This is a genomic window from Nitratireductor indicus C115 (assembly GCF_000300515.1).
Taxonomy (GTDB): Bacteria; Pseudomonadota; Alphaproteobacteria; order Rhizobiales; family Rhizobiaceae; genus Nitratireductor; species Nitratireductor indicus.
Map to the genome: position 1 here is coordinate 1 of NZ_AMSI01000019.1, position 49,965 is coordinate 49,965.

General features: G+C 60.5%; 61 protein-coding genes. 14 read left to right on the forward strand and 47 right to left on the reverse strand.

Going from position 1 to position 49,965, the window contains the following annotated elements; translation table 11 throughout:
- The 10 genes from NA8A_RS21270 to tpiA all read right to left on the reverse strand — a co-directional run.
- Positions 1-497, reverse strand: a 497-nt coding sequence (locus NA8A_RS21270) for a biotin/lipoyl-containing protein (protein ID WP_009452477.1), incomplete at its 3' end; no start/stop codon positions are given.
- Positions 498-510: 13 nt separating this feature from the next.
- Entirely contained in the window at positions 511-1,914 is a 1,404-nt protein-coding gene (locus tag NA8A_RS21275; RefSeq protein WP_009452478.1) for a pyruvate dehydrogenase complex E1 component subunit beta, read from the reverse strand.
- Between the two features lie 12 nt (positions 1,915-1,926).
- A complete protein-coding gene (gene pdhA, locus NA8A_RS21280) occupies positions 1,927-2,997 on the reverse strand; it encodes a pyruvate dehydrogenase (acetyl-transferring) E1 component subunit alpha (protein ID WP_009452479.1) in 1,071 nt (356 codons plus the stop codon).
- Between the two features lie 207 nt (positions 2,998-3,204).
- The gene (locus NA8A_RS21285; RefSeq protein WP_009452480.1) at positions 3,205-3,525 is read right to left on the reverse strand and encodes an FtsB family cell division protein; all 321 of its coding nucleotides are present in this window, start codon (positions 3,523-3,525) and stop codon (positions 3,205-3,207) included.
- A gap of 86 nt (positions 3,526-3,611) precedes the next feature.
- Complete coding sequence (gene eno, locus NA8A_RS21290) at positions 3,612-4,886, reverse strand: phosphopyruvate hydratase (RefSeq protein WP_009452481.1); 1,275 nt, start codon at positions 4,884-4,886, stop codon at positions 3,612-3,614.
- A gap of 124 nt (positions 4,887-5,010) precedes the next feature.
- Positions 5,011-5,841 carry a 3-deoxy-8-phosphooctulonate synthase gene (kdsA, locus tag NA8A_RS21295; RefSeq protein ID WP_009452482.1) on the reverse strand — a complete coding sequence of 277 codons (831 nt, stop codon included), beginning with the start codon at positions 5,839-5,841 and terminating at the stop codon, positions 5,011-5,013.
- The gene (locus tag NA8A_RS21300) at positions 5,838-6,764 is read right to left on the reverse strand and encodes a VOC family protein (protein ID WP_143088139.1); all 927 of its coding nucleotides are present in this window, start codon (positions 6,762-6,764) and stop codon (positions 5,838-5,840) included. Before NA8A_RS21300 ends, kdsA begins: the two co-directional genes overlap by 4 nt.
- Before the next feature lie 153 nt (positions 6,765-6,917).
- Positions 6,918-8,546, reverse strand: coding sequence for a CTP synthase (locus NA8A_RS21305; protein WP_009452484.1), 1,629 nt, complete (start codon positions 8,544-8,546; stop codon positions 6,918-6,920).
- Between the two features lie 152 nt (positions 8,547-8,698).
- Entirely contained in the window at positions 8,699-9,109 is a 411-nt protein-coding gene (gene secG, locus NA8A_RS21310) for a preprotein translocase subunit SecG (RefSeq protein ID WP_009452485.1), read from the reverse strand.
- A 185-nt stretch (positions 9,110-9,294) separates the two neighbouring features.
- Positions 9,295-10,044: a triose-phosphate isomerase gene (gene tpiA / locus NA8A_RS21315; RefSeq protein ID WP_009452486.1), complete on the reverse strand. Its 750-nt coding sequence runs from the start codon at positions 10,042-10,044 to the stop codon at positions 9,295-9,297.
- A 184-nt stretch (positions 10,045-10,228) separates the two neighbouring features.
- Between tpiA and NA8A_RS21320 the strand changes: the two genes are divergently transcribed.
- The 6 genes from NA8A_RS21320 to NA8A_RS25380 all read left to right on the forward strand — a co-directional run bounded on the left by NA8A_RS21320 (position 10,229) and on the right by NA8A_RS25380 (position 16,087).
- Positions 10,229-12,115, forward strand: coding sequence for a SurA N-terminal domain-containing protein (locus NA8A_RS21320; RefSeq protein WP_009452487.1), 1,887 nt, complete (start codon positions 10,229-10,231; stop codon positions 12,113-12,115).
- Positions 12,116-12,124: 9 nt separating this feature from the next.
- Positions 12,125-13,150, forward strand: a complete 1,026-nt coding sequence (gene trpD / locus NA8A_RS21325) for an anthranilate phosphoribosyltransferase (RefSeq protein WP_009452488.1) — start codon at positions 12,125-12,127, stop codon at positions 13,148-13,150.
- Complete coding sequence (trpC, locus tag NA8A_RS21330; RefSeq protein WP_009452489.1) at positions 13,143-13,955, forward strand: indole-3-glycerol phosphate synthase TrpC; 813 nt, start codon at positions 13,143-13,145, stop codon at positions 13,953-13,955. Before trpD ends, trpC begins: the two co-directional genes overlap by 8 nt.
- 5 nt (positions 13,956-13,960) lie before the next feature.
- Positions 13,961-14,455, forward strand: coding sequence for a cyclic pyranopterin monophosphate synthase MoaC (gene moaC, locus NA8A_RS21335; RefSeq protein ID WP_009452490.1), 495 nt, complete (start codon positions 13,961-13,963; stop codon positions 14,453-14,455).
- A 2-nt stretch (positions 14,456-14,457) separates the two neighbouring features.
- Positions 14,458-15,663 (forward strand): molybdopterin molybdotransferase MoeA, encoded by a 1,206-nt coding sequence (locus NA8A_RS21340; RefSeq protein ID WP_009452491.1) that lies wholly within the window; start codon positions 14,458-14,460, stop codon positions 15,661-15,663.
- Positions 15,664-15,826: 163 nt separating this feature from the next.
- Positions 15,827-16,087 carry a hypothetical protein gene (locus NA8A_RS25380; RefSeq protein WP_177203410.1) on the forward strand — a complete coding sequence of 87 codons (261 nt, stop codon included), beginning with the start codon at positions 15,827-15,829 and terminating at the stop codon, positions 16,085-16,087.
- A 64-nt stretch (positions 16,088-16,151) separates the two neighbouring features.
- Here NA8A_RS25380 and NA8A_RS21350 read toward each other — a convergent pair whose 3' ends face one another.
- Together NA8A_RS21350 and NA8A_RS21355 are read right to left on the reverse strand one after the other, a co-directional pair.
- Complete coding sequence (locus tag NA8A_RS21350; RefSeq protein WP_009452493.1) at positions 16,152-16,661, reverse strand: single-stranded DNA-binding protein; 510 nt, start codon at positions 16,659-16,661, stop codon at positions 16,152-16,154.
- 542 nt (positions 16,662-17,203) lie between these two features.
- On the reverse strand, positions 17,204-17,455 hold the full coding sequence (locus NA8A_RS21355; protein ID WP_009452494.1) for a hypothetical protein: 252 nt from the start codon (positions 17,453-17,455) through the stop codon (positions 17,204-17,206).
- A 177-nt stretch (positions 17,456-17,632) separates the two neighbouring features.
- Between NA8A_RS21355 and uvrA the strand changes: the two genes are divergently transcribed.
- Positions 17,633-20,557, forward strand: a complete 2,925-nt coding sequence (gene uvrA / locus NA8A_RS21360; protein WP_009452495.1) for an excinuclease ABC subunit UvrA — start codon at positions 17,633-17,635, stop codon at positions 20,555-20,557.
- Positions 20,558-20,561: 4 nt separating this feature from the next.
- Positions 20,562-21,359 (forward strand): DUF72 domain-containing protein, encoded by a 798-nt coding sequence (locus NA8A_RS21365; protein ID WP_009452496.1) that lies wholly within the window; start codon positions 20,562-20,564, stop codon positions 21,357-21,359.
- A gap of 98 nt (positions 21,360-21,457) precedes the next feature.
- Here NA8A_RS21365 and NA8A_RS21370 read toward each other — a convergent pair whose 3' ends face one another.
- Positions 21,458-22,957: a bifunctional ADP-dependent NAD(P)H-hydrate dehydratase/NAD(P)H-hydrate epimerase gene (locus NA8A_RS21370; RefSeq protein WP_009452497.1), complete on the reverse strand. Its 1,500-nt coding sequence runs from the start codon at positions 22,955-22,957 to the stop codon at positions 21,458-21,460.
- 285 nt (positions 22,958-23,242) lie between these two features.
- Here NA8A_RS21370 and NA8A_RS21375 point away from each other — a divergent pair, with 285 nt between their 5' ends.
- Positions 23,243-23,581 (forward strand): P-II family nitrogen regulator, encoded by a 339-nt coding sequence (locus NA8A_RS21375; RefSeq protein WP_009452498.1) that lies wholly within the window; start codon positions 23,243-23,245, stop codon positions 23,579-23,581.
- A gap of 72 nt (positions 23,582-23,653) precedes the next feature.
- On the forward strand, positions 23,654-25,063 hold the full coding sequence (gene glnA, locus NA8A_RS21380; protein ID WP_009452499.1) for a type I glutamate--ammonia ligase: 1,410 nt from the start codon (positions 23,654-23,656) through the stop codon (positions 25,061-25,063).
- 63 nt (positions 25,064-25,126) lie between these two features.
- On the opposite strand, the gene NA8A_RS21385 is transcribed toward glnA, so the two are convergent.
- Positions 25,127-25,807, reverse strand: coding sequence for a hypothetical protein (locus NA8A_RS21385; RefSeq protein WP_009452500.1), 681 nt, complete (start codon positions 25,805-25,807; stop codon positions 25,127-25,129).
- Positions 25,808-25,986: 179 nt separating this feature from the next.
- Here NA8A_RS21385 and NA8A_RS21390 point away from each other — a divergent pair, with 179 nt between their 5' ends.
- The 3 genes from NA8A_RS21390 to NA8A_RS21400 all read left to right on the forward strand — a co-directional run bounded on the left by NA8A_RS21390 (position 25,987) and on the right by NA8A_RS21400 (position 28,501).
- On the forward strand, positions 25,987-26,253 hold the full coding sequence (locus tag NA8A_RS21390) for a DUF4212 domain-containing protein (RefSeq protein ID WP_009452501.1): 267 nt from the start codon (positions 25,987-25,989) through the stop codon (positions 26,251-26,253).
- A 13-nt stretch (positions 26,254-26,266) separates the two neighbouring features.
- Positions 26,267-28,078 (forward strand): sodium:solute symporter family protein, encoded by a 1,812-nt coding sequence (locus NA8A_RS21395; protein WP_009452502.1) that lies wholly within the window; start codon positions 26,267-26,269, stop codon positions 28,076-28,078.
- Between the two features lie 63 nt (positions 28,079-28,141).
- Entirely contained in the window at positions 28,142-28,501 is a 360-nt protein-coding gene (locus NA8A_RS21400; RefSeq protein WP_009452503.1) for a YggT family protein, read from the forward strand.
- A gap of 200 nt (positions 28,502-28,701) precedes the next feature.
- On the opposite strand, the gene NA8A_RS21405 is transcribed toward NA8A_RS21400, so the two are convergent.
- From NA8A_RS21405 to NA8A_RS21430, 6 genes are all read right to left on the reverse strand, one after another.
- On the reverse strand, positions 28,702-29,496 hold the full coding sequence (locus NA8A_RS21405; RefSeq protein ID WP_009452504.1) for an ATP12 family chaperone protein: 795 nt from the start codon (positions 29,494-29,496) through the stop codon (positions 28,702-28,704).
- A 31-nt stretch (positions 29,497-29,527) separates the two neighbouring features.
- The gene (locus NA8A_RS21410; RefSeq protein ID WP_009452505.1) at positions 29,528-30,451 is read right to left on the reverse strand and encodes a DMT family transporter; all 924 of its coding nucleotides are present in this window, start codon (positions 30,449-30,451) and stop codon (positions 29,528-29,530) included.
- Positions 30,448-31,434 carry an RluA family pseudouridine synthase gene (locus NA8A_RS21415; protein ID WP_009452506.1) on the reverse strand — a complete coding sequence of 329 codons (987 nt, stop codon included), beginning with the start codon at positions 31,432-31,434 and terminating at the stop codon, positions 30,448-30,450. The genes NA8A_RS21410 and NA8A_RS21415 overlap by 4 nt, the downstream gene beginning before the upstream one ends.
- 21 nt (positions 31,435-31,455) lie before the next feature.
- Positions 31,456-31,833, reverse strand: a complete 378-nt coding sequence (gene crcB, locus NA8A_RS24955) for a fluoride efflux transporter CrcB (protein WP_009452507.1) — start codon at positions 31,831-31,833, stop codon at positions 31,456-31,458.
- Positions 31,834-31,876: 43 nt separating this feature from the next.
- Entirely contained in the window at positions 31,877-33,193 is a 1,317-nt protein-coding gene (locus NA8A_RS21425; RefSeq protein WP_009452508.1) for a replication-associated recombination protein A, read from the reverse strand.
- A gap of 196 nt (positions 33,194-33,389) precedes the next feature.
- Positions 33,390-34,883, reverse strand: a complete 1,494-nt coding sequence (locus NA8A_RS21430; RefSeq protein WP_009452509.1) for a DegQ family serine endoprotease — start codon at positions 34,881-34,883, stop codon at positions 33,390-33,392.
- A 276-nt stretch (positions 34,884-35,159) separates the two neighbouring features.
- Between NA8A_RS21430 and NA8A_RS21435 the strand changes: the two genes are divergently transcribed.
- A complete protein-coding gene (locus NA8A_RS21435; RefSeq protein WP_009452510.1) occupies positions 35,160-35,510 on the forward strand; it encodes a DMT family protein in 351 nt (116 codons plus the stop codon).
- A gap of 61 nt (positions 35,511-35,571) precedes the next feature.
- Here NA8A_RS21435 and rplQ read toward each other — a convergent pair whose 3' ends face one another.
- From rplQ to rpsJ, 27 genes are all read right to left on the reverse strand, one after another.
- Positions 35,572-36,003: a 50S ribosomal protein L17 gene (rplQ, locus tag NA8A_RS21440; RefSeq protein WP_009452511.1), complete on the reverse strand. Its 432-nt coding sequence runs from the start codon at positions 36,001-36,003 to the stop codon at positions 35,572-35,574.
- A 53-nt stretch (positions 36,004-36,056) separates the two neighbouring features.
- Complete coding sequence (locus NA8A_RS21445; RefSeq protein WP_009452512.1) at positions 36,057-37,067, reverse strand: DNA-directed RNA polymerase subunit alpha; 1,011 nt, start codon at positions 37,065-37,067, stop codon at positions 36,057-36,059.
- 98 nt (positions 37,068-37,165) lie between these two features.
- Positions 37,166-37,555 (reverse strand): 30S ribosomal protein S11, encoded by a 390-nt coding sequence (gene rpsK, locus NA8A_RS21450; protein WP_009452513.1) that lies wholly within the window; start codon positions 37,553-37,555, stop codon positions 37,166-37,168.
- A 113-nt stretch (positions 37,556-37,668) separates the two neighbouring features.
- Positions 37,669-38,037 (reverse strand): 30S ribosomal protein S13, encoded by a 369-nt coding sequence (rpsM, locus tag NA8A_RS21455; protein WP_009452514.1) that lies wholly within the window; start codon positions 38,035-38,037, stop codon positions 37,669-37,671.
- A 199-nt stretch (positions 38,038-38,236) separates the two neighbouring features.
- Positions 38,237-38,824, reverse strand: coding sequence for an adenylate kinase (locus NA8A_RS21460; RefSeq protein WP_009452515.1), 588 nt, complete (start codon positions 38,822-38,824; stop codon positions 38,237-38,239).
- Complete coding sequence (gene secY / locus NA8A_RS21465; RefSeq protein WP_009452516.1) at positions 38,821-40,161, reverse strand: preprotein translocase subunit SecY; 1,341 nt, start codon at positions 40,159-40,161, stop codon at positions 38,821-38,823. The genes NA8A_RS21460 and secY overlap by 4 nt, the downstream gene beginning before the upstream one ends.
- A gap of 133 nt (positions 40,162-40,294) precedes the next feature.
- Positions 40,295-40,771, reverse strand: a complete 477-nt coding sequence (rplO, locus tag NA8A_RS21470) for a 50S ribosomal protein L15 (RefSeq protein WP_009452517.1) — start codon at positions 40,769-40,771, stop codon at positions 40,295-40,297.
- Between the two features lie 20 nt (positions 40,772-40,791).
- On the reverse strand, positions 40,792-40,992 hold the full coding sequence (gene rpmD, locus NA8A_RS21475; protein WP_009452518.1) for a 50S ribosomal protein L30: 201 nt from the start codon (positions 40,990-40,992) through the stop codon (positions 40,792-40,794).
- 70 nt (positions 40,993-41,062) lie between these two features.
- On the reverse strand, positions 41,063-41,620 hold the full coding sequence (gene rpsE / locus NA8A_RS21480) for a 30S ribosomal protein S5 (RefSeq protein ID WP_009452519.1): 558 nt from the start codon (positions 41,618-41,620) through the stop codon (positions 41,063-41,065).
- 72 nt (positions 41,621-41,692) lie between these two features.
- The gene (gene rplR / locus NA8A_RS21485; RefSeq protein ID WP_009452520.1) at positions 41,693-42,052 is read right to left on the reverse strand and encodes a 50S ribosomal protein L18; all 360 of its coding nucleotides are present in this window, start codon (positions 42,050-42,052) and stop codon (positions 41,693-41,695) included.
- An 11-nt stretch (positions 42,053-42,063) separates the two neighbouring features.
- Entirely contained in the window at positions 42,064-42,597 is a 534-nt protein-coding gene (rplF, locus tag NA8A_RS21490; protein WP_009452521.1) for a 50S ribosomal protein L6, read from the reverse strand.
- A gap of 37 nt (positions 42,598-42,634) precedes the next feature.
- The gene (rpsH, locus tag NA8A_RS21495) at positions 42,635-43,033 is read right to left on the reverse strand and encodes a 30S ribosomal protein S8 (protein WP_009452522.1); all 399 of its coding nucleotides are present in this window, start codon (positions 43,031-43,033) and stop codon (positions 42,635-42,637) included.
- A 12-nt stretch (positions 43,034-43,045) separates the two neighbouring features.
- Entirely contained in the window at positions 43,046-43,351 is a 306-nt protein-coding gene (gene rpsN / locus NA8A_RS21500) for a 30S ribosomal protein S14 (RefSeq protein ID WP_009452523.1), read from the reverse strand.
- 27 nt (positions 43,352-43,378) lie between these two features.
- Positions 43,379-43,936 carry a 50S ribosomal protein L5 gene (gene rplE, locus NA8A_RS21505; RefSeq protein ID WP_009452524.1) on the reverse strand — a complete coding sequence of 186 codons (558 nt, stop codon included), beginning with the start codon at positions 43,934-43,936 and terminating at the stop codon, positions 43,379-43,381.
- Complete coding sequence (gene rplX / locus NA8A_RS21510) at positions 43,929-44,243, reverse strand: 50S ribosomal protein L24 (RefSeq protein WP_009452525.1); 315 nt, start codon at positions 44,241-44,243, stop codon at positions 43,929-43,931. Before rplX ends, rplE begins: the two co-directional genes overlap by 8 nt.
- 12 nt (positions 44,244-44,255) lie before the next feature.
- A complete protein-coding gene (gene rplN, locus NA8A_RS21515; RefSeq protein ID WP_007009523.1) occupies positions 44,256-44,624 on the reverse strand; it encodes a 50S ribosomal protein L14 in 369 nt (122 codons plus the stop codon).
- Positions 44,625-44,688: 64 nt separating this feature from the next.
- On the reverse strand, positions 44,689-44,931 hold the full coding sequence (gene rpsQ / locus NA8A_RS21520; protein ID WP_009452526.1) for a 30S ribosomal protein S17: 243 nt from the start codon (positions 44,929-44,931) through the stop codon (positions 44,689-44,691).
- A gap of 11 nt (positions 44,932-44,942) precedes the next feature.
- Positions 44,943-45,143, reverse strand: coding sequence for a 50S ribosomal protein L29 (rpmC, locus tag NA8A_RS21525; protein WP_009452527.1), 201 nt, complete (start codon positions 45,141-45,143; stop codon positions 44,943-44,945).
- A 14-nt stretch (positions 45,144-45,157) separates the two neighbouring features.
- Positions 45,158-45,571 (reverse strand): 50S ribosomal protein L16, encoded by a 414-nt coding sequence (gene rplP, locus NA8A_RS21530; RefSeq protein WP_009452528.1) that lies wholly within the window; start codon positions 45,569-45,571, stop codon positions 45,158-45,160.
- Between the two features lie 20 nt (positions 45,572-45,591).
- Complete coding sequence (rpsC, locus tag NA8A_RS21535; RefSeq protein ID WP_009452529.1) at positions 45,592-46,302, reverse strand: 30S ribosomal protein S3; 711 nt, start codon at positions 46,300-46,302, stop codon at positions 45,592-45,594.
- Positions 46,302-46,691: a 50S ribosomal protein L22 gene (rplV, locus tag NA8A_RS21540; RefSeq protein ID WP_009452530.1), complete on the reverse strand. Its 390-nt coding sequence runs from the start codon at positions 46,689-46,691 to the stop codon at positions 46,302-46,304. The genes rpsC and rplV overlap by 1 nt, the downstream gene beginning before the upstream one ends.
- A gap of 2 nt (positions 46,692-46,693) precedes the next feature.
- Positions 46,694-46,972: a 30S ribosomal protein S19 gene (gene rpsS, locus NA8A_RS21545; protein ID WP_009452531.1), complete on the reverse strand. Its 279-nt coding sequence runs from the start codon at positions 46,970-46,972 to the stop codon at positions 46,694-46,696.
- Between the two features lie 16 nt (positions 46,973-46,988).
- Complete coding sequence (gene rplB, locus NA8A_RS21550; protein WP_009452532.1) at positions 46,989-47,825, reverse strand: 50S ribosomal protein L2; 837 nt, start codon at positions 47,823-47,825, stop codon at positions 46,989-46,991.
- Positions 47,826-47,846: 21 nt separating this feature from the next.
- Positions 47,847-48,140, reverse strand: coding sequence for a 50S ribosomal protein L23 (locus NA8A_RS21555; RefSeq protein ID WP_009452533.1), 294 nt, complete (start codon positions 48,138-48,140; stop codon positions 47,847-47,849).
- Positions 48,137-48,757: a 50S ribosomal protein L4 gene (rplD, locus tag NA8A_RS21560; RefSeq protein ID WP_009452534.1), complete on the reverse strand. Its 621-nt coding sequence runs from the start codon at positions 48,755-48,757 to the stop codon at positions 48,137-48,139. Before rplD ends, NA8A_RS21555 begins: the two co-directional genes overlap by 4 nt.
- On the reverse strand, positions 48,757-49,488 hold the full coding sequence (gene rplC / locus NA8A_RS21565; protein ID WP_009452535.1) for a 50S ribosomal protein L3: 732 nt from the start codon (positions 49,486-49,488) through the stop codon (positions 48,757-48,759). The genes rplD and rplC overlap by 1 nt, the downstream gene beginning before the upstream one ends.
- Positions 49,489-49,571: 83 nt before the next feature.
- Positions 49,572-49,880 carry a 30S ribosomal protein S10 gene (rpsJ, locus tag NA8A_RS21570; protein WP_007009511.1) on the reverse strand — a complete coding sequence of 103 codons (309 nt, stop codon included), beginning with the start codon at positions 49,878-49,880 and terminating at the stop codon, positions 49,572-49,574.
- Between the last annotated feature and the right edge of the window lie 85 nt (positions 49,881-49,965).

Sequence of the window (49,965 nt, forward strand, 5' to 3'; positions counted from 1 at the left end):
AGGCGACGCGCAAGCGGAGAGGCAAAGACGCGCGAACCGTCACTTATCGGAGCACTGGCCGAAACACTGGCCGAAACACTGGCCGGAATGCTGGCCGGCGCAGCGGCAGAAGTGCCGACTTCAGCAGAAGACGGCTTTTCAGCAGGCTTCGGCGCCGGTTCGGCCTGTGCAACCGGAGCTTTCTCCTCCTTCGGCTGGGAAGATGGGGAAGCGCCGCCTCCGGTGTCGCCCTTGGCGGCTTCGGCAACATCTTCGCCATCCTCGGCCAGGAGCGCGATCACCGCATTCACCTTCACACCCTCGGTGCCGGCCGGCACCACGAGCCTGGCGACGGTGCCTTCGTCCACAGCTTCCACTTCCATCGTGGCCTTATCGGTCTCGATCTCGGCGATCACGTCGCCCGGAGAGACACTATCGCCTTCCTTGACCAGCCATTTCGAAAGATTGCCCTCCTCCATGGTCGGGGAAAGCGCGGGCATGGTGATTTTGATCGACATGACGTCCTCCCGCTCAGTTCCGGTAACAGACGGCTTTCACCGCCTCGACCACTTCGGGAACGCTCGGCAGCGCGAGCTTTTCCAGGTTGGCAGCATAGGGCATGGGTACATCCTTGCCCGCGACGGTGATGATCGGCGCATCAAGATAATCGAAGGCGCGCTGCATGACCTGGCTGGCAATGTGCGACCCGACCGACGACTGGGGAAACCCTTCTTCCACGGTCACGAGGCGATTGGTCTTCCTGACCGATTCAATGACCGTCTCCAGGTCCATCGGACGGATGGTGCGCAGGTCGATCACCTCAACATCGATCCCCTCGCCGGCAAGTTCTTCCGCAGCCTTGACCGCATAGGTCATGCCGATGCCGAAAGAAACGATGGTGGCGTCAGTGCCTTGCTTGTGGATGCGGGCCTTGCCGATGGGCAGCACGAAATCATCGAGCTTGGGCACATCGAAGGTCTGGCCGTAGAGGATTTCGTTCTCAAGGAAGATCACCGGGTTCGGATCGCGGATCGCGGCCTTCAGGAGGCCTTTCGCATCCGCCGCAGTGTAGGGCATCACGACCTTCAGTCCGGGGATATGGCCATACCATGCGGCATAGCACTGCGAGTGCTGCGCCGCGACACGCGCCGCCGCTCCATTCGGGCCGCGGAAGACAATCGGCGCCCCCATCTGGCCACCCGCCATATAGAGCGTCTTGGCGGCGGAATTTACGATCTGGTCAATCGCCTGCATGGCGAAGTTGAAGGTCATGAACTCGACGATGGGCTTCAGACCGGCAAAGGCAGCGCCGACACCGACACCTGCAAAACCATGCTCGGTGATGGGTGTGTCGACGACGCGCTTGGCGCCGAATTCCTGCAGGAGGCCCTGCGTGATCTTGTAGGCGCCCTGATATTCGGCGACTTCCTCGCCCATCACGAAAACGCTTTCGTCGGAGCGCATTTCCTCGGCCATCGCGTCGCGCAATGCCTCGCGTACCGTGGTCGGCACCATTTCAGTGCCTGACGGAATGTCGGGATCGGACGCGACTTCGAGCTTCGGCGCTGCGGGAACCGTGCCGCCCTCGGCCTTTGCCGGTTTCGGCTCCTGCGCGGCAGGCTCTTCAACCTTCTCTTCCTCGAGTTTGGCGGGTGCGGGTGCTGCCGCCTTGTCGAGATCGGCGACACTCTCGCCGTCGGCAAGAAGTACCGCAATCGGCGTATTCACCTTCACGCCTTCTGACCCTTCCTGAACAAGGATCTTTCCGATGGTGCCTTCATCGACGGCTTCCACTTCCATCGTGGCCTTGTCCGTCTCGATTTCGGCGATCACATCGCCGGGCGCGACACTGTCGCCTTCTTTCTTGACCCATTTGGCGAGATTGCCCTCTTCCATGGTCGGCGAGAGCGCGGGCATGAGAATTTCAATCGGCATGTCGGCCCTCCCTCAGAGCAGAATATCGGTATAAAGTTCAGAGACATCCGGCTCCGGATCCGACTGCGCGAAGTCAGCCGAATCGCCGACGATGTCGCGCACCTCCTTGTCGATCGCCTTCAAAGCATCCTCGTCGGCCCAGCCATTGGCCAGAAGGCGCTGTTTCACCTGCTCGATCGGGTCGTGCTCGGAGCGCATCTTCTGCACTTCATCCTTCGAGCGATATTTCGCCGGATCGGACATGGAATGACCGCGATAGCGGTAGGTCTGCATTTCGAGGATAATCGGCCCCTTGCCGGAGCGGCACCACTCAACCGCCAGATCGCCGGCCGCCTTGACCGCGCGCACATCCATGCCATCCACCTGGATGCCCGGAATTTTGAACGACAAACCGCGATGGGAGAAATCCGTCTCTGCAGAGGAGCGCGTCACGGCCGTGCCCATGGCGTAACGGTTGTTCTCGATGATGTAGACCACCGGCAGCTTCCACAGCGAGGCCATGTTGAAGCTTTCATAGACCTGGCCCTGATTGGCCGCACCGTCGCCGAAATAGGTCAGCGACACGCTGTCGTTCTCACGATAACGGTTGGCGAACGCGAGGCCGGTCCCGAGAGAAACCTGCGCGCCCACGATGCCGTGACCGCCGTAAAAATTCTTTTCCTTGGAGAACATGTGCATGGAACCGCCCTTCCCCTTGGAATAGCCGTTCCTGCGCCCCGTCAGCTCCGCCATGACGCCACGGGCTTTCATGCCCGCGGCCAGCATATGGCCGTGATCGCGATAGCCGGTGATGACCTGATCGCCTTCCTTGATGGCCATCTGCATGCCGACGACCACCGCTTCCTGCCCGATATAGAGGTGGCAGAAACCGCCGATCAGGCCCATGCCGTAAAGCTGCCCGGCCTTTTCCTCGAAACGGCGGATCAGAAGCATCTCGCGATAGGCGGAAAGGTCATCGTCCTTCTTGAAATCCGCCGGTGGCGGAGCCTTTGGCGGGTTCTTGGGCGCCTGCGCGCCTCCTGCCGGCGATTTTCTCGCCGGGCGTGACTTGGTCGCATTGGTCTTGCTTGCGGCGCGCGCCATGCCTCAACTCCCTAGCTGACATGTCGGGGAATTCATTCAACGGGAGACGCCGGCAAAATTTGCACGGCCCCCTCCCGTCACTTCCCGCTTATTCTTGGAAACTAGCATGGGAGACAGGAATGGGCCATCCAAAATACGCATGGCTGCCATGCAGCTAACACGCTGTATTTTTTGGATATATGATGAATTAAGTGGATTTCGCTTAATTCAATCGTTCTTATCGAGGAGGATGACGACCTCGTTTTCACGGGCGAGATTCAACGACCGGCGGGCCTGCTCGTCGAGCATGTCCTTCTCAAGCGTTCCATCCTGAAGCAGAGCGATCCGCCCCTCGAGCTTCGCGCGGGCTGCAACGAGCTTGTCCAGTCGAGACTGCTCCTCCGCGATGCGGGCGTCAAGCTGGTACTTCGAGTAAATGCCGTATTCGCCGTGATAAGCATGGAAGCCGAAATAGGCGAGGAAAAGCCCCGTGATCGCCGGTACGATCAGACGGCCAGTGTTGCGGCGTTTGTGATGACGTGTCCACATGCGGAAAACCCTTCTCCCGCATGTGACCACATATTGCTTAATGGGCCGTTATTGAGCCCAGGCCGGAATGAAAATGATCCGGCAAATTATCCGAGCAAAATGCCCCGGCCGGCATAGCGGGCCTGCAGGCCGAGCTCTTCCTCGATGCGGATGAGCTGGTTGTATTTGGAGGTGCGATCCGAGCGGGCAAGGGAACCGGTCTTGATCTGCCCGCAGTTGGTGGCGACGGCGAGATCGGCGATTGTGGAATCCTCAGTCTCACCCGAACGGTGCGACATGACGGCGGTGTAACCGGCCTTGTGCGCAGTCTCCACGGCATCCAGCGTCTCGGTCAACGTACCGATCTGGTTCACCTTGACGAGGATCGAATTGGCGATCCCCATCTTGATGCCATCCTTCAGGCGGGCGGAGTTGGTCACGAAAAGATCGTCGCCGACAAGCTGCGCCTTGGAGCCCACGAGATCGGTCAGGATCTTCCAGCCTTCGAAATCATCCTCGGACATGCCGTCTTCGATGGAAATGATCGGGTAATTTGCCACCAGCTTGGCCAGATATTCGGCCTGGGCCTTTCCGTCACGGGTCTGACCTTCGCCTTCATAGACGTATTTGCCATCCTTGAAGAACTCGGTTGCGGCGCAATCGAGGGCGATTGCAACATCTTCGCCCGGCTTGTAACCAGCCTTCTCGATGGAGGCGAGAACGAAATCCAGAGCAGCTTCCGCGCTCTTGAGATTGGGGGCGAAACCGCCCTCGTCGCCGACATTGGTGTTGTGGCCGGCAGCCTTCAGCCCCGCCTTCAACGTGTGGAAGATTTCAGATCCCCAGCGCACGGCCTCGCGCAGGGATTGCGCGCCGACCGGCATGACCATGAATTCCTGGAAATCGATCGGATTGTCGGCGTGAGCGCCGCCATTGACGATGTTCATCATCGGAACGGGGAGCAGGTGGGAGGATGCACCGCCCACATAACGGTAGAGCGGCAGGCCAGTGGATTCGGCGGCTGCCTTCGCAACAGCGAGCGAAACGCCGAGGATCGCATTGGCGCCGAGGCGGTTCTTGTTCGGCGTGCCGTCGAGAGCGATCATCGCATTGTCGATCTGGATCTGGTTTTCAGCCTCAAGGCCGCTCAGCGCTTCGAAGATTTCGCCGTTCACGGCATCGACCGCCTGCTCGACACCCTTGCCGAGATAGCGTTCGCCGCCGTCGCGCAGTTCCACCGCTTCGTGAGCGCCGGTGGAGGCACCGGAAGGCACGGCGGCACGCCCCATCGACCCGTCTTCAAGAACCACATCGACCTCGACGGTGGGATTGCCGCGGCTGTCGAGAATTTCGCGTCCGACGATGTCGATAATGGCAGTCATTTTCGCTCTCTCTGATCTGTAGTGTTGGCTGTGGAAATATCCGCGCCTGTCTTAACGCAGTCGCGTGAAAACTCAATGTCGTAGAACTTGCCGGGTCGCAGATCTTCCCCGGTTGCAGGCTTTCTCAGAACGCCTTTGCAATCCTGTCAAAAGCCATCAGGCGTTCCAGCAATGACGGCAGATCCTTCAACGGCACCATATTCGGTCCATCGGAGGGTGCATTATCCGGGTCTTCATGGGTCTCGATGAAAACGCCGGCAACGCCGACTGCAACCGCCGCCCGCGCCAGGGTCTCGACGAACCTGCGCTCACCGCCTGTCGAGCCGCCCTGTCCGCCTGGCTGCTGGACCGAGTGCGTTGCATCGAAGATCACAGGTGCGCCCATATCAGCCATCTGCGGCAGACCGCGCATGTCGGAAACGAGCGTGTTGTAGCCGAAGGAGGTTCCCCGTTCGGTGACCAGCACATCGGGATTGCCTGAATCCGTAACCTTGGCGATCACATTCTTCATATCCCAGGGGGCCAGAAACTGGCCTTTCTTAACGTTCACGGGCTTGCCCGTTGCTGCGGCCGCGATCAGAAGATCGGTCTGCCGGCAAAGAAAAGCCGGTATCTGGAGCACGTCGACGGCAGGCGCAACGAGGCGGCACTGCTCTTCGGTGTGCACGTCCGTCAGGATCGTCACCCCGAGCTCCTTGCGCAGGTCGGCGAAGATTGGAAGCGCCGCGTCAAGCCCGGCGCCCCGCCGCCCACCCAGAGAGGTGCGATTGGCCTTGTCGAAGCTGGTCTTGTAGACGAAACCGATGCCAAGCTTTTCCGTCAGCTCCTTCAGCGCGCCGGCCATATCAAAGGCGTGATCGCGCGATTCCAGCTGACACGGACCGGCAATGAGCGACAAGGGAGCATCATTGCCAAAAACGGCCTTGCCAACGGTTACGCGCGGATTGGGCTTCATGCGGAAATCTCCTCGAATATGAACAATGCCCCCTGCCCTGCAGCAGTCGGCACGACGATGCGACCCATGCGCTCGAAAAAGCCTGCCTGGCTTGTTGCAAGGAGGTCGCGCAAAACACCCAGCGTCGGCACTTCAAACACGATCGCGACATGGGCCAGGCCGGTGCCGTTCAGCCCGATATGCGCCGCCTGCGGCACGACACCATAGGTCGCTTCAAATGCATCCGGCGTCTGAGCCGACAAATCGGCATTGGCGAGCCTGACATCAACCCCGTGTTCCGATCGTTGCGCCGATTGACCGGAAAAATGCTGCAGAAATGCAATATGCCGTTCTGGCGCAGATGCCAGCATGACAATGCGGCGAATGCCGGTGACGCCGTTTGCATGCGCCTCCAGTGCGGCGCGATCGACCTTCAGGGCGTTTACACGCTGGCAGGTGAAGAAGAAGCACGGAGCTGCCGGTTCCGGCGTGGCAAAGGCAAGGCGAAACGACGCCATTGCTTCCGTGCCGTCGGCGTTGCGAAACGGGCGCGAGAACTCAAGAGGCTGACCGCCGCTCGCACCCATAGCGACGAAACGCTCATGATCTGCTTCGGCATCGTGCGTTCCCAGAACAACCGCCGAAAAGCCCTCATCGCCCAGCGCGGCCCGAAATGCAGCGTCCCGGGCAACGAAGACATTGCCTTCTTCCGCTGCGAGAGAAGCCGCAGCAGGATCGATCACCGAAAGCGGTTCGAGATAGGAGCCGTTTTGGAAGAACACACAGCAATTGCCCGTTCCAAACGGATGCGCTGCATCAGGGGCGACGATGAAGCCGAGCGCCAGAAGCCGCTCACGTGCCGTGGCCAGGCTCCCTGTAGGAAGAACACAATGATCGAGAGTACGCGCCATCGGCACCCGGCTGCAAAATGCTCGAACCGTCATGGACGGCACCCACCCACGACGCTACGCATGTGCACGATGACGGGGCGTATTGCAAGGCCGTGGCACAGGTTCGGCGGACATGCCGGAACATGAAACGCCACAGCCAGCAGGATCAGTCTCCGATTTTCCGGGGAACAAGGCCCCGGAAAACCGTCACACGAGGCGGCATTGTTCCACCGCTGCATTGATGAAGGATGCAAACAGCGGGTGCGGCTCGAAGGGTCTGCTCTTCAGTTCCGGGTGGTACTGAACGCCGATGAACCACGGATGATCGGGATATTCGACCGTCTCCGGCAGAACGCCGTCAGGCGACAGGCCGGCAAAAACCAGACCGCAGGATTCGAGCTTTTCGCGGTAGCCGATATTCACCTCGTAGCGGTGACGATGGCGCTCGGAAATATCTTCAGAACCATAGATTTCCGCGATCTTCGTGCCCGGCGTCAGCTTTGCGGCATAGGCGCCAAGGCGCATCGTTCCGCCCAGATCGCCGCTTGCCGTGCGCTTTTCGAGCATATTGCCCTTGAGCCATTCGGTCATCAGCCCGACCACGGGCTCCTTCGTGGGGCCGAATTCGGTCGAAGAGGCCTTCTCGATGCCGGCAAGGGACCGCGCCGCCTCGATACAGGCCATCTGCATTCCGAAGCAGATGCCGAAATACGGCACCTTGCGTTCGCGGGCGAATTTCGCTGCAAGGATCTTGCCTTCCGAGCCGCGCTCGCCAAAACCGCCCGGCACCAGAATCCCGTGAACCTTCTCCAGCCAGGGAGCAGGATCTTCCTTCTCGAAGATTTCCGATTCGATCCATTCGAGCTTCACCCGGACCCTGTTTGCCATGCCGCCATGGGACAGCGCCTCGATGAGCGACTTATAGGCATCCTTGAGGCCGGTGTATTTGCCGACGACGGCGATGGTGACCTCGCCTTCGGGATTGTGAATGCGGTCCGCCACTTCCTGCCAGCGCTCCATGCGCGGCTTGGGCGCCGGATCGATGCCGAAGGCAGCAAGCACTTCCGAATCGAGCCCTTCATTGTGATAGGCCGTCGGAACGTCATAGATGTGCGCGACATCGAGCGCCTGGATGACGGCGGATTCACGCACATTACAGAACAGCGAGAGCTTGCGGCGCTCTTCCGCCGGGATCGGGCGGTCGGCACGTACCAGCAGAATATCGGGCGCGATGCCGATGGAGCGCAATTCCTTGACGGAATGCTGCGTCGGCTTGGTCTTCAATTCGCCGGCTGCCGGAATCCACGGCATCAGGGTCAGGTGAACATAAACGGCATTGCCGCGCGGCAATTCGTTGCCCAGCTGGCGAATCGCCTCAAGGAACGGCATCGCCTCGATGTCGCCCACCGTGCCGCCGATCTCGCACAAAACGAAATCATAGTCCTCGTTGCCCTCGAGCACGAACTGTTTGATCTCGTCGGTGACATGCGGGATCACCTGAACGGTGGCGCCCAGATAGTCGCCGCGGCGCTCCTTCTCCAGAATGTTCTGGTAGATGCGGCCGGTGGTGATGTTGTCCTGCTTGTTGGCCGAACGCCCGGTGAAACGCTCGTAGTGGCCCAGGTCGAGATCGGTCTCCGCCCCGTCATCCGTAACGAAAACCTCACCGTGCTGGTAAGGCGACATCGTGCCGGGATCGACATTCAGGTAGGGATCGAGTTTCCGGATGCGAACGCGGTACCCGCGAGCTTGAAGCAACGCACCAAGTGCTGCTGCAGCAATGCCTTTTCCGAGGGAAGAAACCACGCCGCCGGTTATGAATACATATCGCGCCATGGGACTCATCGCTTACCGGCACGCCGGCGATTCCGCCAGCAAAAAAATAATGAGACACAAATATTTTTGCGTCCCACAGTGGAGAAGTTCCGCGCAAACAGCCGAAGGCCGCGCCGAGGCGCGGCCTCAAACCGCCTGAGCGGTGAACGAAATTACTGCCCGGTCGGGACCTGATCTTCGGCGTTGCCGGCAGGCGCCGGAGCCTCGGGGGCCGTAGCGCCATCGGTCGCCGGAGCCGTGTTCGACGAAGCGCCGCTGCCGCCCAACTGGTCGAGAACGCCGCCGGAGCCTTCGGTCTGCTGGCTGCCAGCCGGGATGCGGTCGAGAATGTCGGTCGGGCTCGCGCCATAGCGGGCAATCAGGGACAGCGCCAGCGATGTTGCGAAGAAAGCCGCTGCGAGAATGGCCGTGGTTCGCGTGAGGGCGTTTGCCGCGCCGCGCGCAGACATGAAGCCGGATCCACCGCCGATGCCAAGGCCGCCCCCTTCGGAGCGCTGCATAAGGACCACGCCCACCAGCGCGACCACGACGATCAGATGAATGACGATGATGACGGTCTGCATGTTTCCTTCCGGCCTTCCGGATCAAAGCGCCCGCGTCACTGCGGTTGCTGCGCGGTTGCGGCTCCTTACACGGCTTTAACGGTTTTTTGCAAGACCGACACCGCAGATGAAGCAAGACATAGGGAGCGCAGCTGGCGGTGCAAGGCCCCGCGCGGCTGAACGCTTCTGGATGTGGCAGCTGCGCCTCAGACGGGGCAAGCGGCAATGATACCCAGAAAATCCACAGCCTTCAGACTCGCGCCGCCGACCAGAGCGCCGTCCACATGCTCGACATTCAGGAGTTCCGTCGCGTTTGAAGGCTTGACCGATCCACCGTAAAGAATGCGCATCTTGCCCGCCTCCCCTCCCAGAAGAAGGCCCAGCTCGCGGCGGATATGGGCATGGGCTTCGGCGACATCATCAATTGTCGGGGTCAGGCCGGTACCGATGGCCCAGACGGGTTCGTATGCAATCACCGTATTTGCAGCCAGTGCTTCCTTCGGCACGGACCCTGCGATCTGGCGGGACAGGACGGCGAGCGTTTCGCCGGCCTGGCGCTCGGCCTTGGTCTCGCCGATACAGATGATGGCGACGAGGCCGGCGCGCCATGCCGCTTCAGCCTTGGCGGCAACACCCGCGTCGCTTTCGCCATGATCCGTACGGCGCTCCGAATGGCCCACGATCACATGGGTTGCGCCCGCATCGGCCAGCATTTCGGCGGAAATGTCCCCCGTATGCGCGCCGGAAACCGCGTTGTGGCAATCCTCTCCGCCTATCCTGAGGGCCGCATCGCCAATTGCATCCACTGCCCGGGAAATGAGCGTGGCGGGCAGACAGACCAGCGCCTCAACCTGGCCGAAAGAGCCTTCCGACATGGCCTTCAACTCGCCAAGCGAGGCGGCCGTGCCGTTCATTTTCCAATTGCCGGCGATGAGAGGGCGGATACCGGGCGTCATGCGGCGCTTTCCTTATCTGATTGTAACCTGTTCCCTCCCTATCAAAAAACCGACACAAAGCAATCCGACGCCTCTTCCTTCATGCTGCAATCGACAGTCCGCTATCGACACTGGGCGTCTGGGGCGTTATTGCGCATTGTTGACGCTTGGCGTCGTTAACCCGCATCCAGAATCCGGAACCGACATGCTCGACAGTCTCAGAAATGCCGCCTCCACGTGGATCGCCAAGCTGCTTCTTGGCTTGCTCGTCGTGAGTTTCGCCATCTGGGGCATTTCCGGCCAATTGCTCAACGATCCCTCCCGCAAGGTGCTCTCGGCGGGCGAGGCTTCAGTTTCCATGCTGGATTTCCGGCTTGCCTATGACCGGCAGATCAATGCCTTGTCGCAGCAGTTCGGAACACGGATCACGCGCGAGCAGGCCGTGGCCTTCGGTCTCGATGAACAGGTGCTGCAACAGCTTGCCGCCGGCGTCCTGCTCGATGAGGAGGCGCGTCACCTGGGACTCGGTCTTTCAAGCGACAAGCTCGCGCAACTTACCGCCGAGGATCCCGCATTCCGCGGACCAGACGGCAGGTTCGACCGGCAGCAGTTTGATTTCGTCCTGCGCCAGATCGGCATGCGGCCGCAGGATTATCTCCAGAACCGCGAACAGGTGGCCATCCGTCAGCAAATCGTGGAAGCGGCCACCGACGGCATTTCCGTGCCCGATGAGCTTTTGAAGAACATCGCCCTTTATCGTGGCGAGGACCGCACCATTGAGTATGTCACGGTACCGCGTTCCCTCGTGGAACCTGTCGAGGCGCCCGAGGCGTCCGTGCTGCAAAGCTGGTTCGATCAACGCAAGGCCGACTATGCCGCGCCCGAATATCGCAAATTCAGCTATGTGAAGCTTGAGCCGGACGATATCGCCGATCCGGCAGCTGTGACCGACGAAGACGTCGCCAAGGCCTATGAAGCCTCGAAGAACCGCTACACGGCGCCGGAGAAGCGCACGGTAGAACAGATCGTGTTCCCGTCCCGGGAAGCTGCGGATGCAGCTCTCAAGGATCTGCTCGACGGCAAGAGCTTCATCGATGTGGCTTCTTCCGCAGGCAAGTCCGAGGCAGACATCGCGCTCGGCACCCTCGGCAAGGAAGAAATTCCCGACAGCAAGGTGGCCGATGCCGCCTTCAGCCTCCAGGAAGGCCAGTTCAGCCAGGTTATCGATGGCGCCTTCGGCCCGATCATCGTCCATGTGTCGGCAATCGAACCGGAAGTGGTGCAACCGCTGGCCGAGGTCAGCGATGAAATCCGCAAGGATCTCGCTCTCGACGAGGCAAGCCGGGTTCTGCTCGATGTGCACGATTCCTATGAAGATGCGCGGGCGGGCGGTTCATCAATGGCCGAAGCCGCCGAACGCCTCAAATTGACGGTGCGCACCATCGACGCGGTGGACCGCAATGCCCAGCGCCCCGACGGAAACGTCGTCGCAGACCTGCCTCAGTCGGCAGAGCTTTTGCGCGCCGTCTTCGATAGCGATACAGATGTCGAGAACGCTCCTCTTGCGCTTGGAGGCAGCGGTTTCGTCTTCTATGAGGTCGAAGGCATCACGCCCGAGCGTGAGCGCACGCTCGATGAAGTGCGCGAGCGCGTCGTTGCCGACTGGACGAAAGCTGAAACGGCTGAACGTCTCGCCAAGCAGGCTTCGGACTATTCGCAGCAGCTCAAGGACGGCAAGTCCCTCGACGAGATTGCCTCCGAAATCGGTCAGGAAAAACAGATCAAACGCGGTCTGAAGCGAAACGCCAACGATGCCGATCTCGGACAGGCAGGCGTTGCGACCGTGTTTTCGGTGCCACGTGAAGGCACTGGCATCTTCGCCAATCCGGCTGATGACGGCCAGATTTTGTTCAAGGTCACCGAGGTCTTCGAACCGGCAAGCGCAGGCCCTGAAAGCGTTCCCGAAAACGAGCGCAATTCCCTGCAATCCGCCCTTTCCGACGACCTTCTCGACCAGATGGTGGAACGCCTGCGCGGCAAATATCCGGTTACGGTAAACCGGACGGCCATGCAGGAAGCCCTGAGCTTCTGAGCCTGAACGATGAGTGATTTCAAGAGTTATATCGCCAAGGTCGCGGCTGGAAGCCCGCTCACTTTCGAGGAAGCTCGCGAAGCCTTCGGCATCGTGATGTCGGGCGAAGCCACGCCCAGCCAGATCGGCGGTTTTCTCATGGCGCTGCGTGTACGCGGCGAGACTGTGGACGAAATCTGCGGCGCCGTCGCCACCATGCGCGACAAGATGCTGACGGTGGAGGCTCCTGAAGAAGCCATCGATATCGTCGGTACGGGAGGCGATGCGTCCGGTTCCTACAATGTGTCCACCTGTGCGGCATTCATCGTTGCCGGTGCCGGCGTTCCTGTCGCAAAGCACGGAAACAGGGCGCTCTCTTCCCGTTCCGGAGCGGCCGATACGCTTGCGGCGCTGGGCGTCAATATCGAGCTTGGCCCGAAGGGTATTTCCACCTGCATTGCGGAAGCCGGGCTCGGTTTCATGTTTGCGCCGGCGCATCATTCCGCCATGCGCCATGTGGGGCCCTCACGCGTGGAACTTGGCACCCGCACCATCTTCAACCTGCTCGGCCCGCTGTCCAATCCGGCCGGTGTGCGCAGGCAGCTTGTCGGTGTTTTCGCACCGGAATGGGTCACGCCGCTTGCCAAGGTTCTGAAGGAACTGGGCGCCGAGTCTGTCTGGGTCGTGCATGGCGCGGGTCTCGACGAGATGACCACAGCGGGCACCACGCAGGTGGCCGCGCTCGAAGACGGCGAAATCCATCATTTCGAGGTGACGCCCGAGGATGTGGGGCTCAAGCGGGTCACGATGGCAGATCTGAAGGGCGGCGATGCGGCGCACAATGCCGATGCCTTGCGCGCCGTCCTGCGCGGCGCGCAGACTCCCTATCGCGACATCGCCATTCTCAATGCGGGCGCCGCCCTTGTCGTGGCGGGGCGGACTAAAACGCTCAAGGACGGCATCCGGCTCGCCGGCGAATCCATCGACCGGGGCCAGGCAGAGGCCGCGCTCGAACGTCTTGTCGAAGTATCAAACCGGGTGAGTGGCAATGGCTGACATTCTGCGCAAGATCGAAGCCTACAAGAGACAGGAAATCGAAGCGGCCAAGAGCGCCCTTCCCCTGAACGAACTGGTTGCCATGGCGCGCGATATCGATCCACCGCGCGGCTTTGCCCTAGCATTGCGCGACAAGAAAGCGACCGGGCGCTTCGCGCTGATCGCCGAGATCAAGAAGGCAAGCCCTTCGCGTGGCCTGATCCGTCACGATTTCGATCCACCGGCGCTGGCGCGCGCCTATGAGGATGGCGGGGCTGCCTGTCTTTCGGTACTCACCGACACCCCCTCCTTCCAGGGAGCGCCGGAATTTCTCGGCATGGCGCGAACGGCCTGTTCGCTGCCTCTCCTGCGCAAGGACTTCATGTTCGAACCATATCAGGTCTATGAGGCGCGGGCCTGGGGTGCGGATGCGATCCTGATCATCATGGCCTCTGTCAGCGATGCCGAGGCCAAGGCACTCGAAGAGACGGCACTCGACCTTGGAATGGATGCGCTGATCGAAGTGCATGACGAGGAAGAGCTGGAGCGCGCGCTTGAATTGAGCTCGCCGCTGATCGGTATCAACAATCGCGATCTGCGTACGTTCGAAACCACGCTCGAAACCAGCGAGCGTCTCGCCCCGCGGGTTCCCGAAGGGCGGATCGTCGTGGGCGAGAGCGGCATCTTCACCAATGAGGACTGCCGCCGCCTTTCGCGCGCCGGCATGATGACCTTCCTCGTCGGGGAAAGCCTCATGCGGCAGGATGATGTCACGGCGGCAACGCGCAGCCTGCTTGGCCTCGATCTGGCCGAAGCGGCGGGCTGAAGCCAATGAGCGGCGGTGACCGGCTGACACATCTTTCGGCCTCCGGCGAAGCCCATATGGTCGACGTCGGCGAGAAGGCAGAAACTACGCGCCAAGCCGTTGCCGAGGGGGCCGTCCTGATGCGGGCGGAAACGCTTGCCGCTATTCTCTCAGGCAATTCGAAAAAGGGCGATGTACTCGCCACTGCCCGCATCGCAGGCATCATGGCCGCGAAGAAGACGCATGAGCTCATTCCGCTCTGCCATCCACTGATGCTGTCCAAGGTGGCCATCGAGATCGAACCCGACGAGAGTCTCCCCGGATTGACGGTGCGCGCCACGGTGCGTGTCAGCGGGCAAACGGGCGTTGAAATGGAGGCCCTGACAGCGGTTTCCGTTGCCTGCCTGACGATCTACGACATGGCGAAGGCGCTCGACAAGGACATGACGCTCACGGGTATCAAACTGCTTGAAAAGACCGGTGGAAAGTCCGGCACCTGGTCGCGCGCCGAAGGGAGTTGAACATGCCGCTTTTGCCGGTCGATGAAGCGCTGGAACGTATTCTCGAAGGCGTAAAGCCCTTACCGGCCGAAATGGTGCGGATCAATGAGGCGGACGGGCGGATACTGGCCGAGCAGATCAAGGCGCAACGCACGCAACCCCCATTCAATGCTTCTGCCATGGACGGCTTTGCAGTGCGCGCGCAAGATGTGGCGTCCCTGCCCGCAACACTTTCGCTGATCGGTGAATCGGTCGCGGGAAGGCGTTTCGACGGATCGCTCGGCGCAGGACAGGCCGTTCGCATCTTCACCGGAGCGCCGGTTCCCGAAGGCGCCGACACAATTCTCATCCAGGAAAACGCGCGCACCCTGCCCAACGGACAGGTCGAGGCGGTACAGGCGGTGGAAAAGGGGCGGCACATCCGGCGCGCCGGCCTCGATTTCAACGAAGGCGATGCCCTTCTCGACGAAGGGCGCCTGATGGGACCGCCTGCCATTGGGCTCGCTGCTGCCGCCGGTCATACCCGCCTTCCTGTCACGGAGCGTCCGCTGGTCGCAATTCTTGCAACCGGCGATGAACTCGTTCTACCGGGAGAACCATGCGGGCCAGATCAGATTGTCGCCTCCAACGGCTTTGCCATCGGCGCGCTCGCAAAGGCCGAAGGCGCGCGCATCCTGGATCTGGGCATCGTTCGTGACGATACCGCTGCCATCACCACGGCAGTTAAAAGGGCGCATCATGCGGGCGCGCAGGTCCTGGTGACGCTCGGCGGAGCCTCGGTTGGCGCGCGCGATCTCGTGCGCCAGGCACTGCTCGATGCCGGGCTCTCCATGGGCTTCTGGAAGATCGCCATGCGTCCCGGAAAACCTCTCATGTTTGGTCGCCTCGGCGAGATGCGCGTGCTGGGCCTTCCCGGCAATCCCGTATCGAGCCTCGTTTGCGCGCATCTTTTCCTGCGGCCGCTGGTGGCGCGGCTCGGGCGGCGCAGCTTCACGCCCGACCTGCGCAGCGCGGTCCTGTCCGCCCCGCTCAAGGAAAACGACGAACGGCGCGACTATATTCGCGCTTCGGTCGCTGCGGGCCCGGAAGGCCTGATCGCGACTCCGTTCCCGGTGCAGGACTCATCCATGCTGACGACGCTCGCGGCAGCAAATGCGCTGATCGTCCGCGAGCCAGAGGCTCCGGCAGCCGAAGCCGGCGCCCGTTGCCGCGTTCTCATGCTGGGGTGATCCTCATCGGCGCAAAGCATCCTTCATGTGTTGGAAAGGGTGCCTTATCTTCCGCTTTCAGACTTCATGCGGGCGTCAGCTGTTTCCATCTGGCGGCACAACACATGAAAATGGAAGGAAAGAGCCCGTCGCGCCAGCATTCATCATCTGCAACGAGAGCAGATTGGAAAACTCTATTTCCTCGGCAGTCACAGGGCAAATGGGAATGCGCGTCCGGCATCCGCCGGTGATGAAATCATCCTGCGCCTTCAAAAAGGCCTCGCTCATTCCCTTTATGCCCAGCTGGGCGAGGATGTCTGCCTTGAATTCGCTGAAAAGCCTGCACTTTTTCTCCGGCCAGCTTTCTTGCGCCACAACAGGTGAAGGCACAGAAACGAAAACAGCCGATGCCGCAGCAAGAAGCGCGCCGGAGATGGCAAGCTGAAAGGCAAAACGGAGACGGCCGCGCCTGCAATCCGCATTGGAACGGCCGTCACCACGTCGCTGCATCAGAACGGAATCTCATCGTCCAGGTTCTGCGAATAGCCGCCACCGCCGCCGGAGCTTTCCGCCGGACCTGACTGGCCGAAATCGGACCCACGGCTACCGCCACCGCCGTAATTGCCCTGCCCGCCGCCATAGCCGACCTGGGCGTCACCGCCCTGCCCGCGTGCGTCCAGCATTTGCAACTCGCCGCGGAATTTCTGCAGAACGATTTCAGTGGTGTAGCGGTCCTGACCGTTCTGATCGGTCCATTTGCGTGTCTGGAGCTGCCCCTCCAGATAAACCTTGGCACCCTTCTTCAGATATTGCTCGGCAACCTTGGCGAGATTGTCGTTGAAGATGACCACATTGTGCCATTCGGTGCGTTCGCGGCGCTCGCCCGACTGGCGGTCGCGCCAAGTCTCGGAGGTGGCAATGCGCAGATTGACCACCGGATCACCGGAGTTGAGCCGGCGGATTTCCGGGTCAGCGCCCAGATTTCCCACCAGAATGACCTTGTTGACGCTACCCGCCATGACGCTTCTCCACGCTTGTCCGAACTGTGTCGCGCACCTTATCGCAACGAGACCACGCATGCGCGGTCATGCGCATACGCATGCGGTATCGTCCACAAATCAATTTTGTTCTTTTTATGTTCCCATTCCTCGCTGACGGTGTCAAGCAGGACGTGATTGGGCCTTTCCCGTCCAGATACAGATAGCCCCGCCGCTTTCCTTCGAAGCGCGCGGGGCTGCGGATCTTCTGATCCTCCATGCCGGGATCGATTACCGGCATACTATTGCGGTCGCGGATTGCACCGCATCAATCAGTTGATTTGTTGGATTAGGCAGCCGGTCCAGAGCTTTGTCCTGCCCATCAGTCGATGCTTACCTTTGGCGCGCATCTTCAGACCCTTTTGAACATCAGTTCAAACGCCTGGACGACGCAACCCGAACGGGTCCGTATCGTCAAAAGCCTCTTCCTGAATATCGCGAGAGTCAGCCGGCTGTGGCTCCGCTCGACTCGCGGAGCCTGAACGATCGGTCCGGTGGAGTCATGCCTCCCTCCTTCTGTCGTTTCAGTCTTTGCTCCATTCAGCGCCAGTATCTGCGCCCTGCCATTCGAATGTGCCCACCGGCACCCGATCAGAACGGTCCTGACGCTCTTTGAACGCTGACCGAGTCAGTCTGCTCCCGCCGCTGCGCAGGGTCAAGGCACCAAAGGCCGCCGTTGCAAAACGTGATCGGATCACCCCGCCTTGATCGCCCGCCTTCAAGGCAAAACGATTTTTCGGGACAGCGCAGGCAATCATTGTCAGGAGATTGTTCATTTTTTGTTCTTTTTGCTTGCTCTGCGGGTAAAAAAACGGGAAAACGCTCCTTGCGGCGAGACGTGGCCGCGCGGCGCGGTCCTTCCGTGGCCATCGACATTCGCGCTGCGTTTCCTACATGAAGCACGGTCGGCCTGTTTCGGCTGGTCCATCATTTTTAGAAGGCAGCGACGGGGCATGCCCGAACACAAGTTCATTTCCATTCGCGGTGCGCGCGAGCACAATCTGAAGAATGTGGATCTCGACCTTCCGCGCGAGAGCCTGATCGTCATGACCGGGCTTTCGGGTTCAGGCAAGTCGTCGCTTGCCTTCGACACGATCTATGCCGAAGGCCAAAGACGCTATGTCGAAAGCCTGTCGGCCTATGCCCGTCAGTTCCTGGAAATGATGCAGAAGCCGGATGTCGACCAGATCGACGGACTATCGCCGGCCATTTCCATCGAACAGAAGACAACCTCACGCAATCCCCGCTCCACCGTCGGCACTGTGACGGAAATCTACGACTATATGCGCCTCCTGTTTGCGCGTGTCGGCGTGCCCTATTCGCCAGCCACGGGCCTGCCCATCGAAAGCCAGACTGTCAGCCAGATGGTTGACCGCGTCATGCTTCTCGACGAAGGCACGCGGCTTTATATTCTCGCGCCCATCGTGCGCGGTAGAAAGGGCGAATACCGCAAGGAACTCGCCGAACTGCAGAAAAAGGGTTTCCAGCGCGTGAAGGTGGACGGCACCTTCTATGAGATCGCCGACGTTCCCGCGCTCGACAAGAAATACAAGCACGACATCGACGTGGTGGTGGATCGTGTTGTGGTGCGCCCTGACCTCGCGACGCGACTGGCCGATTCGCTCGAGACCTGCCTTCAGCTCGCCGACGGGCTTGCGGTTGCAGAATTCGCCGATAAGCCGCTTGCCGACGACGAGACAGCGAAGGGCGGCGGTGCCAACAAGTCGAAGAACGAGACCCATGAGCGGATCGTCTTTTCGGAGAAATTCGCCTGCCCCGTTTCCGGCTTCACCATTCCCGAGATAGAGCCGCGCCTCTTCTCCTTCAACAACCCGGCCGGCGCCTGCCCCGCCTGCGACGGCCTCGGCAGCCAGCGCGCCATAGACCCCATGCTTGTTGTGCCCGACGAAAGCGTTGTGCTGCGCGAGGGCGCAATTGCCCCGTGGGCCAAGTCGACATCGCCCTATTATCTCCAGACGCTGGAGGCGCTCGGGCGCGAATTCGGTTTCAAGGTGGGCGACCGCTGGCGCGATCTTTCGGCCGATGCCAAGGATGCGATCCTGAACGGAACGGGCGATAACAAGATCGCCTTCGACTATAATGACGGCCTACGCAGCTATCGCACCACAAAGCCCTTCGAGGGGGTGGTGGTGAACCTGCAGCGGCGCTGGAAGGAGACGGACTCCGCCTGGATGCGCGAGGAAATCGAGCGCTACATGTCAGCCCATCCCTGCCCGGCCTGCGGCGGGCATCGCCTCAAGCCGGAAGCCCTGGCCGTCAAGATCGACGGGCAGCATATCGGCGAGATCACGCAGATGTCGATCCGCCATGCCGGCAGCTGGTTCGAGGGACTTCCCCAACGGCTGAACGAAAAGCAGAACGAAATCGCCACGCGCATTCTCAAGGAAATCCGCGAGCGCCTGACCTTCCTCAACGATGTCGGTCTCGACTATCTGACGCTGTCGCGCAATTCGGGCACGTTGTCGGGGGGCGAGAGCCAGCGCATCCGGCTGGCCTCGCAAATCGGATCAGGTCTGACGGGCGTCCTCTATGTGCTCGATGAGCCATCGATCGGCCTGCATCAGCGCGACAATGACCGCCTTCTCGCCACGCTGCGGCATCTGCGCGATCTCGGCAATACGGTGATCGTGGTCGAGCACGATGAGGACGCCATCCTGACCGCCGACTATGTGGTCGATATCGGCCCGGCAGCCGGCGTCCACGGAGGAAGGGTCATCGCGGAAGGCACGCCGCGCGACATCATGGCCAATCCCAATTCCATCACCGGTAAATATCTGACCGGCGCACTCGCTATTCCCATGCCACAGGAGCGCCGGGCGATTTCCAAGAAGCGGCGCGTCCGCATTGTGGGTGCGCGTGGCAACAATCTGAAGAATGTGACGGCGGATATTCCGCTCGGCACCTTCGCCTGCGTCACCGGCGTTTCAGGCGGCGGCAAATCGACCTTACTCATCGAAACGCTGTTCAAGGCTGCTTCGCGCCGCATCATGGGATCGCGCGAACACCCGGCAGAACATGACCGGATCGAGGGGCTCGAGCATCTCGACAAGGTGATCGATATCGATCAGTCGCCTATCGGCCGTACGCCTCGCTCCAACCCTGCCACCTATACGGGCGCCTTCACGCCGATCCGCGACTGGTTTGCCGGTCTGCCGGAGGCCAAGGCGCGCGGCTATCAGCCGGGCCGCTTCTCCTTCAACGTGAAGGGCGGGCGCTGCGAGGCCTGCCAGGGCGACGGCGTCATCAAGATCGAGATGCACTTCCTGCCGGACGTCTACGTCACCTGCGATGTGTGCCATGGCAAACGCTATAATCGCGAGACGCTGGAAGTCACCTTCAAGGGCAAATCCATCGCCGATGTTCTGGAAATGACAGTCGAGGAAGGTGTGGAATTCTTCGCCGCCGTGCCGGCCGTGCGTGACAAGCTGCAAACCCTGGCACGGGTCGGTCTCGGCTATATCCATATCGGCCAGCAGGCCACGACGCTTTCGGGTGGCGAGGCCCAGCGCATCAAGCTAGCAAAGGAGCTCTCGAAACGCGCGACGGGTCGGACCTTGTATATTCTGGATGAACCGACAACAGGCTTGCATTTCCATGATGTAGCAAAGCTTCTTGAAGTTTTGCATGAGCTTGTCGACCAAGGAAATACCGTCGCTGTGATCGAGCATAATCTGGAAGTCATCAAGACCGCCGACTGGATACTCGACCTCGGCCCGGAGGGTGGCGATGGTGGTGGCGAGCTTGTGGCTTCCGGTTCCATAGACGATATCATGGCGGAGCCGCGCAGCTATACGGGCAAGTTCCTCAAGGAACTCCTGGAACGCCGCCCCGCCGGCAAAGCCCAGGCAGCGGAGTGATTGCATGACAAAAGGAACCATTCGCGCCGGTATCGGCGGCTGGACGTTTGCGCCATGGGAAGGAACTTTCTATCCTGACGACCTGCCCAAGAAGCGGCAGCTCGAATATGCCAGCCGTCAGCTTCCGACGATCGAAGTGAACGGCACCTATTACGGCAGCCAGAAGCCTGCGGTCTACGCCAAATGGGCATCCGAAGCCCCTGATGGGTTCATCTTCGCGCTCAAGGGGAACCGCTTCGTCACAAACCGCAAGATTCTTTCCGAAGCCTCTGAATCTCTTTCAAAATTTCTGAATTCCGGCATCGCAGAATTGGGCGGCAAGCTGGGACCTCTCGTCTGGCAGTTCGCGCCGACGAAGAAATTCGAGCCGGACGATTTCGAAGGCTTTCTTCAACTCCTGCCGGCAACGCAGGACGGCATTGCACTAAGGCATGTGCTCGAGGTTCGGCACGACACATTCCTGACGCCTGAGTTTCCGGCGCTGGCGCGGAAATATGGTGCGGCGATCTGCTATGCTCACCATTTCACCTATCCCGAAATGGCGGACGTCACTGCCGATTTTGTCTATGCCCGCCTGCAGCGCGGCGAGGATGACATTCCCACCGCCTATCCCCCGGCGGAATTGGACCGATGGGCGGCGTGCGCCTCGCTTTGGGCCGAGGGCGGCCAGCCGGAGGATTTGCCACTCGCCGACCCCGCCTTCACAGCACAGAAAACTCCGCGCGACGTGTTTGTCTACTTCATTCACGAGGGAAAAATCCGGGCGCCGCAGGCAGCGCAGGCATTAATGAAACGCGTCTAGCTCCGCCGTCTTTCTGCGCACACAGCGGCTTCAGGCGGGCGGTCCTGGGTCTGCTGCATTTCGTAGCCATTCGAGTGAATTTGATTGCACCCGAATGGCTACGAAGCTCCGAGCAAGCCAGACAGCACTTCAGGAAGAAGCTCCGGCAAATCCTCGGCAATCAGACCGGGGCCGAATAGCCTCCCGGCCTCAGCATGCAGCCAGGTGGCTGCGGCTGCGGCCTCGAAGACCGGCATGGACTGCGCGATCAGCCCGGCGATGATACCGGCAAGGACATCGCCCGACCCCGCCGTCGCGAGATAAGGCGTGCCGTTTGCGTTGATCACTGCGCGCCCGTCGGGTGCGGCGACAACCGTATCCGCTCCCTTCAGTAAAACCACGGCACTCGCCTGCAATGCAGCCGCACGGGCCCGCTCGACTTTCGACAGGGAGCGATCGGCGGCGATATCCGGGAAAAGGCGCTCGAACTCCGCTGCGTGCGGTGTCAGGACGAGCTCGGGCATCTCACCGTCGACCATGCGCTCTAACAATGATCGCGGCTCTTCAGCAAAGGAGGTGATGGCGTCAGCATCCAGAACCACGCCCTTTAGATCGCCTTTTCTTCGTCCAAGAAGAAAAAGGGCGAAAAGCCGGGCCGTCTCTCCGACACCGAAGCCCGGCCCAAGCAAAGCCGCCGCCGGACGGCGGTTCGCAACGAAAGTCTCCACATCCGCAAGCGTATCGGCACGCTGAAGCATGATGGATGTCAGATGCGCGGCATTTACCAGAAGAGCGCTCGACGGTGAGAGCATCGTGACGGCACCTGCGCCGATCCGGGCGACAGCACGCGCTGAGAGCCGCGCCGCACCGGTTGCGCTTGCCCCTCCCGAGAAAACGGCCACATGGCCTCGCGTATATTTATGCATCTGGGAGGACGGCGAGGGAAAATCGCTGCGCCACACATGCGGGCCGTTTTCCCAAAGCTTTATCCCCGCCCCCTCGATAACGGTCGGCGCGATGCCTATGTCCGCAACGACGATGGCACCGCAGCGTTCCCTTCCCGGATATAGAAAATGGCCGGGTTTGGCGCGAAAGAAGGTCACCGTAAGAGTGGCGGAAAATGCGGCTCCGAGAATGGCACCGCTGTCGCCTGAAACGCCCGACGGAAGATCGACGGCAACGACCGGGCATCCCGCTGCCTGGGTCGAGCCTATCGCCTCAGCTTCCGGCCCACCAATCTCCTTGGAGAGGCCTGCACCAAAAAGCGCATCCACCACCAGCCGTTCACGGGTGGCGCGAAAGACACTCAGAGGCTCAGGCCTCACGGAACAGTCGCGCGCGGCAAGTGCTGCATCGCTGCCCTGCCGGGGCGGCGCGCTGGCGAACACTCTCACATCGAGACCACGCTCGTGGAGAAGCCGGGCCACAACATAGCCATCACCCCCGTTGTTTCCCGGGCCGCAAAGGACGTCGACACCATGCACTTCTGCAAAGCGCGCCAGTATTTCATCAACAACGGAAGCTCCCGCATTGCGCATGAGCCCATACCCGTCATATGGGCCCTTCGCGATTGCCCTCCGATCCGTTCTGCCCATTTCCGCGGATGTAAGAATTTCCATTGCCGTGGCCTTTTGCCGCTTTTTTAGGCGAAATGCATATTTTATAATCAACTCCAAGCCCCACAGCATTGGCAGCGATAGTTGTTTTGCCCCGCCGCCTAACCTGAAGGTGACGTCTGATCCGAAAAAGCTGCGCTTCCAGAGGCTTTTGCGGCAGAATGCAGTGCTTGGCACGCTTCATGCAAGCCCCAAGAGTGAGTTGGCATGTTTTGTGCTTTAACCGAGGCGGAGCAACGAGGGGCGTGGCAAAGCCATTCCTGAGAACCCATTGGAGACCACCCAGGTATGAAAAAGGTCGAAGCGATCATCAAACCCTTCAAGCTCGACGAAGTGAAGGAAGCCCTTCAAGAGGTCGGCCTTCAGGGCATCACAGTTATCGAGGCCAAGGGCTTCGGCCGCCAGAAAGGGCACACCGAGCTCTATCGCGGAGCTGAATATGTCGTCGATTTCCTACCCAAGGTGAAGATCGAAGTGGTTCTGCCCGACGAAACCGTCGATGCCGCAATCGAAGCCATCCGCAAGGCTGCCCAGACGGGCCGCATCGGCGACGGCAAGATCTTTGTAACGAATGTCGAGGAAGTCATCCGCATCCGCACCGGTGAGACCGGCGCGGACGCCGTCTGATCCCCTCCCACTTCCGGCCCCGGCATTCGCAAGGGCCACAGCGTCAATACCATCCCAAACAGGAAAGTGATTATGACCACAGCACAAGACATCATGAAGCAGATCAAGGACAACGACGTGAAGTTCGTCGATCTGCGTTTCACCGATCCGAAGGGCAAGCTGCAGCATGTCACCATGGATGTCGTGGCCGTGGACGAGGACATGTTCGCCGACGGCGTGATGTTCGACGGTTCGTCCATCGCCGGCTGGAAGGCCATCAACGAGTCCGACATGGTGCTGATGCCCGAGCCGGAGACGGCCCATATCGACCCGTTCTTCGCCCAGTCGACCATGGCGATCTTCTGCGACATTCTCGATCCGGTTTCCGGCGAAGCCTATAACCGCGACCCGCGCGGCACGGCCAAGAAGGCGGAAGCCTATGTGAAGTCCGAGGGCATCGGCGACACCATCTTCGTCGGCCCCGAAGCCGAGTTCTTCGTGTTCGATGATGTGAAGTACAAGGCGGATCCCTACAACACCGGCTTCAAGCTCGATTCGACCGAACTGCCCTCCAACGACGACACGGACTATGAGACCGGCAACCTTGGTCACCGTCCCCGCGTCAAGGGTGGCTATTTCCCGGTTCCGCCGATCGATTCGCTCCAGGACATGCGCTCCGAGATGCTGACCGTGCTTACCGAGATGGGCGTGACGGTCGAAAAGCATCACCATGAGGTGGGCGCCGCCCAGCACGAGCTCGGCGTGAAGTTCGACACGCTGCTGCGCAATGCCGACAAGATGCAGATTTACAAATATGTCGTGCATCAGGTCGCCAATGCCTATGGCAAGACGGCAACCTTCATGCCGAAGCCGATCTACGGCGACAACGGCTCGGGCATGCACGTTCACCAGTCGATCTGGAAAGATGGCAAGCCGACCTTCGCCGGCAATGAATATGCGGGCCTTTCCGAAACCTGCCTGTTCTACATCGGCGGCATCATCAAGCATGCCAAGGCCCTGAACGCCTTCACCAACCCGATCACCAACTCCTACAAGCGTCTGGTGCCCGGCTTCGAGGCTCCGGTTCTGCTCGCCTATTCGGCACGCAACCGTTCGGCTTCCTGCCGTATTCCGTTCGGCTCTTCGCCGAAGGCAAAGCGCGTCGAGGTCCGTTTCCCGGATCCGGCAGCCAACCCCTACCTCGCCTTTGCCGCCATGCTGATGGCCGGCGTCGACGGCATCAAGAACAAGATCCATCCCGGCCAGGCCATGGACAAGGACCTCTACGACCTGCCGCCGAAGGAGCTGAAGAAGGTTCCGACCGTCTGCGCATCGCTGCGTGAAGCTCTGATGGCGCTCGACAAGGATCGCGGCTTCCTGAAAGCCGGCGGTGTGTTCGACGACGATCAGATCGACGCCTATATCGAGCTGAAGATGGCTGAAGTGCTGCGCTTCGAGATGACGCCGCATCCGGTCGAGTTCGACATGTACTACTCGGTCTAAGACCGTCCGGTTCGAAGAACCGAAAAGCCTCGCCTTCGGGCGGGGCTTTTTTATTACACTTCATCAGGATTGGGCGGGGGCCTCCGCGTCCATCCTGCTGCGGCACCAATCCGTCGCGATGCCGCCCAGTGTTGCTCGCTCTCGAAAATCGCGGGCCACCTCGCCGAAAGCGAAGCGTATCGAGTTCTCCACGATTTCCTGATCGTAGCGCTTGAGATTTTCTGCGATCGGCGCCCACTGGAACAGTGCCTTCGGGCTTTCGCTGAAGGCATCGCCCCCGGCTGCCAGGTTCTCCCAGTGCACATCCCTCAACCGGGCGGCAAAGCCATCTCTCCAGGACCGCGCCATTCCCTCGTCCGGCAGATGGGCCTCATTGTCTCCAATCCCCCATTCGAAACAATGGCTGGCCAGCAAGGCCACCTGCTCGTTGCTGAGGCTGCCTGTATGCCCTACCCGTGCCACGGTATGGACGGCCATATCTGAAAGGCAGGCTGCAAAAACATGCAGCTTCGCCACATTGATCGACTGGATGAAAACATCATCCTCAAACATCGACGGGTAACGGGTTCCCATTCGCGCCTTCAGATAGCCGTAGAGCTTCTTCTGGGCGACGAAGGCCGAGCGCGTGCTCACGAAAGCGGCAAGCTGATCGGCCGTTTCGATGGATTCGCGCTCCCTGCGCAAACGCAGGCGGCCTGCGGCCTCGCGCAGGAATGCCATGCTCCTCGTCCACTCGACACCCATGGAAAACCTCCTCCCCGCCCAAGATTTCGCCGTGTTTAGACTACGACCAATGTCTCGATTTTCTTTGCCCGGGAACTGCCCAATGCTTGAGACATGCCATTGTGAGTCCGTTTGGGAAGAACTGCAATGGCGGCAGTTAACGACTTTGGTCGCTAACGGTTTATCGGGAGGAGGACACAATGTCCGCAAATGACGCAGAAAGTGCGAAGGATCGCTATTGGGCGAAAACCAGAAACCTGACCATCGTCGTTCTGGTGCTCTGGGCGTTCTTCTCGCTCGTAATCCCCTGGCTGGTCGGGCCCCTGAACAAGTTCACGTTCATCGGCTTTCCGCTGGGTTACTACATGATCGCTCAAGGCTCGCTCATCGCTTTCGTCGTCATGATCTGGGTGCAGAACTGGCGCCAGGACGCGATCGACGACGAGTTCGGCTACGGCGAAGAGTAGGGAGGGGACCGACATGGCTTTGATGCAGGGACGGTTCATCGACAATATCGGCCGGGTATACACGATCTACACCGGCGGCTTCCTCGCCTTCATCATCCTGATGGCTATACTCGAACAGCTCGGGGTCGGTGCCGACACGATCGGCATCCTGTTCGTTGCCTTCACAATCGCGATCTATGCCATCATCGGGTGGCTGTCGCGAACGATGGAAGTGGATGCCTACTATGTGGCCGGGCGACAGGTTCCGGCAGTCTATAACGGCATGGCCACTGCGGCCGACTGGATGTCGGGCGCTTCCTTCGTGGCGCTTGCCGGCGGCGTCTATTTCGGCGGTTACGGCTACATGGCCTTCATCGTCGGCTGGACCGGCGGCTATGTGCTCGTCAACTCGCTGATGGCGCCTTATCTGCGCAAGTTCGGCTGTTATACGGTGCCCGACTTCATCGGTACGCGTTACGGCGGCAATCTCGCCCGCCTCTGCGCGGTCATCGTTCTGGTCGTGGCATCCTTCACCTATGTGACGGCGCAGATCGATGCGACCGGAACAATCGCCGCACGCGCGCTGCACATCCCCTATCACTATGGTGTGTGGTTCGGGCTTCTGGGCATCCTGCTGTGCTCGATGCTGGGCGGCATGCGCGCCGTCACCTGGACGCAGGTTGCGCAATATATCGTGCTCATCGTCGCTTATCTGGTGCCGGTGATCTGGATGTCCAATGCGCAAGGCTTCGGCGTCATTCCGCATTTCACCTATGGTGAGGCAGCGTCCAGCATGACGAAGTTCGAAGCCATGTATGGCCTGAACCCGCCGCTTGAGGCGATCAAGGGCCTGTCGGTGCTCACGACCCCGCATACGGGCCCGGTCGGCGACTATGCCGAGTGGAAATTCGTGACGCTGGCCCTGTGCATGATGGCAGGAACGGCTTCGCTACCGCATATCCTGATGCGCTACTTCACCACGCCCTCCGTGCGCTCCGCACGCAAGTCCGTGGCCTGGTCGCTGCTGTTCATCTTCATGCTGTATTTCACGGCACCGGCGCTTGCCACGCTGACAAAGCTCCAGCTTCTCGATCCCAGCCTGCCCACGGCCATCATCGGCAAACCTTTTGCCGAGGTCGCGTCGCTCGACTGGATCAGGAACTGGTCGGATGTCGGCTTCCTGGCCATTGCCGATCAGAACGGCGACGGCATCCTGCAGCTCAACGAGTTCTTCATGCGGCCCGACATCGTCGTGCTCGCCACTCCGGAAATCGCGGGGCTTCCCTATGTGATCTCCGGCCTCGTTGCTGCCGGCGGCATGGCTGCCGCCATGTCTACGGCCGACGGCCTGCTTTTGGCCATCGCCAACGCGCTCAGCCACGATCTCTACTACAAGATGATCGATCCCAAGGCTGACACGGCCATCCGGCTTGTGGTTGCCCGTGTTCTGCTGCTCGGCATCGGTGCGCTCGGCGCTTTGATCGCCTCTCTTCAGCTCACAGGTATCCTCGGAGCTGTGGCCTGGGCGTTCTGCTTCGCCTGTTCCGGCCTCTTCTTCCCGCTCGCCCTTGGCGTGTGGTGGAAGCGTGCAAACCGCGAAGGCGCCGTTGCAGGTATGGTCGCCGGCTTTGGCGCGGGCTGCCTGTATCTCTACTATGTCTATACAGGCGGCACTCCATGGTTCGGCATCGATCATCTGCGGTTCGGCATTGTCGGCATGGCCGCCAGCCTGATCGCGATGGTGGTCGTCACGCTCATGACGCCAGCTCCGGATGAAGAAATTCAGCGCATGGTCGACGAAACCCGCGTTCCTGCGGGCCCGCCGATCCTTTCAGCCAAACATTGATCCGGCTAAAGTAAGATCGGGGGCGGGTTTACCCGCCCCCGATCATGTCGGGAGGAGCAAAACATGCAGGGGACGATTGCGGCGTTTCCGATCTGGGTCATCGCGCTGGACTATTTTCTGGGCGTCATCATGTGGACGCTCATCGCCCGGGCGGCCATGGGAATCTTCCTGCCGGAGGATTCGAGCTTCTTCTTCATGCGCTTCTTCGTGCGCGCCACCAACCCTATCCTCAGGCTTTTCAAGCCCATCACGCCCGGCTTTCTCCTCGAGCCGCTCATTCCGATCTACGTGGCGTGGTTCTTCTTCATGATCCGCTTTTATCTCATGCCGTGGCTGCTCGGCTATTCGGTCATGGGCATGCTGTCTTTCCCGCTGGAAAGCGAGATCGCGGCAATGCTTTATCAGGCTTTCGGCAGCAAATAAGAGGCATCCTGTTCCGTCAGATGCCCCACCGATGGAAGGCCAGCGGAGCAAAGCTCGTTCCAGCCCAGCACCGGTGCGCGGAAAGCCCGACTTCCGGCACCATCGCGTACACAGTGGACGGTCGAAGCGCCCGGCGCCTTCAATTATAAGAATGTCAGGCGGCTCGGCGGAGCACGGATCGCCTGATCTGAGCTGCGGTTTCAGTCTTCCAGAGCTGACAGCAGGCTTGCCGACGCCATCATGTCTCGCTCGCGCGAGGCGCGGCGAAGCTTTGCTTCACCGTCCTCTCCCCATTGGGCAATGTTCCAATCCTCGTCCACATGAGCTGCTTGCCATGCTTCCTGCGCCGAGAGCATTTTCCCTTCGACCGCAAGCGCGAGCAGAAGAGAACCGGTGAGCGAGGTCATGACGTGGATTGCCGCCAGCCGGAACGGATCCGTCCGCTGACGCAGATAGGTGCTGATCGCGGCGATTGCGATGCGAGATTGTTCCACATGCACAATGCCCTCAGCAAGGATGAACTGAGCGCCCGTAACACTTTGAATCCAGTCCAGAACCGGATCCCATGCCTCGGCCTGCATGGCCACCAGACGCTCCGGTGAAGGTGCGCGATAGCAAAGGAGATCGCTGGTCGCATAACGCAGGACATCCTCGACCACCGGCTGCGTGTGGATGGCCACGCCATCGATCGCGGTATTGACGAGGCGGGTGACCGGCATCTGAGCGGGATCGATCTCTTGGCCCTGCGCAGCATATTCCGATGCGACGAGTTCGGCCGCTGCCCGACTTGGCAGGAGCACCCTGGTTGCGCCCGGCGTGCGCACGGCGCGCCCGTCCAGAAGAATGCTGAAGGCCCCCTCCTCCTCTTCACCTACGGAGACGTCCTTGTAGAACCTCTTGGGCAAAGCCCGCTTCATCGTGCTTTGGGCACGACGCACCGGGTCCTGTTCGGCCGGTGTCTTTCCGTCTTCGAGGTCGTTCAGAAGATCGCGCATGGTTTTACTATAGGCCGTTTATTGTGGTGATTTAAGCAGGGATGTTTCGCCTGCGCGGACGATTGACGACGATCAGGCCCACAGCGATCAGCGAAAGTGCGAATAACAGCTTCATCGTCAGCGGCTCTCCAAGCACCAACCCGCCGCACATGACACCGAAAACCGGCACCAGAAAGGTGAAGCTGGACAGGCCTGAAGCCGGATAGCGGCGCATCAGCCAGAACCACAACACATAGGTGAAGCTGACGACAAAGAATGCATGGAACAGGAAAGCTCCGATCGCCAGGCCTGTCACATCCCTGAAAAGCGGTCCGGCGAGCGGAATAAAGGGGATCGGCAGCACAGTGGACACAGCGAGCTGATACATCAGTGTCTTTTCGGCGCTCACATCCGTGAGTTTCGACTGTTTGATGACAATGATCGTCAATGCCCAGAGAAGCCCGCCCAGGAGACACAGAAGATCGCCGATCAGCGCATTCGGCTCGGGCAGGCTCAATCCATCGGAAAACACAACGGCCACGCCGATGAAGGCCATCAGCAATCCCGCAAACTTGATCGCGGACATCCGTTCGCCAAGAAAAAAGTGCCCGCCGACCAGAACCCAGAAAGGCATCGTGTTGAGCATCAAGGCGCCGCGCGCGGCGGAGGTGTAGTCAAGTCCGAAGAAAATGCAGAGGAATTCAAGCCCGAACAACGCGCCGGCAAGAAGACCGGGCACCAGAGTACCGTCGCGCTCGAACAGGCTTATGCGGCGATAACGGCACCACAGGTAAACAAGTACGGTGGCGACGAGAGAACGCAGAAACATCACGAACATGGGATTGAAGCCCATATTCGTGATCTTGATGGCGACCTGGTTCAGCCCCCAGGAAAAGCTCAGGCCCAGCATCATCAGGGCAGCAAACGCATCGATGCTGTCCCGCCTGTCGATCAGGGACGGCGTGGCAGCGGTCATTGCGCATCCTCGGCTGAGGCTTCATCGAAGCCGAGCAGATTCCAGCTCTGCCGCATATGCGGGGGCAACGGCGCGGTGACATCGATCCTGCCGCCGTCGGGATGTGGAATAACGATCCGCCGCGCGTGCAAATGCAGTCGCTTTTGCAGGCCGCCGGGAAACTCCCAGTTCTGGTCCGCTTCGAAATATTTGGGGTCACCGATGATCGGGCATCCAATATGGGCTGCGTGGACACGCAACTGATGGGTCCGCCCGGTATAGGGCTCCATTTCGAGCCAGGAAAGATTCGTCGCCGCCTGTTCGATCAGGCGATAGTTCGAAACCGCATGGTCGGAATCGGGTTCACCATGCTTTGCAACCCGCATCCTGTCGCCATCCGGGGTCTGTTCCTTGACCAGCCAGGTGGAAATGCGTCCTTCAGGCTTCTTCGGCACGCCCTTAACCAGTGCCCAATAGGTCTTCTTCGTGTCGCGCGCGCGAAAAGCTTCGGTAAGCTTCACAGCAGCCTGGCGTGTGCGGGCAACCACGAGCACGCCTGACGTGTCCCGGTCGATGCGATGCACAAGGCGCGGTTTCTCGCCTTTCTTGTTGCGCCAGGCTTCGAGCATGCCGTCCACATGACGGTTGACCCCGGAACCACCCTGAACCGCGAGACCGGCCGGCTTATTGAACACATAGACCTTCGGGTCCTCATAAATGAGCATCTGCGACAGGGCCTCACCGTCGCCAGTGCTGCGCAGGCTGTGGGCCGTGAGGTTTTCATTGCCCTTGCGGTCGACCTCGAGCGGGGGAATGCGCACCATCTGACCTGCCTGTACGCGCGTATCCGCCTTGGCACGGCCACCATCGACGCGCACTTGTCCTGACCGCAGCAATTTCTGCAGATGGCCGAAACCAAGGCCAGGGAAATGAACCTTGAACCAGCGGTCAAGGCGCATGCCCCCCTCATCCTTGCCGATCTCGACCTGTTGCACACCCGACATCTGAATTCGCTCCAAGCCCATTCAGGCAAAATGCCGGACCAGCCAAAGCCCGGCGAAAAGCGCGGCGATAGCGCCGCAGACACTGACGAGAACGTAGCCGACCGCCAATGCGCCCTGGCCACGTTCCCATAAAAAAGCGGCATCGAGCGAAAAGGCGGAGAAGGTGGTGAAACCTCCCAAGAGCCCCGTCGCCACGAAAAGACGCAGCTCCGGCGAGGTGCCGAAGCGCCGCGCCAGCCACTCGATGAAAACGCCCATCACGAAGGAACCGACGAGATTGACCGTGAGCGTTCCCCAGGGAAACGATGTTCCCAGAAGGCGCAGGGCGGCAAGCCCCGTCAGATGACGCAAGCCTGCACCCATCGCCCCACCGGCAGCCACGATCAGAAAATGGTTCATGCGGCCCTTTTGGCAGAAGCCGCGCAAAAAGCAACCGGGCCCCTCATGCGCCCTCTCCCCGTTCACGGCGCAACCGTGCCCAATATTCGAGCCGTTTGCGTATTTCGCGCTCGAATCCCCGCTCGGGCGGATCGTAGAAACGACGACGCCCCATCTCTTCGGGAAAATAATTCTGGCCCGAAAAGGCATCCGGCGCGTCATGGTCATAGGCATAGCCGGCGCCGTAGCCCGTTTCCTTCATGAGTTTTGTCGGCGCGTTCAGAATATGCTTCGGCGGCAAAAGCGACCCATTTTCCTTGGCCGCCGACATGGCCTGTTTGAACGCGGTGTAGACAGCATTGGATTTCGGCGCCGTGGCCAGGTAGACGCAGGCTTGGGCCAGCGCCAGTTCGCCCTCCGGCGAACCGAGATATTCATAGGCGTCCTTGGCGGCGTTGGCGATGCCGAGAGCCTGCGGATCGGCCAGACCGATGTCTTCCACTGCCATGCGCACCAGCCTGCGACCGAGATAGAGCGGGTCTTCCCCAGCGTCGAACATACGCGCGAGATAATAAAGGGCGGCGTCCGGATCCGAACCGCGCACGGATTTATGCAGCGCCGAGATCAGATTGTAATGGCCGTCCTGACCCTTGTCATAGATCGGCGCCCTGCGCTGGGCCACGCGCTGCAACCCTTCCGCATCAAACACCTCGCCCTGCCGGGCGGCACGCCAGACCTCCTCGGCCAGCGTCAAGGCAGCGCGACCGTCGCCATCTGCCATGCGCACGAGAACCGCACGCGCTTCACCGTCGAGCGGAAGCGGCTTTTCCTCCATAGCCTCGGCGCGTTCCAGAAGGCGCGCGATGCTTTCAGGCGTATGCGCGTGAAACACCAGGACGCGCGCCCGCGACAAGAGCGCAGCATTGAGCTCGAATGACGGGTTCTCCGTCGTCGCGCCCACCAGAATGACTGTACCGTCTTCCATGACCGGCAGGAAGGAATCCTGCTGGGAACGGTTGAATCGATGAATCTCATCGACGAACAACAGTGTCTGCCGCCCCTGCGAACGGCGCATGCGCGCGGTCTCGAAGACCTTCTTCAGTTCCGCAACGCCAGAAAAGATCGCCGAAATCTGCTCGAAGGCCAGATCGGTCTCGCCGGCCAGAAGACGGGCCACGGTAGTTTTTCCAGTCCCCGGTGGGCCCCAGAAAACAAGGGAACCGAGCGAGCGGCTGTCGATCATGCGGGTAAGCGCGCCGTCGGCGCCGGTCAGATGTTCCTGACCGACAACATCCGCCAGTTGACGTGGCCGCAGCCGGTCGGCCAAAGGCCGGCTGACCAGGTCATTGCCCTCATGATTTGCTGAAAAAAGATCGCTCATATCCCGCTCAGTCGCCCCTCCCGATGGACCGGAGGCGCTTACACGCATTCCACATTCATTCAGACATCAGGTGCCACCACGCGGTGCCTGAATGCTCCGGAATGGTTCGTCGTTTCATCGAAACGCTGCCCCACTCCATCTCTCGTTTTCCGCATTTATGCGGGCATCAGGTGAAACCGCCTGACTACAAGATGCTCTAGAATCTCAGGCTTTGTTTCAATATCCGACCGTCGCGCTCAACCGAAAAATACCAGCGACGGCTGTCTTCTTGCGCCACCTGTTCCATCATGTCGGCACTATCGATTTCAAGGCCGTTGATTTCGCGCAGAATATCGCCACGCCGGAGACCGATGCTGGCCGCAGGCGAACGGCGGTCGACGTCCAGGATGACGACGCCCTTCTTGGCGAGCGGCAATTTGAGGCGCTGGGCGAGCCGGGGACCGAGATCGGCAATGGAAGCACCGGCGAAGGGGCTGCGCCCTTCAAGCAGCACAGGTTCTGCATTTTCGCCCGCTGAGAGCCGTTCCAGCTTGAACGTCATGTCCTCGCTCTTGCCGTCGCGCAAGATACGAACCGTGCCCTCCTCATCAACCGGATGGGTCACCAGGCGATATTCGAGTGCATCGGGATGCTGGATATCGGCTCCGTCCATGGCGGTGACGACGTCACCCGGTTTCAGGCCGGCGCGTTCGGCCGGACTGTCAGGCGCCACTTCGCGCACCAGAGCGCCGACCGGGCGTGGCATGCCCAGCGCCTCCGCGATCTGTGCGGTCACCGGGTCGAAGGAGGCACCGAAATAAGGACGCTCGAAAGACTTTGCACCACTCTGAGCGGCATCGACCACCGCACGCACCATATTGGCAGGAATGGCAAAGCCGATGCCGATGGAACCACCGCTACGGCTCACAATAGCGGTGTTGATGCCGATCACCTGGCCCTTCATGTCGATCAGTGCGCCACCGGAATTGCCCGGATTGATCGCGGCATCTGTCTGGATGAAGAAACCGAAATCGGAAACGCCTATATGGCTGCGGGCCAAGGCCGACACAATGCCACTGGTGGTGGTCTGCCCCACGCCAAAGGGGTTACCGATGGCGAGCACGAGATCGCCGACCTCCAGCATGTCGGAATCCCCAAGCCGTACGGCGGGAAACGCTTCATCGCCCTTGATCTTAAGGACCGCCAGGTCGAGCTCCTCGTCCTTCAGCAGGATTTCGCTCTCGAATTCGCGGCCATCCGCCAGAGCGACCTTCACTTCGTCAGCGCCGCTGATGACGTGGTTGTTCGTCACGATGACACCGCTCGGATCCACCAGAACGCCCGATCCGAGCGAGGAACGGACACGCGGGGGCATTTGCTGCCGCCCGAAAAAGCGTTCGAAGAACGGGTCCCCCATGAAGGGAGAACGGACCTGAACCGTGGAAGACGCATAAACATTGACGACGGCGGGCGAGGTTTCGCGCACAAGCGGAGCGAAGGACAGCTGTATTTCCGACTGACCGAAGGGAACCCGCCGCTCGGCGCCCCGCCCGTTCCCCTGCGCTCCGGACGCGTCCGTACCGCGCAGGAGCTTGGAAAGAGCATCGGTCAGACTGCCGCCCGCCCCGTCCTGCGCCCCTGCTGGCACCAGCCAGGCGATGGACAGGACAAGAACGAGCAACAGGGAAAACAGGCGGAGAGACTTGTTCATGGCGCATCCTCTTGAGCTGTTCACCCATAGGGCGGGCAAATGGCTCCAACATATGTACTTGCCGCTGCGACGGGGGCCAGCGCACCGAGCGACCGCAGCGTCTTCGACAGATAAGGCGGTCTCTTTTCCCACGCAATTGCGTGTAATAAAAGGCTTAAGAGACCGACACAGATTCGGCTGGCGCGAGCCACCTCCACCCGCCTATACCGGGTCGGCCATTCCAAATGAGTGCTCCTTTCCGAGAGCGCCCTTTCGTGGGCTTGCGGACTTCCGGCCATGACGCTTGCGCATCTATCCCCGATCCTGCTCCTGACCGTGTCGAACGTCTTCATGACATTTGCCTGGTACGGTCATCTCAAATTTCCCAACAAGCCGCTTGTCGCTGTCATCCTTGTCAGCTGGATCATCGCGTTCGTCGAATATTGTTTTGCCGTACCGGCCAACCGGTATGGTCACGCCGTCTACAGCGCCGCGGAACTCAAAACGATGCAGGAAGTCATAACGCTCTGCGTCTTTGCCCTTTTCTCCGTGCTCTATCTCGGAGAAAGCTTCACCATCAATCACGCGGTGGGCTTTGCGCTGATCGGCCTCGGTGCCTTCTTCATTTTTCGCGGCCCGCTGGGATAAAGCCCGGAAAGCAAAAAGGGGCCATAAGGCCCCTTTGAAATCGAAAGGAAAGGAAAGCCGATTATGCGGCTTCCGCTTCCTCATTGCCACCTTCTGCCTCAAGGCGTGCGCGGTCGGCAGCACCCTTGGCGGAAACGTCGCGATCGACGAACTCGATCACGGCGAGTGGTGCATTGTCACCGTGGCGGAAGCCCGCCTTCATGATGCGGGTGTAGCCGCCATTACGTTCCGCATAGCGGGGCGCAAGTGTGTCGAACAGACGCTTCACGAGGGTCTCGTTGCGGATTGCAGCGATCGCCTGACGGCGGGCGTGCAGGTCGCCGCGCTTTCCAAGGGTAACAAGCTTCTCCACGATGGGGCGAAGCTCCTTTGCCTTCGGAAGCGTGGTAACGATCTGCTCATGCTCGATCAGCGAGGCAGCCATGTTGGCAAAGAGCGCCTTGCGATGGCTTGCGGTCCTGTTCAGCTTGCGGCCGGATTTTCCGTGACGCATTGCCTTTCTCCTTCATTCCCGTCGTTCGCGCGTTCGGCGAAACGATTGCGGGCCTAGTATTGGTCTTCGTAACGCTTGGCCAGTTCTTCGATGTTTTCCGGCGGCCAATCCTCGACTTCCATGCCGAGGTGGAGCCCCATCGAGGCCAGCACTTCCTTGATTTCGTTGAGCGACTTGCGACCGAAATTCGGCGTGCGCAGCATCTCGGCTTCCGTCTTCTGGATCAGGTCACCGATATAGACGATGTTGTCGTTCTTCAGGCAGTTGGCGGAGCGAACCGACAGTTCGAGCTCGTCCACCTTCTTCAGAAGCGCCGGGTTGAAGGCAAGCTCTGCCACCTGCTCGGTGGGCTGTTCCTTCTGCGGTTCCTCGAAGTTGACGAACAGTGCAAGCTGGTCCTGCAGAATGCGGGCGGCGAACGCCACGGCATCTTCACCCGTCACCGAGCCATTGGTCTCGATGGTCATGGTCAGCTTGTCGTAGTCGAGAACCTGGCCCTCGCGGGTGTTTTCGACCTTGTAAGAGACCTTCTTGACCGGCGAGTAGAGGCTGTCGACCGGGATGAGTCCGATCGGCGCATCCTCTGCGCGGTTGCGGTCGGCAGGAACATAGCCCTTGCCGTTGTCGACCGTGAACTCCATGCGGATTTCAGCGCCGTCGTCCAGCGTGCAAAGCACATGGTCGGGGTTGAGAACCTCAACATCGCCGACGGTCTGAATGTCGCCTGCAGTCACGGCACCGGGGCCCTGCTTGCGCACAACCATGCGCTTGGGACCATCGCCTTCCATGCGCAGCGCGATTTCCTTGATGTTCAGGACGATGTCCGTCACATCCTCACGCACGCCGGGGATGGAGGAGAACTCATGCAGCACGCCGTCGATCTGTACCGCCGTCACGGCAGCACCGCGCAGCGAAGACAGAAGCACGCGGCGCAGCGCGTTGCCGAGGGTCAGGCCGAAGCCACGCTCCAACGGCTCGGCCACAAGCGTGGTGACCGTGCGGCCCTTGGAGGAGAATTCCACCTTGTTCGGCTTGATAAGCTCTTGCCAGTTTTTCTGGATCATTCCGGGTTCCTTCCGTTACCCCGCCACCATCCAATCGTGGCGGGCGATCTGGAAACCGCAGAGGAGCGCATCAGGCTCATGCGGCACAAAACGCGTCTTTAGACGCGGCGCTTCTTGCGCGGGCGGCAGCCATTGTGCGGGATCGGCGTCACATCGCGAATGGACGTGATCGTGAACCCTGCAGCCTGCAGCGCGCGGAGAGCCGATTCACGGCCCGAACCAGGGCCCGACACCTCGACCTCGAGGGTGCGCATGCCATGTTCCTGAGCCTTGCGGGCGCAATCCTCGGCAGCAACCTGGGCAGCAAACGGGGTCGACTTACGCGAACCCTTGAACCCCTGTGCGCCGGCGGACGACCAGGCAATCGCATTGCCCTGCGCGTCGGTAATGGTGATCATCGTGTTGTTGAAGGTCGAGCTGACGTGAGCAACACCCGACGAAATGTTTTTGCGTTCGCGGCGGCGAACACGTGTGGCTTCCTTGGCCATGTCTTTCCTTTCAGTCGATCTCTACACCGCCGTAACACCAGCGGCTACACCTGCAAGCGAAACGAAAAGCGAGCGGCAAACCCAGTTCACCGCCCGTCGTTCGAACCGCTCAATTACTTCTTCTTGCCGGCAATTGCCTTGGCCGGCCCCTTGCGGGTGCGCGCATTGGTATGCGTGCGCTGACCGCGAACCGGGAGCGAACGGCGATGACGCAGGCCGCGATAGCAACCCAGGTCCATCAGGCGCTTGATGTTCATAGACACTTCGCGGCGCAGATCGCCCTCGACGATCATATCGCGGTCGATGGTCTCGCGGATGGCCAGAACCTCGGCATCGGTCAGTTCGCTAACGCGACGCTCGAGCGGAATGTTGACCTTCTTCACGATATCACCGGCCAGCTTCGGGCCAATGCCGTGAATGTACTGAAGCGCAATCACAACGCGCTTGTTGGTCGGAATGTTGACGCCAGCTATACGGGCCATCTTCTTCTCCATGTGCTGCCGGATATTCCGGCGTTTCGTTTGCCCGCGTCCGGTGGAGGCCGGCCCTTGCGGGATATTCGCGTTCCTACAAACAACGTGGCCGAGCCAACCGGCCCGACCAACAAATCGTTCGATCAGGAGAACGGCTCGCCATAGTCGAAATCCGCTTCCCAGTCAACCGTGATATCCGAATTTCGGCTCACTTGATGCTTGCGAGAATAGCTTCGATCTCCGCCGTTACCTGATCAATGGTCATCATTCCATCGACCCGCCGCAGCAGGTCCTTGGCATGATAATATCCGATCAACGCGGCGGTCTTCTTGTAATATTCACGCAGACGCTCCTCGAACACCTCGGGATTGTCATCCTTGCGCGGTGTTTGCCCTGCGGCAATTGCATCCTCCGCCCGCTTGACAATGCGGCCCACAAGAGCGGCGTCATCAACAACCAGCTCGATGGTGGCGTCAAGCTTCAGCCCGCGCTCCTCAAGCATGGCACTTACGGCATCAGCCTGCGCGAGCGTGCGCGGGTAACCGTCGAGAATGAAACCTGCAGCGCAGTCGGCCTGATCGATGCGTTCGGCGACGATGGCGTTGACGATCTCATCAGAGACCAGCTCACCGGCGTCCATGACAGCCTTGGCGCGCTTGCCAACATCCGTACCCGCGCTAACCGCGGCGCGCAGCATATCTCCCGTCGATAGTTGCGGGATGCCGTGCTTCTCGACCAACCGCTGGGCCTGAGTGCCCTTCCCCGCTCCCGGCGGTCCAAGAAGTATAAGCCTCATCGTCCTCTCTTTCCCCCACGCAGCTTGGATTTCTTGATCAGCCCCTCATACTGATGGGCGATCAGATGGCCCTGGATCTGCGCGACCGTGTCGAGCGTAACGCTGACGACGATGAGCAGCGATGTGCCCCCGAGGTAGAACGGAACACCCGTCGCCGAAATCAGGAACTCCGGCAGAAGACAGATCAAAACCAGATAGATTGCGCCGATCACCGTAATGCGGGTCAGAACGTAATCGATATATTCAGCCGTACGCTCGCCCGGACGATAGCCCGGAATGAACCCGGAATGCTTCTTCAGCTGGTCGGCCGTGTCCTTCGGATTGAAGACAATGGCCGTGTAGAAAAAGGCGAAGAAGATGATCAGCGAAGCATAAAGCGCCATGAACAGCGGCTGGCCGTGACCGAGCGACGCCAGCACCGCCGATGCCCAGCCCGGAAGCTGCGTCGTGTCGGAAAAGCCAGCAACGGTGGCCGGAAGCAACAGCAATGACGAAGCGAAGATCGGAGGAATGACGCCCGCGGTGTTGAGCTTCAACGGCAGGTGCGAGGTATCGCCCTGGAACATCCGGTTTCCGACCTGGCGCTTCGGATACTGGATCAGAAGCCGGCGCTGAGCGCGCTCGAAGAAGACGATGGCGCCGATCACCGCGATAACGAGCACGATGATCGCGAGGATCAGTCCAGTGGACAGCGCGCCGGTACGGCCCAACTCCAGCGTACCGCCGATTGCGCTCGGAAGACCTGCGACAATGCCCGAGAAGATGATCAGTGAAATGCCGTTGCCAATGCCGCGGGCGGTGATCTGCTCGCCGAGCCACATCAGGAACATCGTACCGCCAACAAGCGTGATGACAGCTGAAATGCGGAAGAACCAGCCCGGATCGGCAACGATATTCGCGCCGCCCTCCAGACCGACGGCAATGCCGTAAGCCTGAACAGTCGCGAGGATGACCGTTCCGTAACGGGTATACTGATTGATGATCTTGCGGCCCTGCTCGCCTTCCTTCTTCAGCTGTTCCAGCGAAGGAACCACCGAAGTCATGAGCTGCATGATAATGGAGGCGGAAATATAGGGCATGATGCCCAGGGCGAAGATCGCCATACGCCCGACGGCACCGCCGGCGAACATATTGAACATGCCGAGCACGCCCCCAGACTGCTGCTGGAAGGCCTGCGCGAAGGCATCGGGATTGATGCCCGGCATGGGAATATAGGTCCCGAGACGGTAGACCAGAAGCGCACCGAGCGTGAACCAGATGCGTTTCTTAAGATCCTCCGCTTTCGCGAACGCGGCGAAATTGAGGTTGGACGCAAGCTGTTCCGCTGCAGATGCCATGAAGAATTCTCCGCTCCGTCACGCGCCGCCTGCGTCATCGCACGATTCGGGCGCATGTTGCCGAACATCCGAAATAGGATGCGGTGGGCAAGGATGCAAGCGGCGGACCTGCGCCCGCCGCTTGTCTATCAAATTATTCTGCTGCCTTGGGGGCAACGAGCAGCTTGATGGAGCCGCCGGCCTTCTCGATTTTCTCGACGGCCGACTTGGAAGCGCCTGCAACCTCGATCGAGACCTTGGACTTCAACTCACCATCGCCAAGCACGCGCACGCCATCCTTGGCGCGGCGCAGGACGCCAGCCTTGACCAGGGCGTCGACGTCGATCGTAGCCTTGTCGTCGAGCTTCTTGGCATCGATCGCCTGCTGAAGGCGGGCGAGAGATACCTCGTTGTAATCGGAACCGAACAGGTTGGTAAAACCGCGCTTGGGCAGGCGACGGTAAAGCGGCATCTGGCCGCCTTCGTAGCCCTTGATCGCCACGCCGGAACGCGACTTCTGACCCTTCACACCGCGGCCGCCGGTCTTGCCGGAGCCCGAGCCGATGCCACGACCAACGCGCTTACGCGATTTGGTGGCGCCTTCGTTTTCCCTGAGTTCGTTGAGCTTCATAATCAAATCTCCTCGGTTCCTCAGGCCTCGTCCACGATACGGACGAGATGCTGCACGGAAGCGATCATGCCGCGCACGGAGGGAGTATCCTCCAGCGTGGAACGGCGGTGCATCTTGTTCAAACCAAGGCCGATCAGCGTCTGACGCTGGTAGGCCGGGCGGCGAATGGGGCTACCGATCTGCTCAACGGTGAGCGTCTTGCCCTTCTTCTTCTCTGCCATCTTCATCAATCCTTGCAAACGTCGGCGATCAAAACCCGCTCACGAAAGCGGGCCGATCAGCCGGTCAACCCTATTCCTCGGAGCCAGCAGTGGCGCCGCGGCGCGCCTGCAGCGTCGAGTACTTAATGCCTCGCTGGGCAGCAACGTCCTTCGGGTGCATCTGATGCTTGAGAGCGTCGAAGGTCGCACGCACCATGTTGTACGGGTTGGAAGAACCGAGCGACTTTGCAACGACGTCCTGCATGCCGAGCGTTTCGAAGACGGCGCGCATGGGACCACCGGCGATGATGCCGGTACCGGGCTTGGCGGCGCGCAGCAGAACGCGACCGGCGCCGTGGCGACCGTTCACGTCATGGTGCAGCGTACGACCGTCGCGCAGCGGCACGAAAACCATGTCGCGCTTGGCGCTCTCAGTCGCCTTGCGGATGGCTTCCGGCACTTCGCGCGCCTTGCCGTGGCCAAAACCAACGCGGCCCTTCTGGTCGCCGACGACGACGAGAGCTGCAAAGCCGAAACGACGGCCGCCCTTCACCACCTTGGCAACGCGATTGATATGAACAAGCTTGTCAACGAATTCGCTATCGCGCTCTTCGCGCTCGCGGCGATCGTCCCTACGTCCTTGTGCCATTGTCCTTTTCCTTGTTCTTTTCCGGAAGCACGGGGTTAAAATTCATTCGGGCGCCTGATGCGCCCGAATGGATCAGAACTTCAGGCCACCCTCTCGGGCAGCATCGGCCAGCGCCTTGACGCGGCCGTGGAAGAGATACGGGCCGCGGTCGAAGACCACTTCCGATACCCCTGCCTTCTTTGCGCGTTCTGCGACCAGCTTGCCGACCGCAGCAGCTGCTGCAGTATCGGCACCGGTCTTCAGATCGGTGCGAAGATCCTTGTCCAAGGTGGACGCTGCGGCGAGCGTGCAGCCCTTGGCGTCGTCGATGACCTGGACGTAAATGTTCTTCGAGGAACGGTAAACCGAAAGACGCGGCTGGCCATTGGAGACCGCCTTGAGCTTCCGGCGAACACGTCCCGCGCGCCGCTTGACGGAGACTTTCGAGACCATGAGTTGCGTTCCTACTTCTTCTTGCCTTCTTTGCGGACGATCGTCTCATCCGCATACTTGACGCCCTTGCCCTTGTAAGGCTCGGGGCCACGCTTCTTGCGGATTTCGGCGGCGACCTGTCCGACCACCTGCTTGTCGATGCCGCTGATAACGATTTCGGTCGGCTTCGGCACGGTGATCGTGATTCCCTGCGGGGTCTCGTAAATCACTTCGTGGCTGTAGCCAAGCGAAAGCTGCAGGTTTTTTCCCTGCATAGCAGCACGATAGCCGACGCCGTTGATCTCCAGCTTCTTCTCGAAACCATCCTTCACGCCGTGAAGGATGTTGGAGATCTGGGTGCGCGACATGCCCCATTTGGAGCGCGCATCCTTCGACTGATCGCGCGGATCGACGGAAACGGCACCGTCCTCGAGCTTCACCAGAACCTCGTCGTTGACGACGAATTTCAGTTCGCCCTTCGGCCCCTTGGCCGTAACGGTCTGGCCCTCGACTTGCGCCGTAACGCCCTGAGGCACCGGGACCGGCTTTTTGCCAATGCGAGACATTTCTCTGTCCTCGTTCTTTGCTTCGCTCTCTACCTGATCAGAAGATCTGGCAGAGAAGCTCGCCGCCCACATTCTTTTCGCGCGCTTCGTGATCGGCCATCACGCCCTTGGGCGTCGAAAGGATGGCGATCCCGAGACCGTTGGCGACCTGCGGGATGGACTTCACGGACACATAGACCCGGCGGCCGGGCTTGGAAACGCGGGCGATCTCGCGGATCACAGAACCGCCTTCGCCGTATTTCAGCTCGATTTCGATCTCGGACTTGCCGTTATCGTAGTCGACCTGGCTGTAATCGCGGATATAGCCTTCCGCCTTCAGCACATCGAGAACGCGCACGCGAAGGCGCGAAGCCGGCGTCGAGACCTTGGTCTTGTTGCGGCCGATGGCGTTGCGGATACGGGTCAGCATATCGCCGAGAGGATCATTCACGGACATAGTCTCTACCTCTTACCAGCTCGACTTGACCAGGCCCGGGATAAGGCCATTGTTGCCAAGTTCGCGCAGTGCAACGCGCGACATCTTCAGCTTGCGATAGTAGGCGCGCGGGCGGCCCGTGACATCGCAGCGATTGCGGATACGCGTCTTCGACGAGTTGCGCGGCAGGGCAGCAAGCTTGAGCTGTGCCTGGAAACGCTCTTCAATCGGCTTAGACTGGTCCATGATGATGGCCTTGAGAGCGGCGCGCTTTGCGGCATAGCTCTTGACCATCTTGCGCCGACGGTTGTTCTTTTCGACTGCGCTGACTTTTGCCATTTACGTTGTCCTTCTTCTCGCCTGCCGTTACTGCCGGAACGGGAAGTTAAAGGCCTTAAGCAAGGCCCGTGCTTCGTCGTCGGTCTTGGCGGTCGTGCAGACGATGATGTCCATTCCCCAGATCTGATCGACCTGATCGTAGTTGATCTCGGGGAACACGATGTGCTCCTTGAGGCCCATGGCGAAGTTGCCACGGCCATCGAAGCTCTTCGGATTGAGGCCGCGGAAGTCGCGGACGCGCGGAAGAGCGACGGTCACGAGACGATCCAGGAACTCGTACATGCGATCCTTGCGCAGCGTCACCTTGGCGCCGAGCGGCATGCCTTCGCGCACCTTGAAGCCGGCGATCGACTTCGTGGCACGGGTGATGACGGGCTTCTGACCGGCGATGCGGGCAAGATCCTCGGCTGCGATGGCAGGCTTCTTGGAATCGCCGGTGGCTTCGCCGACACCCATGTTGAGCACGATCTTCTCCAGGCGCGGAACCTGCATCTCGTTCTCATACTTGAACGTCTCGAGGAGCTCCTTGCGGATCGCCTCCTCGTATTTCTTCTTCCAGCGCGGCTGGTACTGAGCATTAGCCATCGATCAATTCTCCAGAGCGCTTCGCCACGCGCACCTTCTTGCCGTCTTCCTGGACCTTGAAGCCAACGCGGGTCGGCTTGCCATCCTTGGGATCGGCCACGGCCAGATTCGACAGGTGAATCGGCGCTTCCTTGGTGATGATCCCGCCCTCGGACTGGGCGGACTGCTTCTGGTGACGACGCACCAGGTTGATACCGCGAACGACAGCCTTGTCGTCCTTCGGCATGACCTTCACCACTTCGCCGGTACGGCCCTTGTCCTTGCCGGCCAGAATGACGACCGTGTCGCCTTTTTTAATCTTCTGCATATCCCCGGCCTCCTAGAGCACTTCCGGCGCGAGCGAAATGATCTTCATATGGTTCTTGGCGCGCAATTCGCGCGGAACCGGTCCGAAAATACGCGTGCCGACGGGCTCTTTCTTGTTGTCGACCAGAACGGCTGCGTTCTTGTCGAAACGGATGACGCTGCCGTCGGCGCGGCGAATATCCTTCGCCGTGCGCACAACAACCGCCTTCATCACGTCGCCCTTCTTCACGCGGCCGCGCGGAATGGCCTCCTTCACGGAGACGACAATGATGTCGCCCACGGAGGCATACTTCCGCTTCGAACCGCCAAGCACCTTGATGCACATGACACGACGGGCGCCGGAATTATCCGCCACGTCGAGGTTTGTTTGCATCTGAATCATGACTGGCCGCCTTCTCTTCAGTGGAAAGCGGTTCAGATACTCCGCTTTCCGGCAATTTCAAACTTTATTCGGCCTGGGCGCCGGTAACGACAACCCAGTTTTTGTCCTTCGAAATCGGGCGGGTCTCCTCAATGGTGACCACGTCGCCGACCTTGCACGCATTCGCTTCATCATGCGCCTTGTACTTTTTGGACATGCGCACGACTTTTTTCATCATCGGATGGGTGAAGCGACGCTCGACGCGGACGACAACGGTCTTGTCGTTCTTGTCGCTCACCACGGTGCCCTGCAAAACGCGCTTTGGCATATTCGCTGTCCTCAGGCCTTGCTGCCGGCCGTCTTCTCGGCCGCGATTGTCTTGATGCGCGCAATATCCCTACGGATTTCTTTCACGCGCGCGGTTTTTTCGAGCTGCCCGGTCGCTTTCTGGAAGCGGAGGTTGAACTGCTCTTTCTTCAGTTTCGCCAGCTCGTCGTTGAGCTGGTCCGGCGTCATCGCCCTGACATCAACGGCCTTCATCGCGTCCGCCTTTCCTACTCTGCAATACGCTGCACGAAGCGCGTCTTGATCGGGAGCTTGGCAGCGCCAAGACGAAGGGCCTCGCGGGCAACGTCGATCGCAACACCGTCGATCTCGAACATCACGCGGCCCGGCTTCACGCGGCAGGCCCAGTAATCGACGGAGCCCTTGCCCTTACCCATACGAACTTCGGTCGGCTTCGAGGTCACCGGCAGATCCGGGAAAATGCGGATCCACACGCGGCCCTGACGCTTCATCTGACGCGTGATGGCACGGCGGGCGGCCTCGATCTGACGCGCGGTGACGCGCTCCGGCTCGAGAGCCTTCAGGCCATAGGCGCCGAAATTGAGCTCCGTGCCACCCTTCGCGGCACCGTGAATACGGCCCTTGAACTGCTTGCGGAACTTTGTGCGCTTCGGTTGCAGCATCTTTATCTACTCCAAATTCCTCAAGCGTTCTCGCGGCGGCGGTTGCCGCTCGGAGCGCCCTGGTCGCCTTCGATCGCGCGACGCTCGGAGGCCATCGGGTCATGCTCGAGGATCTCGCCCTTGAACACCCAGACCTTGACGCCGCAGATACCGTAGGCGGTCTTCGCCTCGGCAGTGCCGTAATCCACATCAGCGCGCAGCGTGTGCAGCGGAACGCGGCCTTCGCGGTACCACTCCATGCGAGCGATTTCAGCGCCGCCAAGACGGCCCGAGCAGTTGATACGGATGCCCTCTGCACCGAGGCGCATGGCGGACTGCACGGCGCGCTTCATGGCGCGGCGGAATGCAACGCGGCGCTCGAGCTGCTGGGCAATCGACTGCGCGATCAGCGTCGCATCGACTTCCGGCTTGCGCACTTCAACGATGTTCAGATGCGTTTCCGCATTGGTCATCGCCGAAACCTTGCGGCGCAGCTTTTCAATGTCGGCGCCCTTCTTGCCGATGATCAGGCCCGGACGAGCAGCATGGATCGTGACGCGGCACTTCTTGTGCGGGCGCTCGATCACCACCTTCGAGATGGCAGCCTGCTTCAGCTCCTTCTCGATATAGTCGCGGATCTTCAGATCCTCGTGCAGCAGGTCGCCATACTCACCCGTGTTCGCATACCAGCGAGAATCCCAGGTGCGGTTGATGCCGAGACGCAGACCGATCGGATTGATTTTCTGGCCCATCAGGCGGCCTCCACTTTCTCTTCCACTTCACGCACGACGATCGTCAGATGCGAGAACGGCTTCTCGATGCGGCTGGCGCGACCACGACCACGCGCATGGAAGCGCTTCATCACAATCGACTTACCGACATGGGCTTCGGCCACGACCAGCGCATCCACGTCGAGGTCATGATTGTTCTCCGCGTTGGCGATCGCGGATTCGAGCGTCTTCTTGACGGTCGAAGCGATGCGCTTGCGCGAGAATTCCAGATCGGCGAGCGCGGTCGCCACCTTCTTGCCGCGGATCATCGCGGCAACGAGGTTCAGCTTCTGCGGGCTGACACGGATCGTGCGCAGAACGGCACGGGCCTCATTGTCAGCGAGCCTGCGCGGCGCTTTGGCCTTGCCCATCGTTATTTCCTCTTTGCCTTCTTGTCCGCGCCGTGGCCGTAATAGGTGCGGGTCGGAGCGAACTCACCAAACTTGTGACCGACCATCTCCTCGGAGACGGAAACGGGAATATGCTTCTGGCCGTTGTAAACACCGAAGGTCAAACCCACGAACTGGGGCAGGATGGTGGAGCGGCGGCTCCACATCTTGATAACCTCGTTACGGCCGCTATCGCGCACCTTCTCGGCCTTCTTCAGGAGATAGCCGTCGACGAAGGGGCCTTTCCAGACTGAACGGGACACTTGCCGCTACCTTTCCTTAGCTCTTGCGCTGATGGCGCGAGCGCATGATAAATTTGTCGGTCGCCTTGTTGGACCGGGTCTTCATGCCCTTGGTGGGCTTACCCCAGGGCGAAACCGGATGACGACCGCCGGACGTGCGACCTTCACCACCACCGTGCGGGTGATCGACCGGGTTCATGACAACGCCGCGGTTGTGCGGGCGCTTGCCCATCCAACGCTTACGACCGGCCTTACCCAGGCTCACATTGCCGTGGTCCGGATTGGAGACGGCGCCGACCGTGGCAAAGCACTGGCCGGAGACCAGACGCTGCTCACCGGAGTTGAGACGCAGGATCGCCATGCCCTGATCGCGGCCGACGAGCTGGGCATAGGCGCCAGCCGAACGGGCGATCTGACCGCCCTTCCCCGGCTTCAGTTCCACGTTGTGAACGATCGTACCGACCGGCATCGTGGAAAGCGGCATCGCGTTGCCGGGCTTCACGTCGGCACCGTTGGTGCTCGAAATGACCTTGTCGCCGGCGGCAAGACGCTGCGGGGCGAGAATGTAGGACAGCTCACCGTCCTCATAACGCACCAATGCGATGAACGCCGTACGGTTCGGATCGTATTCAAGGCGCTCAACGGTGGCCGAAACGTCGAACTTGCGACGCTTGAAATCGACCAGACGATAAGTGCGCTTGTGACCGCCGCCCTGGAAACGAGCCGTGATGCGGCCCGTGTTGTTGCGGCCGCCCTTGCCCGTCAGACCTTCCGTCAGGCCCTTCACGGGCTTGCCCTTGTGAAGGGCGGAGCGGTCGACGATGACCAGCTGACGCTGGCCAGGGGTTACCGGTTTATACTTCTTCAGTGCCATTGTCTTTCCCTCGCCGCCCGATCACAGGCCAGTCGCGATGTCGATCGAATGACCTTCGGCCAGCGTGACAATCGCTTTCTTGACGTCGCTCTGACGGCCAACCGTTCCGCGGAAGCGCTTAACCTTGCCCTTGCGAACCAGCGTGTTGACGCCTGCAACCTTCACACCGAAGAGCGCTTCGACAGCAGCCTTGATTTCCGGCTTCGTCGCCTTGCGGTCCACATTGAAGACCACCTGGTTCGCTTCCGACGCCATGGTCGATTTCTCGGTGATCGCCGGGCTGACGATCACGTCATAGTGGCGAAGATCCGTCATTTGAAACGCTCCTCGAGGGCCTCGACGGCGGCCTTGGAAAGGACCAGCGTGCCGCGGCGCAGAATGTCGTACACATTGATGCCCTGCACCGGCAGAACGTCAATGTTGGCGATGTTTTGAGCAGCGCGCTTGAAACCGGCGTCGATTTCGGCGCCACCGATCAAAAGTGCGTTGTTCAGGCCGAGCTTGGCGAAGTTCTCGATGAGAATCTTCGTCTTGGCCTCACTCACCGCCAGATCGTCGACGATGATCAGGTTGGATGCCTTCGCCTTGGCGGAGAGCGCATGCTTCAGGCCGAGCGCACGGACCTTCTTGGGAAGATCGTGAGCGTGGCTGCGCACGACCGGGCCGTGAGCCTTGCCACCGCCGCGGAACTGCGGAACGCGTGCCGACGAATGGCGAGCGCGACCGGTGCCCTTCTGCTTATACATCTTGGCGCCGGTACGGGCGATTTCCGCGCGACCCTTGGTCTTGTGCGTGCCGGCCTGCTTCTTAGCAAGCTGCCAGCGCACCACGCGGTGCAGGATATCCTCGCGCGGGTCCAGACCGAAGATTTCGTCCGAAAGCTTCAGCTTGCCGGCGTCAGCGCCTGCGAGGGTGGTTACCTTGAGATCCATTATTCAGCCCCCTCGCTGGCGGCAGCTTCTTCAACTTTCGCCGCGTCCGCCTTGCCGTTGGCGCGCAGCGCAGCCGGCATCGGAACGTCCTGCGGCAGCGGAGCCTTGACGGCGTCGCGCACCATGATCCAGGCGCCCTTGGAACCGGGAACCGCACCGCGGACCAGGATCAGACCACGCTCAACATCGGTGGAGACGATCTCAAGGTTCTGCGTCGTGACACGATGATCGCCCATGTGGCCGGCCATCTTCTTGCCCTTGAACACTTTGCCCGGGTCCTGACGCTGACCGGTCGAACCATGCGAACGGTGCGAAACCGAGTTACCATGGGTCGCGCGGCCACCACCGAAGTTGTGGCGCTTCATGACACCCTGGAAGCCCTTACCGATCGAGGTGCCCGTCACATCGACCTTCTGGCCGGGAACGAAATGCTCGGCCGTGATCTCTGCGCCGACATCCAGAAGGTTGTCGGGGGACACGCGGAACTCGGCAAGCTTGGCCTTGGGCTCCACGGAGGCGACGGCATAGTGGCCGCGAAGCGCCTTCGACGTGTTCTTCACCTTGGCAAGCCCGACGCCGAGCTGAACCGCCGTGTAGCCGTTCTTTTCTTCGGTACGCTGAGCGACAACCTGACAGTTCTCCATGCGCAGAACCGTCACGGGCACATGTTCGCCCGCTTCGTTGTAGACGCGTGTCATACCGACTTTTTGTGCGATAACACCTGAACGCATCGGTTCGATTTCCTTTCGAGGTTCCCTTCGCCTGTTGCGCCCTAAAGCGTCTTCAGCGGGGGTTCCGGACCTTTAATCTTGCCCTACAGCTTGATCTCGACGTCGACACCAGCGGCAAGGTCGAGCTTCATAAGAGCATCGACCGTTTGCGGCGTCGGATCGACGATGTCGAGAAGACGCTTATGGGTACGCATCTCGAACTGCTCACGGCTCTTCTTGTCGATGTGCGGCGAGCGGTTCACGGTAAACTTCTCGATGCGCGTCGGCAGCGGCACAGGGCCGCGCACATTGGCGCCCGTACGTTTTGCCGTAGACACGATTTCCCGCGTCGAGGCGTCGAGCACGCGATGATCAAACGCCTTGAGGCGGATACGGATATTCTGTCCGTTCATGTGTCAATTCCTTGTTCCCGCGGCGGCGCGGTCACCCGCGCCGCGCTGGAAGGTTACCGTTCTTACTCAGTGATGGCGGCGACGA

What these genes read in the sequence shown, in the direction of transcription:
- NA8A_RS21275 (WP_009452478.1), bottom strand. Translation starts at nt 1,914, where the DNA reads ATGCCGATTGAAATTCTCATGCCCGCGCTCTCGCCGACCATGGAAGAG.
- pdhA (WP_009452479.1), bottom strand. Translation starts at nt 2,997, where the DNA reads ATGGCGCGCGCCGCAAGCAAGACCAATGCGACCAAGTCACGCCCGGCG.
- NA8A_RS21285 (WP_009452480.1), bottom strand. Translation starts at nt 3,525, where the DNA reads ATGTGGACACGTCATCACAAACGCCGCAACACTGGCCGTCTGATCGTA.
- eno (WP_009452481.1), bottom strand. Translation starts at nt 4,886, where the DNA reads ATGACTGCCATTATCGACATCGTCGGACGCGAAATTCTCGACAGCCGC.
- kdsA (WP_009452482.1), bottom strand. Translation starts at nt 5,841, where the DNA reads ATGAAGCCCAATCCGCGCGTAACCGTTGGCAAGGCCGTTTTTGGCAAT.
- NA8A_RS21300 (WP_143088139.1), bottom strand. Translation starts at nt 6,764, where the DNA reads ATGACGGTTCGAGCATTTTGCAGCCGGGTGCCGATGGCGCGTACTCTC.
- NA8A_RS21305 (WP_009452484.1), bottom strand. Translation starts at nt 8,546, where the DNA reads ATGGCGCGATATGTATTCATAACCGGCGGCGTGGTTTCTTCCCTCGGA.
- secG (WP_009452485.1), bottom strand. Translation starts at nt 9,109, where the DNA reads ATGCAGACCGTCATCATCGTCATTCATCTGATCGTCGTGGTCGCGCTG.
- tpiA (WP_009452486.1), bottom strand. Translation starts at nt 10,044, where the DNA reads ATGACGCCCGGTATCCGCCCTCTCATCGCCGGCAATTGGAAAATGAAC.
- NA8A_RS21320 (WP_009452487.1), top strand. Translation starts at nt 10,229, where the DNA reads ATGCTCGACAGTCTCAGAAATGCCGCCTCCACGTGGATCGCCAAGCTG.
- trpD (WP_009452488.1), top strand. Translation starts at nt 12,125, where the DNA reads ATGAGTGATTTCAAGAGTTATATCGCCAAGGTCGCGGCTGGAAGCCCG.
- trpC (WP_009452489.1), top strand. Translation starts at nt 13,143, where the DNA reads ATGGCTGACATTCTGCGCAAGATCGAAGCCTACAAGAGACAGGAAATC.
- moaC (WP_009452490.1), top strand. Translation starts at nt 13,961, where the DNA reads ATGAGCGGCGGTGACCGGCTGACACATCTTTCGGCCTCCGGCGAAGCC.
- NA8A_RS21340 (WP_009452491.1), top strand. Translation starts at nt 14,458, where the DNA reads ATGCCGCTTTTGCCGGTCGATGAAGCGCTGGAACGTATTCTCGAAGGC.
- NA8A_RS21350 (WP_009452493.1), bottom strand. Translation starts at nt 16,661, where the DNA reads ATGGCGGGTAGCGTCAACAAGGTCATTCTGGTGGGAAATCTGGGCGCT.
- NA8A_RS21355 (WP_009452494.1), bottom strand. Translation starts at nt 17,455, where the DNA reads ATGAACAATCTCCTGACAATGATTGCCTGCGCTGTCCCGAAAAATCGT.
- uvrA (WP_009452495.1), top strand. Translation starts at nt 17,633, where the DNA reads ATGCCCGAACACAAGTTCATTTCCATTCGCGGTGCGCGCGAGCACAAT.
- NA8A_RS21365 (WP_009452496.1), top strand. Translation starts at nt 20,562, where the DNA reads ATGACAAAAGGAACCATTCGCGCCGGTATCGGCGGCTGGACGTTTGCG.
- NA8A_RS21370 (WP_009452497.1), bottom strand. Translation starts at nt 22,957, where the DNA reads ATGGAAATTCTTACATCCGCGGAAATGGGCAGAACGGATCGGAGGGCA.
- NA8A_RS21375 (WP_009452498.1), top strand. Translation starts at nt 23,243, where the DNA reads ATGAAAAAGGTCGAAGCGATCATCAAACCCTTCAAGCTCGACGAAGTG.
- glnA (WP_009452499.1), top strand. Translation starts at nt 23,654, where the DNA reads ATGACCACAGCACAAGACATCATGAAGCAGATCAAGGACAACGACGTG.
- NA8A_RS21385 (WP_009452500.1), bottom strand. Translation starts at nt 25,807, where the DNA reads ATGGGTGTCGAGTGGACGAGGAGCATGGCATTCCTGCGCGAGGCCGCA.
- NA8A_RS21390 (WP_009452501.1), top strand. Translation starts at nt 25,987, where the DNA reads ATGTCCGCAAATGACGCAGAAAGTGCGAAGGATCGCTATTGGGCGAAA.
- NA8A_RS21395 (WP_009452502.1), top strand. Translation starts at nt 26,267, where the DNA reads ATGGCTTTGATGCAGGGACGGTTCATCGACAATATCGGCCGGGTATAC.
- NA8A_RS21400 (WP_009452503.1), top strand. Translation starts at nt 28,142, where the DNA reads ATGCAGGGGACGATTGCGGCGTTTCCGATCTGGGTCATCGCGCTGGAC.
- NA8A_RS21405 (WP_009452504.1), bottom strand. Translation starts at nt 29,496, where the DNA reads ATGCGCGATCTTCTGAACGACCTCGAAGACGGAAAGACACCGGCCGAA.
- NA8A_RS21410 (WP_009452505.1), bottom strand. Translation starts at nt 30,451, where the DNA reads ATGACCGCTGCCACGCCGTCCCTGATCGACAGGCGGGACAGCATCGAT.
- NA8A_RS21415 (WP_009452506.1), bottom strand. Translation starts at nt 31,434, where the DNA reads ATGTCGGGTGTGCAACAGGTCGAGATCGGCAAGGATGAGGGGGGCATG.
- crcB (WP_009452507.1), bottom strand. Translation starts at nt 31,833, where the DNA reads ATGAACCATTTTCTGATCGTGGCTGCCGGTGGGGCGATGGGTGCAGGC.
- NA8A_RS21425 (WP_009452508.1), bottom strand. Translation starts at nt 33,193, where the DNA reads ATGAGCGATCTTTTTTCAGCAAATCATGAGGGCAATGACCTGGTCAGC.
- NA8A_RS21430 (WP_009452509.1), bottom strand. Translation starts at nt 34,883, where the DNA reads ATGAACAAGTCTCTCCGCCTGTTTTCCCTGTTGCTCGTTCTTGTCCTG.
- NA8A_RS21435 (WP_009452510.1), top strand. Translation starts at nt 35,160, where the DNA reads ATGACGCTTGCGCATCTATCCCCGATCCTGCTCCTGACCGTGTCGAAC.
- rplQ (WP_009452511.1), bottom strand. Translation starts at nt 36,003, where the DNA reads ATGCGTCACGGAAAATCCGGCCGCAAGCTGAACAGGACCGCAAGCCAT.
- NA8A_RS21445 (WP_009452512.1), bottom strand. Translation starts at nt 37,067, where the DNA reads ATGATCCAGAAAAACTGGCAAGAGCTTATCAAGCCGAACAAGGTGGAA.
- rpsK (WP_009452513.1), bottom strand. Translation starts at nt 37,555, where the DNA reads ATGGCCAAGGAAGCCACACGTGTTCGCCGCCGCGAACGCAAAAACATT.
- rpsM (WP_009452514.1), bottom strand. Translation starts at nt 38,037, where the DNA reads ATGGCCCGTATAGCTGGCGTCAACATTCCGACCAACAAGCGCGTTGTG.
- NA8A_RS21460 (WP_009452515.1), bottom strand. Translation starts at nt 38,824, where the DNA reads ATGAGGCTTATACTTCTTGGACCGCCGGGAGCGGGGAAGGGCACTCAG.
- secY (WP_009452516.1), bottom strand. Translation starts at nt 40,161, where the DNA reads ATGGCATCTGCAGCGGAACAGCTTGCGTCCAACCTCAATTTCGCCGCG.
- rplO (WP_009452517.1), bottom strand. Translation starts at nt 40,771, where the DNA reads ATGAAGCTCAACGAACTCAGGGAAAACGAAGGCGCCACCAAATCGCGT.
- rpmD (WP_009452518.1), bottom strand. Translation starts at nt 40,992, where the DNA reads ATGGCAGAGAAGAAGAAGGGCAAGACGCTCACCGTTGAGCAGATCGGT.
- rpsE (WP_009452519.1), bottom strand. Translation starts at nt 41,620, where the DNA reads ATGGCACAAGGACGTAGGGACGATCGCCGCGAGCGCGAAGAGCGCGAT.
- rplR (WP_009452520.1), bottom strand. Translation starts at nt 42,052, where the DNA reads ATGGTCTCGAAAGTCTCCGTCAAGCGGCGCGCGGGACGTGTTCGCCGG.
- rplF (WP_009452521.1), bottom strand. Translation starts at nt 42,597, where the DNA reads ATGTCTCGCATTGGCAAAAAGCCGGTCCCGGTGCCTCAGGGCGTTACG.
- rpsH (WP_009452522.1), bottom strand. Translation starts at nt 43,033, where the DNA reads ATGTCCGTGAATGATCCTCTCGGCGATATGCTGACCCGTATCCGCAAC.
- rpsN (WP_009452523.1), bottom strand. Translation starts at nt 43,351, where the DNA reads ATGGCAAAAGTCAGCGCAGTCGAAAAGAACAACCGTCGGCGCAAGATG.
- rplE (WP_009452524.1), bottom strand. Translation starts at nt 43,936, where the DNA reads ATGGCTAATGCTCAGTACCAGCCGCGCTGGAAGAAGAAATACGAGGAG.
- rplX (WP_009452525.1), bottom strand. Translation starts at nt 44,243, where the DNA reads ATGCAGAAGATTAAAAAAGGCGACACGGTCGTCATTCTGGCCGGCAAG.
- rplN (WP_007009523.1), bottom strand. Translation starts at nt 44,624, where the DNA reads ATGATTCAGATGCAAACAAACCTCGACGTGGCGGATAATTCCGGCGCC.
- rpsQ (WP_009452526.1), bottom strand. Translation starts at nt 44,931, where the DNA reads ATGCCAAAGCGCGTTTTGCAGGGCACCGTGGTGAGCGACAAGAACGAC.
- rpmC (WP_009452527.1), bottom strand. Translation starts at nt 45,143, where the DNA reads ATGAAGGCCGTTGATGTCAGGGCGATGACGCCGGACCAGCTCAACGAC.
- rplP (WP_009452528.1), bottom strand. Translation starts at nt 45,571, where the DNA reads ATGCTGCAACCGAAGCGCACAAAGTTCCGCAAGCAGTTCAAGGGCCGT.
- rpsC (WP_009452529.1), bottom strand. Translation starts at nt 46,302, where the DNA reads ATGGGCCAGAAAATCAATCCGATCGGTCTGCGTCTCGGCATCAACCGC.
- rplV (WP_009452530.1), bottom strand. Translation starts at nt 46,691, where the DNA reads ATGGGCAAGGCCAAAGCGCCGCGCAGGCTCGCTGACAATGAGGCCCGT.
- rplB (WP_009452532.1), bottom strand. Translation starts at nt 47,825, where the DNA reads ATGGCACTGAAGAAGTATAAACCGGTAACCCCTGGCCAGCGTCAGCTG.
- NA8A_RS21555 (WP_009452533.1), bottom strand. Translation starts at nt 48,140, where the DNA reads ATGACGGATCTTCGCCACTATGACGTGATCGTCAGCCCGGCGATCACC.
- rplD (WP_009452534.1), bottom strand. Translation starts at nt 48,757, where the DNA reads ATGGATCTCAAGGTAACCACCCTCGCAGGCGCTGACGCCGGCAAGCTG.
- rplC (WP_009452535.1), bottom strand. Translation starts at nt 49,488, where the DNA reads ATGCGTTCAGGTGTTATCGCACAAAAAGTCGGTATGACACGCGTCTAC.
- rpsJ (WP_007009511.1), bottom strand. Translation starts at nt 49,880, where the DNA reads ATGAACGGACAGAATATCCGTATCCGCCTCAAGGCGTTTGATCATCGC.